Source organism: Caulobacter sp. GW822-FHT07D08, assembly GCF_058798735.1.
In genome coordinates, this window is sequence record NZ_JBXAKU010000013.1 from 57672 (window position 1) to 115342 (window position 57671).

At 67.7% G+C, this 57671-nt stretch carries 42 protein-coding genes (2 of these 42 cut by a window edge); 18 read left to right on the forward strand and 24 right to left on the reverse strand.

Features of this window, described 5'->3' with window-relative positions; translation table 11 throughout:
- From AC1RJ9_RS20815 to AC1RJ9_RS20845, 7 genes are all read left to right on the forward strand, one after another.
- Window positions 1-558: the 3' portion of a response regulator transcription factor gene (locus AC1RJ9_RS20815; RefSeq protein ID WP_492839878.1), read on the forward strand. Its footprint begins 111 nt before the window's first position; the window shows 558 of its 669 coding nt (coding positions 112-669); its start codon lies beyond the left edge, outside the window; its stop codon occupies window positions 556-558.
- On the forward strand, window positions 555-1931 hold the full coding sequence (locus AC1RJ9_RS20820; protein ID WP_492839877.1) for a sensor histidine kinase: 1377 nt from the start codon (window positions 555-557) through the stop codon (window positions 1929-1931). The genes AC1RJ9_RS20815 and AC1RJ9_RS20820 overlap by 4 nt, the downstream gene beginning before the upstream one ends.
- 356 nt (window positions 1932-2287) lie before the next feature.
- On the forward strand, window positions 2288-2635 hold the full coding sequence (locus AC1RJ9_RS20825; protein ID WP_492839876.1) for a cupin domain-containing protein: 348 nt from the start codon (window positions 2288-2290) through the stop codon (window positions 2633-2635).
- An 89-nt stretch (window positions 2636-2724) separates the two neighbouring features.
- A complete protein-coding gene (locus AC1RJ9_RS20830; RefSeq protein ID WP_492839875.1) occupies window positions 2725-3753 on the forward strand; it encodes an AraC family transcriptional regulator in 1029 nt (342 codons plus the stop codon).
- Window positions 3754-3880: 127 nt separating this feature from the next.
- On the forward strand, window positions 3881-4513 hold the full coding sequence (locus AC1RJ9_RS20835) for a GNAT family N-acetyltransferase (RefSeq protein ID WP_492839874.1): 633 nt from the start codon (window positions 3881-3883) through the stop codon (window positions 4511-4513).
- Window positions 4510-5361, forward strand: coding sequence for a lysophospholipid acyltransferase family protein (locus AC1RJ9_RS20840; RefSeq protein WP_492839873.1), 852 nt, complete (start codon window positions 4510-4512; stop codon window positions 5359-5361). Before AC1RJ9_RS20835 ends, AC1RJ9_RS20840 begins: the two co-directional genes overlap by 4 nt.
- Window positions 5358-6059 (forward strand): haloacid dehalogenase-like hydrolase, encoded by a 702-nt coding sequence (locus AC1RJ9_RS20845; RefSeq protein WP_492839872.1) that lies wholly within the window; start codon window positions 5358-5360, stop codon window positions 6057-6059. The genes AC1RJ9_RS20840 and AC1RJ9_RS20845 overlap by 4 nt, the downstream gene beginning before the upstream one ends.
- Window positions 6060-6157: 98 nt before the next feature.
- Here the strand turns inward: AC1RJ9_RS20845 and AC1RJ9_RS20850 are convergent, their stop codons facing one another.
- From AC1RJ9_RS20850 to AC1RJ9_RS20870, 5 genes are all read right to left on the reverse strand, one after another.
- Window positions 6158-7456 carry a protease-associated domain-containing protein gene (locus AC1RJ9_RS20850; RefSeq protein ID WP_492839871.1) on the reverse strand — a complete coding sequence of 433 codons (1299 nt, stop codon included), beginning with the start codon at window positions 7454-7456 and terminating at the stop codon, window positions 6158-6160.
- Window positions 7457-7504: 48 nt separating this feature from the next.
- On the reverse strand, window positions 7505-8983 hold the full coding sequence (locus AC1RJ9_RS20855; RefSeq protein ID WP_492839870.1) for a sulfatase-like hydrolase/transferase: 1479 nt from the start codon (window positions 8981-8983) through the stop codon (window positions 7505-7507).
- Window positions 8980-10014, reverse strand: a complete 1035-nt coding sequence (locus AC1RJ9_RS20860; RefSeq protein ID WP_492839869.1) for an alpha/beta hydrolase family protein — start codon at window positions 10012-10014, stop codon at window positions 8980-8982. The genes AC1RJ9_RS20855 and AC1RJ9_RS20860 overlap by 4 nt, the downstream gene beginning before the upstream one ends.
- Window positions 10015-10016: 2 nt before the next feature.
- Window positions 10017-12431 carry a TonB-dependent receptor gene (locus tag AC1RJ9_RS20865; RefSeq protein ID WP_492839868.1) on the reverse strand — a complete coding sequence of 805 codons (2415 nt, stop codon included), beginning with the start codon at window positions 12429-12431 and terminating at the stop codon, window positions 10017-10019.
- A 123-nt stretch (window positions 12432-12554) separates the two neighbouring features.
- On the reverse strand, window positions 12555-13244 hold the full coding sequence (locus AC1RJ9_RS20870; protein WP_492839867.1) for a GntR family transcriptional regulator: 690 nt from the start codon (window positions 13242-13244) through the stop codon (window positions 12555-12557).
- Between the two features lie 168 nt (window positions 13245-13412).
- Here AC1RJ9_RS20870 and AC1RJ9_RS20875 point away from each other — a divergent pair, with 168 nt between their 5' ends.
- Window positions 13413-14699 (forward strand): DUF1254 domain-containing protein, encoded by a 1287-nt coding sequence (locus AC1RJ9_RS20875; RefSeq protein ID WP_492839866.1) that lies wholly within the window; start codon window positions 13413-13415, stop codon window positions 14697-14699.
- Window positions 14700-14793: 94 nt separating this feature from the next.
- Here AC1RJ9_RS20875 and AC1RJ9_RS20880 read toward each other — a convergent pair whose 3' ends face one another.
- Both AC1RJ9_RS20880 and AC1RJ9_RS20885 read right to left on the reverse strand, forming a co-directional pair.
- Window positions 14794-15741, reverse strand: a complete 948-nt coding sequence (locus AC1RJ9_RS20880) for a glycerophosphodiester phosphodiesterase family protein (protein ID WP_492839865.1) — start codon at window positions 15739-15741, stop codon at window positions 14794-14796.
- A gap of 61 nt (window positions 15742-15802) precedes the next feature.
- Window positions 15803-18739: a TonB-dependent receptor domain-containing protein gene (locus AC1RJ9_RS20885; protein ID WP_492839864.1), complete on the reverse strand. Its 2937-nt coding sequence runs from the start codon at window positions 18737-18739 to the stop codon at window positions 15803-15805.
- Between the two features lie 209 nt (window positions 18740-18948).
- Here AC1RJ9_RS20885 and AC1RJ9_RS20890 point away from each other — a divergent pair, with 209 nt between their 5' ends.
- From AC1RJ9_RS20890 to AC1RJ9_RS20900, 3 genes are read left to right on the forward strand one after another with little or no spacing between them, the layout of a single operon-like run.
- On the forward strand, window positions 18949-19512 hold the full coding sequence (locus tag AC1RJ9_RS20890; protein ID WP_492839863.1) for an RNA polymerase sigma factor: 564 nt from the start codon (window positions 18949-18951) through the stop codon (window positions 19510-19512).
- A 3-nt stretch (window positions 19513-19515) separates the two neighbouring features.
- Window positions 19516-20526 carry a FecR family protein gene (locus AC1RJ9_RS20895; RefSeq protein WP_492839862.1) on the forward strand — a complete coding sequence of 337 codons (1011 nt, stop codon included), beginning with the start codon at window positions 19516-19518 and terminating at the stop codon, window positions 20524-20526.
- A gap of 26 nt (window positions 20527-20552) precedes the next feature.
- Complete coding sequence (locus AC1RJ9_RS20900) at window positions 20553-23336, forward strand: TonB-dependent receptor (protein WP_492839861.1); 2784 nt, start codon at window positions 20553-20555, stop codon at window positions 23334-23336.
- 128 nt (window positions 23337-23464) lie between these two features.
- Here the strand turns inward: AC1RJ9_RS20900 and ggt are convergent, their stop codons facing one another.
- The 7 genes from ggt to AC1RJ9_RS20935 all read right to left on the reverse strand — a co-directional run bounded on the left by ggt (window position 23465) and on the right by AC1RJ9_RS20935 (window position 32732).
- On the reverse strand, window positions 23465-25207 hold the full coding sequence (gene ggt, locus AC1RJ9_RS20905; protein WP_492839860.1) for a gamma-glutamyltransferase: 1743 nt from the start codon (window positions 25205-25207) through the stop codon (window positions 23465-23467).
- 57 nt (window positions 25208-25264) lie between these two features.
- Window positions 25265-28477 carry a TonB-dependent receptor gene (locus tag AC1RJ9_RS20910; RefSeq protein ID WP_492839859.1) on the reverse strand — a complete coding sequence of 1071 codons (3213 nt, stop codon included), beginning with the start codon at window positions 28475-28477 and terminating at the stop codon, window positions 25265-25267.
- An 81-nt stretch (window positions 28478-28558) separates the two neighbouring features.
- A complete protein-coding gene (locus AC1RJ9_RS20915; RefSeq protein ID WP_492839858.1) occupies window positions 28559-29557 on the reverse strand; it encodes a FecR family protein in 999 nt (332 codons plus the stop codon).
- Window positions 29557-30174, reverse strand: a complete 618-nt coding sequence (locus AC1RJ9_RS20920; protein WP_492839857.1) for an RNA polymerase sigma factor — start codon at window positions 30172-30174, stop codon at window positions 29557-29559. The genes AC1RJ9_RS20915 and AC1RJ9_RS20920 overlap by 1 nt, the downstream gene beginning before the upstream one ends.
- A 136-nt stretch (window positions 30175-30310) precedes the next feature.
- Complete coding sequence (locus AC1RJ9_RS20925) at window positions 30311-31225, reverse strand: NAD(P)/FAD-dependent oxidoreductase (protein WP_492839856.1); 915 nt, start codon at window positions 31223-31225, stop codon at window positions 30311-30313.
- The gene (locus AC1RJ9_RS20930) at window positions 31215-31739 is read right to left on the reverse strand and encodes an RrF2 family transcriptional regulator (RefSeq protein WP_492839855.1); all 525 of its coding nucleotides are present in this window, start codon (window positions 31737-31739) and stop codon (window positions 31215-31217) included. Before AC1RJ9_RS20930 ends, AC1RJ9_RS20925 begins: the two co-directional genes overlap by 11 nt.
- A 210-nt stretch (window positions 31740-31949) precedes the next feature.
- Entirely contained in the window at window positions 31950-32732 is a 783-nt protein-coding gene (locus tag AC1RJ9_RS20935; RefSeq protein WP_492839854.1) for a LuxR C-terminal-related transcriptional regulator, read from the reverse strand.
- Between AC1RJ9_RS20935 and AC1RJ9_RS20940 the strand changes: the two genes are divergently transcribed.
- The 6 genes from AC1RJ9_RS20940 (at window position 32731) to AC1RJ9_RS20965 (ending at window position 40672) form a co-directional block, all read left to right on the forward strand.
- Window positions 32731-34446: a sensor histidine kinase gene (locus AC1RJ9_RS20940; protein WP_492839853.1), complete on the forward strand. Its 1716-nt coding sequence runs from the start codon at window positions 32731-32733 to the stop codon at window positions 34444-34446. The genes AC1RJ9_RS20935 and AC1RJ9_RS20940 overlap by 2 nt on opposite strands.
- 72 nt (window positions 34447-34518) lie before the next feature.
- Window positions 34519-35691, forward strand: coding sequence for a Rossmann-fold NAD(P)-binding domain-containing protein (locus AC1RJ9_RS20945; protein ID WP_492839852.1), 1173 nt, complete (start codon window positions 34519-34521; stop codon window positions 35689-35691).
- Window positions 35691-38192: an MMPL family transporter gene (locus AC1RJ9_RS20950; protein WP_492839851.1), complete on the forward strand. Its 2502-nt coding sequence runs from the start codon at window positions 35691-35693 to the stop codon at window positions 38190-38192. Before AC1RJ9_RS20945 ends, AC1RJ9_RS20950 begins: the two co-directional genes overlap by 1 nt.
- Entirely contained in the window at window positions 38189-38971 is a 783-nt protein-coding gene (locus AC1RJ9_RS20955; protein ID WP_492839850.1) for an outer membrane lipoprotein-sorting protein, read from the forward strand. The genes AC1RJ9_RS20950 and AC1RJ9_RS20955 overlap by 4 nt, the downstream gene beginning before the upstream one ends.
- Window positions 38955-40145, forward strand: a complete 1191-nt coding sequence (locus tag AC1RJ9_RS20960; protein WP_492839849.1) for a hypothetical protein — start codon at window positions 38955-38957, stop codon at window positions 40143-40145. The genes AC1RJ9_RS20955 and AC1RJ9_RS20960 overlap by 17 nt, the downstream gene beginning before the upstream one ends.
- Before the next feature lie 56 nt (window positions 40146-40201).
- Window positions 40202-40672 carry a hypothetical protein gene (locus AC1RJ9_RS20965; protein WP_492839848.1) on the forward strand — a complete coding sequence of 157 codons (471 nt, stop codon included), beginning with the start codon at window positions 40202-40204 and terminating at the stop codon, window positions 40670-40672.
- Window positions 40673-40772: 100 nt separating this feature from the next.
- On the opposite strand, the gene AC1RJ9_RS20970 is transcribed toward AC1RJ9_RS20965, so the two are convergent.
- Complete coding sequence (locus tag AC1RJ9_RS20970; protein WP_492839847.1) at window positions 40773-41732, reverse strand: glycerophosphodiester phosphodiesterase family protein; 960 nt, start codon at window positions 41730-41732, stop codon at window positions 40773-40775.
- Window positions 41732-44278 carry a TonB-dependent receptor gene (locus tag AC1RJ9_RS20975; RefSeq protein WP_492839846.1) on the reverse strand — a complete coding sequence of 849 codons (2547 nt, stop codon included), beginning with the start codon at window positions 44276-44278 and terminating at the stop codon, window positions 41732-41734. The genes AC1RJ9_RS20970 and AC1RJ9_RS20975 overlap by 1 nt, the downstream gene beginning before the upstream one ends.
- Before the next feature lie 359 nt (window positions 44279-44637).
- Between AC1RJ9_RS20975 and AC1RJ9_RS20980 the strand changes: the two genes are divergently transcribed.
- Window positions 44638-45648: an ROK family protein gene (locus AC1RJ9_RS20980; RefSeq protein WP_492839845.1), complete on the forward strand. Its 1011-nt coding sequence runs from the start codon at window positions 44638-44640 to the stop codon at window positions 45646-45648.
- 48 nt (window positions 45649-45696) lie between these two features.
- Here AC1RJ9_RS20980 and AC1RJ9_RS20985 read toward each other — a convergent pair whose 3' ends face one another.
- The 8 genes from AC1RJ9_RS20985 to AC1RJ9_RS21020 form a co-directional block, all read right to left on the reverse strand.
- Window positions 45697-46635, reverse strand: coding sequence for a S1/P1 nuclease (locus AC1RJ9_RS20985; protein ID WP_492839844.1), 939 nt, complete (start codon window positions 46633-46635; stop codon window positions 45697-45699).
- Entirely contained in the window at window positions 46632-49379 is a 2748-nt protein-coding gene (locus AC1RJ9_RS20990) for a TonB-dependent receptor (RefSeq protein WP_492839843.1), read from the reverse strand. Before AC1RJ9_RS20990 ends, AC1RJ9_RS20985 begins: the two co-directional genes overlap by 4 nt.
- A 102-nt stretch (window positions 49380-49481) precedes the next feature.
- A complete protein-coding gene (locus tag AC1RJ9_RS20995) occupies window positions 49482-50597 on the reverse strand; it encodes an ROK family transcriptional regulator (RefSeq protein WP_492839842.1) in 1116 nt (371 codons plus the stop codon).
- A gap of 355 nt (window positions 50598-50952) precedes the next feature.
- Window positions 50953-52212 (reverse strand): glycerophosphodiester phosphodiesterase family protein, encoded by a 1260-nt coding sequence (locus AC1RJ9_RS21000; RefSeq protein ID WP_492839841.1) that lies wholly within the window; start codon window positions 52210-52212, stop codon window positions 50953-50955.
- A gap of 126 nt (window positions 52213-52338) precedes the next feature.
- Complete coding sequence (locus AC1RJ9_RS21005) at window positions 52339-53856, reverse strand: alkaline phosphatase D family protein (RefSeq protein WP_492839840.1); 1518 nt, start codon at window positions 53854-53856, stop codon at window positions 52339-52341.
- Between the two features lie 69 nt (window positions 53857-53925).
- Window positions 53926-56424, reverse strand: a complete 2499-nt coding sequence (locus AC1RJ9_RS21010) for a TonB-dependent receptor (protein WP_492839839.1) — start codon at window positions 56422-56424, stop codon at window positions 53926-53928.
- A 118-nt stretch (window positions 56425-56542) separates the two neighbouring features.
- Window positions 56543-57490, reverse strand: a complete 948-nt coding sequence (locus AC1RJ9_RS21015; protein ID WP_492839838.1) for a FecR family protein — start codon at window positions 57488-57490, stop codon at window positions 56543-56545.
- On the reverse strand, window positions 57490-57671 hold the 3' portion of the coding sequence (locus AC1RJ9_RS21020; protein ID WP_492839837.1) for an RNA polymerase sigma factor. The gene runs 373 nt beyond the window's last position; 182 of the gene's 555 nt are visible here — the last part of the coding sequence; its start codon lies beyond the right edge, outside the window; its stop codon occupies window positions 57490-57492. Before AC1RJ9_RS21020 ends, AC1RJ9_RS21015 begins: the two co-directional genes overlap by 1 nt.

Genomic DNA, 57671 nt, shown 5'->3' on the forward strand with positions numbered 1-57671 from the left:
GCCTTGGCCCTGGCGCATGGGGCCGACTTCGACGCCGTCGTCCTGGACATCGGCCTGCCCGACATCGACGGCTTCGAGATCCTGGGCCGGCTGCGCCGCGAGGGCGTGCTGACCCCGATCGTCATGTTGACCGCGCGCGACGCGGTGCGTGATCGCATCGCCGGCCTGGACATGGGCGCGGACGATTACGTGCTGAAGCCGTTCGACCCGTTCGAGCTCGTGGCCCGGGTGCGTGCGGTAGCGCGGCGCAAGGGCGGCTACGCCACCCGGACGGCCCATGTCGGCGCGCTGGTCTGCGACTGGGAAGCCGGCGCGGCCTGGATCGGCGAGCGGCGGCTGGACCTGCGTCCGCGGGAATGGGCCGTGCTGAAGGCGCTGGCCGCGCGTCCCGGCCGGGTCGTCGAGCGCGACCGCCTGGCCGCCGAGGTGTTTCCCGACGAACAGGCCCCCTCGCCCAACGCCCTGGACGTCCATGTCGGCCGACTGCGACGCAAGCTGGCGCCGGACGGCCCGCGCCTGAGTACGCTGCGGGGCGTGGGCTACCGGATCGATCCATGAAGGCCAGGCCTTGGAAGGGCGGCCGTCCCAGCCTGGTCGGCCGCCTGCTGCTGGCGCAGGTCGTCCCCCTGGCCCTGCTGGGCGCGGCGCTCGCCCTGGCCGGCGCCCTGGCCGCCCGCGCGGTCGTGGAGAAGTCTTCCGACCGGCTGCTGGCCGGATCCGTGACCTCGATCGTCGCCCAGATCGGCGTTCGGGAGGGCCAGGCCCAGGTGGCCCTGCCGCCCTGGTCCCTGGCCCTGCTGGACAGTCCCGAGCGCGACGCGGTCTTCTATGCGGTGCGCCAGGGTTCGCGCCTGGTCACCGGCTACGATGACCTCCCTCGCCTACCCGCGCCCTCGCCGAATGAGACCAGTTTCACCTACGCGAAGATGCGCGGCTACGAGGTGCGGATCGCCCAGTCGACGGTGATGGTGCCAGGGGTGCGCGACCCCGTCGTGGTGGCGGTGGCCCAAAGCCTCGACTCCCGTCGCGCCAGCGTGCGCGAGCTGCTTTCGACGCTGATCGGCCTGCCCGTCCTGCTGGTCGCCGTCGCCGCGGTCCTGGTCGTGCCGGCCGTCGGCTGGGGCCTGGCGCCGCTGCGCCGCCTGACGGAAGATCTGAAGGGCCGCGCCCAGGCCTCGCGCCCGGACCTCGCGCCGATCGACGCCGCCGACACGCCCGCCGAACTGTCGCCGGCCGTCGAAGCCTTCAACCATCTCATGAGCAGCCTGGAGCGTTTCACCCGCGCGCTGGAGCGCTTCTCGGCCGACGCCTCGCATCAGTTGCGAACACCCCTGTCGGTCATTGTCGCCAACCTCGCCCTGCTGGAGCGCTCGGCCGCCACGCCGCGAGACAAGGCCTTGCTTGGCGACTCGCGAGACGCGGCGGCCAACCTGCGCCAGGTGCTGACGCAGTTCCTCGCCCTGGCCCGCTCGGAGGCGACCGCGGCCGATGGCGAGGCCGATCCCGCCGCCCTGCTCAAGACGATCCAGGTCGAAGCCGCCCGCGCGTTTCCCGAGGTCGAACTGCTGACGCGCCTGCCCGCCGACCTCGGACTCGCGCGCGGCAACGCGGTGCTGATCGGCGAGGTTCTGCGCAATCTGGTCTTCAACGCCTGCGCCTATGGCGGGGGCAAGGTGCGTATCGTCGCCAGGATGGACGGAGACGGACCCAGGGTCGTGATCTGGGACCGCGGCCCCGGACTGGACGAAGACGCGCTGCGCAACGTGTTCGCGCCCTTCAACCGGGGGGCCGTAGGCCAAGGGTCGACCGGCGCGGGCCTGGGCCTGGCCATCGTGCGCTCGATCACCCGACGCCTGGACATCGATCTCGAACTGCGCGCCCGCCATCCCAGGCCAGGCCTGGTCGCCGACCTGCGCTTCCCCGCGGGATAGCATCAAGGAGGCGCGCTAGCGTCGGGAGCGGGCGCTGGCGACAGCGCCGATCAGGCGGATGGCAGGAGCAGGAGTGGCTTCATCCTGGCTCGCCATGCTCACCGGCGCGATGAGTCTCCCCATGCCCAGCGTATCCGGCTGATGAGGGCCACTCTGGCGGCCATTCCAGATCCCGCGCCTTTGGGACACGGACAGCGCCAGGGCCTTTGGCCTCGGACCTGAAATCCGAGGCGCCGAGGTCAGGCGCGGCGAGACCAGGTGGCGCCGATCGCTCCCCGGAACGGCCAGCCTGACGTTTCCCCCTGGTCATTACAGTAGTTTTTGCTATCCTTTGAGCCATCAAAAGGAGGATCCCCTTGAGCATTCATCGCATGACACCCGAAATCGGGGATCCGATCACGCCGATCTCGCCCGGATGGACGGTCCTGGAAGGCGAACCGACGATGTGGACCTGGTTTGAGCACCAATCCGAGGACGGCTCGCTGGTTGAGGGCACGTTCCGCTGCACCCCCGGGACCCTGCGCGCCGAATACTCCTACTATGAGTATGTCGTGATGCTCGAAGGCCGGATCGAGATCACTCCGGACGGCGGTGAGACCGTCGTGGTCAAGGCCGGGGACGCCTTCGCGGTCGAAGCTCACCACAGAGGCGTGTGGAAGGTGACCGAGGCCGTCCACAAGCGCTTCCTGCTCAAGATCAAATAGGGCGTGCGCCTGCCCTAGCACGCTTGGCCGCCGCGCGCGGCGGCGCCGCCGGTCTGGACAAAGCGCTGCTTTTCGCGTTGAGGCGAGACATGAGCCAACAGAATCCAGAAGAGAAAGTTCAAGGCTCGTTTTTCGACTCGCGCGGCATGTCGATCCGGGAGGCCACGGTGGGCTGGGCCCAGGCCCTCAGCGTGATGTTCGACGTCCGGATCGGCGGCGACTTAGACCACTTCCAAGGCCAGGCCGGCGGCTACGCGCTAGACCAGCTGCTGCTCGGACGCAGTCGGTCGACCGCCCAGGCCTTCGACCGGTCTCGCTATCGAACCGCCCGCGACGGGCTTTCGAACTATCTGCTGCAATTCTACGTCGAGGGCGCCTGTGGACAGCGCGACAGCGCCTCGGACGCCTGGACCAGGCCCGGGGACTTGCTGATCATCGACCTTGCCCAGCCGCTGGCCACCGCGGCCAGCGACTTCGAGAACCTCAACCTCTTCATTCCCAGGCGTTTGCTGGCGCCCTTGCTCACAGCCCCGGACACCCTCCATCTGACCGTGCTGCGTCGAGAGGAGCCCCTCGTCGCCCTGCTGCTCGGGCACCTGCGGATGCTGATCGAACTGGCCCCGTCCCTGACGCGCAGCCAGGCCGCCAGCCTGGTGCGTCCCACCGTGGAGCTGGCTGCGGCCACGATCAACGGCCAGATCGATGACGCCTCGGCGACGAGCGCCAACCAGTGTCTGCTGGAACAGATTTGCCACTGCCTCCAAACCCAGCTGACAGACCGCTCGCTTACGGCCGAAGCCGTCGCCAGCCGGTTCGGCATATCCGAGCGCAAGCTCTACTACCTGTTCAAGGAGTTGGGCGGATTTTCCGGCTATGTCCGGCAGCGTCGGCTGCATGCCGTGCGCGCGCGGCTGGCCGAGCCGGAGGCCCGGTGCGAGACGATCGCCAGCATATCAGAGGCCCACGGCTTCACCCACCGGTCCAGCTTCGTATCGGCGTTCCGCGGCCTCTACGGCATGACCCCACGCGAGTTCCGCAGCCTGGCGGCCGCTCGCGCGCCCATGCTCGACGCCAGCTCGCCCGCCGACTGGCGGCGCTGGATCGCCGAGCTGCGCTAGAACGCACAAATCGCCAGGTGAAATTGCGCCCCGCCGCACATTGAGCTCCAGGCGCCCGACGTTCACTTTCCTTTCCCCCATAGCTCCTTTCCTTCCGCGCCTGAGCAAGCGTTCAGGGCAAAGATCGATGAGCATTTCCGGGTCCCAAACCTACACCCGCCGTGACGGCGTTTGCCTGTGCGACTGGAACGACGACGCCCGGAACGACTACGCCCGGCTGGTGTCGGACCCGCGCGTGATGGCCTTCATTTCGGATGGCAAGCCTCGATCGTTCGAGCAGGCCGCCAGCGAGGTCGACACCTTCAATCTGGAACTTCAGGCGCGCGGCTGGTCACGCTGGGCGGTCAGGCGCGAGGCGACCGGCGCGTTCCTGGGCTATTCGGGCTTCGCGCAAAAGGAATACGGCATCAATTTCGGCCAGCGCTTTTTTCCCAAGCTGTGGCGCTCAAGGGCGCCGATAGCGGCGGCGCATCTGGCCCTGGAGTACGGCTTCCTGAAGCTGGGCTTCGATCAAATTCACACCTTGACCAACTTGAACCACACGATGGCGATCCGGCTGAACCGCAATTATCTGGGCGTCGACGATAGCTATGGCGTCGTCTGCGACACGCCGTTTGGTCCCCACCTGCGCATTGACGTCACCCGCGCCATGTTCCTGTCGGGGCTGCAGCGTAACCGCCAGCGGATCTTCGCCCATGCGGTCGGCGCCGCCGGACAGGACGCGCCCCCGGCTATCAGCCCCCCGGTGACCTTGGCATGACGCGCCCGCCCCCCGAGGTTCCAGTAAGTCGCCTGTGCGACCTGGAGACGTGGCGCGCCGGAGCAAGCCCGCCCCTATGGTATTGGCCCCTCGGGATCGCCCTGGCGGCCAGCCGGCTGGCGCTCGCGATTCTGGCCGCGCCGCTGGCCATGGCGGCGCCGCCGAGTGTCGCCTCGCGGCTGTTTCCTCTGATCCGCCAGGCGATGGGCGTGCGCGTCATCGGCAACCTCCCCCGCGAGGAGGTGGCCCGTTTGACAGACGGCTGCGTGGTCGCCCTCAACCATGTCAGCGTATTCGACCTGCTGGCGGTGTGCGGACAGCCCCAGGCCTGTATCGCCATTGGCCAGGACGGCGGCGCGCTGGGCCGAGCGACCGTCATGCCGCTGGCGCGCGGCTCAGGCGCCCAGCTGTGGCGTGTCGCCGACCGCAAGGCGCTGGCCCGCCACATCGCGGCTTGGCGCAAGCATCCCTCCGGAACCAGCCTCTACGTGTCGCCGGAAGAGACCATCGGCAACCAGCAGGGCCTGTTCCAGTTCCAGCCGAGTTTTCTGGCCCGCGGGTTCCCAGTCGTACCGACGGCCCTGCGCCTGACCACGCCATTTGGCCTGAACGCCGATCCGCTGTTGTCCTCCAAGCCGGCCAACTTCCTGCGCCTGCTGGCCATGCCCACCGTGACGTTCAAGCTGGACTACCTGCCCCCGCTGGCGCGCGGGCGCGACGAGTCCAAGACCGCTTTCGCCAAGCGCGTCCAGCAGGCGATCGCCGACCGCCTGGGCGCCGCCGCCACCGACTGGCGGCCACGGGACAAGCATGCGCTGCGCGCTCGGCTGAGGCGTGGCGAGACGTGAGCCGCTCGCTCCGCGGCTGCAATGTGATCTTCGACTACGACCAGACTCTGGTTCCCGAGGAGAGCTTGCGGGAAGTGCTCAAGCTCAGCCTTCGCCGTCGCCACGATGGGGAGGCCAGGATAGCGGCCCTGCAGGCCCGCTCGCAGCGGTTCATGGCCGGCGCCGCCCGCCCGGAAGATCCGCTGATCCTGCTAGGGGCCCTGTTGTCGATCCAACGAGAAGCGATCGACGACTATATCGCCGGAGCGCTGGACCGGATCACGCCGTTCCGCCCCCTGTTCCGGTCGCTGCGCGGCCAGGGTGTCCGACTGTTCATTGCGTCGGCCGCATTCCACGACTGGCTAGGACCGATCGGGGCCGCCTGCGGCTTTCCTGCCGAGGCCGTCGCCGCCAACCGCCTGCGCTGGATCGGAAGACAGGCCGTGGGCGTGGGCGACTGGGCTCTGCTGACTTCCGCCGACAAGACCACCCTGGTCCGGCGATGGCGTCGTACCGGCGCTATGAGCGGACCCACGGTGATGGTCGGCGACGGAGCCAGCGACTTGGCCATCCACGCCCGCGGCCTGGCCCAGGGTTTCGTCTCGGCAAGCTATTACGGCCACGGCGCGACCGCCGACGGCGACCTCGCACGGCGCGCAGGGGCGATCGACGATCTTGAGCCCATGATCGTGGACCTCCTACTTCGAATTTCCCGATAGAGCTCATCGACTGTCGGTCGCCCGGGCTTACTGGCCCTAATGTCCGGCCAGCCAATTGCCGCCGTTGGCGCAGATCCGGAAACTCGACCTTCATCAGCCTAGTGCGGAGGCATATCGTCCAGCAGGCGGCGCGCGGCCTGAAATGCCGTATCCGCCAGGTGGGCGTCTACGCACCGTCCATCGTCGCTCTGGGCGTGATGAAAGCGATGAGCGCCGAAGACACCGACCAGTCGCCGATAGCCGGCCGCGGCGACATGGGCGAGCTCTCCAGCCGCGCCCGCTCCCAGCGGGTAGACCGCCTCTAAACCCGGCAAGCCTTGGAAGGCCGCTCGGCACGGCGCGACGAGTTCCGGGCTAGCGAGGAGGAAACGCTGAGGATCGGCGCTGGGCAGCGGCGCCAGTCGTCCACCGAACTCATGCCAGTCTCGGGCGGCGACATTGGCTCCGAGATGAAGCCACAGATGGGTCTGGTCTGGCGACGGAGCGGCCTTACGCAGAAGGTGCTCGGCTCCGAGGTTCTCATATTCGTGACCGCTGTTGCAGACGAAGGCAAGATTTACGGGCAGGCTCGCGCGGCTGGCCCAGTCAGCCAGCATCATCCAGACGGCGACGCCAGGTCCCCGCTCACCAGCGCAGGTGAACCAACCCGAACGCGGGGTGGAGACCACCAGCCATCGGCCTTTGCCGCTGTCCTTGCGCCCGATCAGATTGAACGCCTCTCTACGGCCGCCCTGGCCGGCGATCAGCAGCATGCCTTTCTCCCCGGACCCCGCCGCCTTGATCAAGGCTGGCCCGTCCTTGGGCGCGAGCACGGCCACGGGCGCGGCGAACATCGGCGCGCGGCCATCGGCGTTCAGCGCCAGAGCCTCGCCGCTGGGCCCGTAGGTCACGAGAACGACAGCAAGGGCGCCGGCCCGCAGGGCCGCCTCGACCGGCCCTCGCACGGCCAGCGCGGCCGCGCTGCTCCAGCGTCCATAGGGCAACCGAATGACGACGATGGCGCCGTGCGCCGGGGCGCCCGCATCCTCGGGTTCGCGGACCAGGACCGGCCCTTCGACACCCCGAGGCCCGGTCTGCACCACCATGGCCTGCGGAATGACGTTCACCCTCGTCTCGCCGACCTGGAACCAGGCGTCCTCGACCTCGAAGAACGGCGCGTCGAAGGCGAGGCGCTCGACAGAGAAGCCGCGCGCGGCGAGCCATTCCGTCATCCAATCCCCACAGGCGATGTCGCCTGGCCCGCCACTGGCCTTACCGCCAAAGGCCACATACCGCTCGAGCAAGTCCGCCGCCGACAGAGACCCCGCGGACGCAAAAGCCTCGGCGCCATCCGAAAGGCTGGCCGCCAGGGTTCCGGCGAGGGGCGCCGTGAGCAGGGATCGACGCGTCGGCGTCATGGCTGGTCTCCTTCAGCGCAGGCTTGTTTTCCGCGGGCCCACCTTAAATCAGTTGAACAGCTGCACCTTGCGGCCGTCGACCTCGGACCGGAACTGTCGGCGACTGGTGAACATCGGCTCGACATTATTCTTGTCCCAAGTCGCGAAGTCGCGCGACAGCCGGGCGACCACCTCGGGATGGGCGCTAGCCAGATCGTGCTTTTCGCCAGGATCGTGGACGACGTCGAAGAGAAGCGTCCACTGGCCCAGCGGCGAGACCGTCGCCTTGACGCCGTCGGGGGTTGGGGAGCCCAGGACATTGCTCATGTCATCGACCGTGTCGGACTTGTTGACGACCAGAAGCTTCCAGCGCCCCTCGCGCACGGCGTGGTTGGGTCCCATTCGCCAGAAGAGCGGACGCTCGACGATCCCGGCGGTCGGGGCCAGGGCCGAGGCGATGTCACGCCCCTCGACGCCGCTGGGCGCCTTGACGCCGGCAAGGCGCGCCGCGGTGGGCAGGATATCCAGCGTCGAAATCGGCCGGCTCGACACCAAACCCGGCACGATGCGCCCAGGGGCGGAGACCATGAACGGCACCCGCACGCCGCCTTCCCAAGGAAAGGCCTTGTAGCCGGACAGGGGCGCGTTGGAGCAGGCGCCGCGAATATAGTTGGGGCAGCCGTTGTCGCTCAGGAAGAAGATGACCGTGTCCCGCTCCAGCCCCTCCTCGGCCAGGGCCTGGCGCAGCCGGCCGACGTTGTCGTCCAGCGAGGCGACCATGGCCGCGTAGAGCCGCTGATGGGGCGAGGTGATGTGGGCGAAGCGGTCGGTATAGGCCTTGGGAGCCTGGAGCGGGGTGTGAGGCGCGTTGTAGGCCAGGTAGAGGAAGAAGGGCTGGCGACGATGGGCCCGAATGAAGCCGACGGCCTCGTCGGTGAAGACGTCGGTCAGATAGCCGCCCTGCTCGACCACCTCACGCCCCCGCACGACCGGAAAGCGCGCGCGCGTCATGGCCCCGTCGGCGCCGGTGTCGGCTTGAAGCCCGCTTTCCGCCGGATCCTTGAAATAGCTGGCCGCGCCGCCCAGGAAGCCGAAGAAGCTGTCGAACCCCCGGTCCAGGGGATGGAAGCCGCCCGCCTGGCCGATATGCCACTTGCCGACCATGGCCGTGGCGTAGCCGGCCGATTTCATGACCTGGGCGATACTCGCTTCACTGACCGGCGCGCCGGCTTGCTCGTCGCGCCCAACGGGATTGAATTCGAAGCCATAGCGAGCCTGGTGACGTCCGGTGATCAGCCCCGCGCGCGAGGGCGCGCAGACGGCGGCCGTCGCATAGGCGTCGGTGAACCGCACGCCCGAGGCCGCCAGCGCGTCGATATGGGGCGTTGGGATGACCTTGCCGCCATAGACGCCAAGATCGCCATAGCCGAGGTCGTCGGTGAGGATGACGATGACATTGGGGGGCCGCGGTCTGACGCCGGGCTGCGAGAAGCCGGTGGTGGCGAGGCCCACGAAGCAGGCGGCGAGCGCAACGATCCAGCGCTTCATGGGGCCTCCGCGGGTCTGATGGGCGTGGGCGCGCCGCAGGCCTTGGCCCTGACATAGGCCTCGCCGGAAGACGCGAGCGTGGCGGGCAGGTCGCAGAGCGCCTTGGCCGCCTGGACGTCGCCGTTGAGATAGGCGCGCCAGAAGGTCAGGGTCTGCTCGACGATGACGGCCATCTGGGCCGCGTCAGTGGGCTTGGCGACGCCCATCATCCGCCGCCGCCCCGCAAAGGCGCCGTGGTCGCCGTCGCGCAGAACGATCAGGAACTGGTCGGCGCCGGTAATCTTCTGGAACGGGATCGTGCGCTCCCACGGGGTCTTTTCCAGATCCAGTGGCGTTCGATCCTGCGTGCCGGTGAAGTGCAGCATCGGCGTGCGGATCGAGCTGAAGGCGGTGTCGGAGCCACCCTGCCTGGCCTTGTTCGGACTGTAGACGACAGCCGCCTTGATCCTCGGCTCCCGGAAAGCGTCTGGCGGAGCCCCCGGCAGGCGTTGACCGACCGCAACCAGGGTGGCCAGCGCGCCGAACGAATGGCCGCTCATGCCGACCCGCGAAAGATCCAGCTTGCCGGCGAGTTCGCCTCCCGGCGCGTTCATTTTCGTCAGTTCATCAAGGGCGAACGGAATATCGGCGAAACGATTGGTCGCCGCGTCAGGAGAGAGCTTGCCCAGCAGGCTGGCCTCCTCTCCAGGCCGCGCGCCGGCCAGGATCGAAGCGTCCGAGCCGGGATGCTGCAAGGCCGCCACCACGAAGCCCGCCTCGGCGACCGCCTGCAGGATGTAGGTCGAGCCCTCCCGGGAGCCGCCCAGGCCGTGGGAATGGACAATCAGGCCGAAGGGTCCCGCCCCTGTCGGCGCGTAGAGCTTATAGGGAACCTCGCGGCCGCCGCGCGCGGGATCGGTCCATTCGCCGTAGACGATGGTGGCCTTGGCGGGCGCGACGACCGGCGCGGGGCTCGCGACGGCGGGTTCCTGCGAGCTGGCAAGGAGGGCGAGACCCGCCGCGACCGCTCCGGCCCATCGCCTCTGGCTCATGGTCAGAACTCCCACCCAAGCTCGACCCCGACCACGCGCGGATCGGTGTAGAACTCGTTCACGCTGACGATGTTGGCCAGATAGGTCTTGTCGCCGAGATTGCGGCCGAAGACCGAAAGCCTCAGACGGTCCGAGCGCACCCCGATCCGCGCGTCGATCAGGCCGTAGCCCTGATAGGAGCGGCTGTTGTCGGGGTTCTCGAACCCGCCGTCGGCCATCTGCAGCCCGGCCGAGGCGAAGCCGCGCCAGCCGCCGCCCAAAGGGAAGGTGTAGGTGGCGTTCACAGCCAGCTGATAGTCGCGCAGGCGCGGGATCTCGTTGCCGCTCAGATCGGCGTCATCGGGCAGACCATCGCCGTTGAGGTCGAGCTTGGCCTTGGCTCCGTCTTCGAACTTGCCCCTCTGGCCGCTGAGACTGGCCGCCAGCGTCAGGTCCGACGCGCCCAACAGGAATCGGCGGCGAGCCTCGATTTCGTAGCCCGAGATATGGGCGTCGCCGGCGTTCTGCAGGATGAAGCCGCGAGAGAGCGAGCTTGGCGCGCTGACCACCTGCACGTTGTTTGTCCAGGTGTAATAGATCGCGGCCGACAGCTGAACGCCCTTCCAGCGCCCCTTGGCCCCGGCTTCATAGGAATAGGCGTATTCTGGATCGTAGAGCAGCTGCTGGGCGATCTGTGAGCGCACGGTCGTGGGCGGCAGATTGCTGTTGAAGCCTCCCGGGCGATAGCCGGTGGCGAAGCGGCCGTAGACATTGACCCCGTTGTCGAAGCGATGGCGCAGGGTCACCGTCGGGGTGACGAAGGTCCAGCGGCGTTCGGCCTCAACGCGGACGGTCTCGTTGCCTGCCGCGCAGGCCGGGCCAGTCACGGTCGGCGGACAGAACTGAACCGAGCTGGCTGGCAGCGGGCCGCCCGCGCCATCGGGATCGACCGTGATCGCCGCCATCAGTCCCGTAGGCGTGGCTCCGCCGCCGAAATAGACGAGCGGATCCTTGGCGTAACGTTCAAACCAGAAGGACTTCTTGTCGCGCTGAAGCCGCGCCTCCACGCCCAGGGTCGTGGCGCCGGAGATCTTGTACTCGAGACTGCCAAACAGCGAGGGCGACTTCAAGGTTTCGGAGAAGGCGTCGCGGTTCACCGCCAGGCGCGCGGCCGATCGAACGCTGGCGGCGGTTCCGGTCAGAGTCCCGACCTGGCCCACCGCGCAGCCGGCGGCGCTGGCCTGCGAGGCGCCCGTATAGGCCGGGCACAGATAAGGATCGATGACCACGTCGTCGCTGGTCTTCAGGAACTCGACGCCCGCCAGCCAGGTCAAACGCCCCTCCCCCTTCGAGCTCAGATAGGCCTGCGCCACGAAGCGGCTGTAGTCCTCGAACTGGCCCAGAGTGTAGTCGGGCGTGAGCACCGCCGCGCCCGGGGCGACGTCGATGCCCGAATGGCCGGCGAAGTGGTCGTTGTCCTCATTGTCTCGTCCCGCGTCGCGGGCTTTCCAGCCCACCTTGGCGGTCAGCTCGGCGAATCCGTAATCGTGCCTGGCCGTGAGATAGACCGAGTCCTCGGTGATGCGGGCGCGCCCCTCGCGGTCGAGGTCGGAGCGTGTCCAACGGGAAGCATCAAGCACCGAGCCGTCAACCCGCACCGGCCGCCGCCCCAGACTCGAAAAGGCGGGGGTGTCGCTCTCGTAGCGTTCGTAAGTCAGGTCAACCGTGGTGGCCGATCCTGGCGTCCAGCGCAGGCCGGCCCGCGCGCCCTTATAGGTCTGCCAGTCGATCTTGTGACCGGTCGTGGTGTTCTCAATGAACCCGCCATCCTGGTCGTCGTAGAGACCGGCCACACGCAGGGCGAGCTTGTCCTTGACCACTGGCAGATTGAGCACCGCTTCGACGGCGGCGCGCCGGGGCTGGCTGTAACGGACCGTGACCTCTCCGCCGATCGTCTGCTCAGGCGCGTGGCCGACGATATTGACCGCGCCCCCGACCGAATTCCGCCCATAGAGCGCTCCCTGAGGACCGCGCAGCACCTCGAGCCGCTCGAGGTCCAGCAGGTCCATACGGCTTAGCGAGCGCCCGCCAAAGCCGCCGCCCGCATTGTAGAGACCCTCCTTGTAGAGGCCGGTGGCCGCCTCGGAGAAACCCAAGCGTCCGCTGCCCTGCCCCCGGATCGAGATGTCCTGCAGGTACTCTGGTCCCGACGTCACCAGCGTGGCGCTAGGCGCCTGGCGCAAATAGTCCTTCATGCCGTCGAGCACGAGGTTCCGCCTCTCCTGGGCCGTGATCGCGGATATGGCCGCGGGCACTTCGACCAGGGTTTCGGTGCGCTTGCGGGCGGTGACGACGATCTCGTCGAGCGCCTGGACGTCGGCTTGACTGGCCCATGTCGTCGCTGGAGCAGCCGCCAACACCAACCCCAGGGCTGTCATCAGCCCGCCTCGTCCCGTTGCACGCAGCATCTTCGCCTCCCCGCAATTTTATCGTTGCGGGAAAGCTCCAGCCAGAAGCGTCAATTGTCAAACAATTTTTTGGACCGCCAGGCTAAGCCACGATCACTCGCGCTCTAGCGCCAAGGCCAGGGACCGCCTTGTGATCATCACAATCATTCGCGCAGCCGCGGCCGCGATCTCCGGATGATGATCCTTGACGGCCGAAACCAGGATCCGGTGAGCGGAAAGCGACTGCTGCTCGGATTGCGAGGTCCCGGGCTTTAGCAACCTCTGCTGCCACAGCGCCAAATTGCCGACCTGGGTCAGCATCCGATAAGCCAGCTTGCTACCGGAATGACGGCCAATCAGCTGCCCCAGGCCAAACGACAGGGCGTAGAGCTCAGAGCGATCGGCGTCGCGAGCAACCGCCGCCTCGATCGCCTCCATCAGCCCATCAAGTCGCGAAATCAGCCTCTCCGGGAAGCGCTCGGCCGAGAGCCGAGCGCACTGGGCGTACATCTCCTCAAGCAGACTGAAGATGTCGAGCAGCTCTTCGCCCCCAACCGCAACGACCTGGGCCCCGCGCCAGGGCTGCATCTCCACGAAGCCAGCCCGCGCCACGCTGCGCAGCGCCTCACGCACGGAAGCGCGACTGACGCCGTGCCGCGCCGAAACCTCCTGCTCGCGCAACCAAGCCCCAGGAGGATACCGATTGTCGATAATCTCGCGGATGAGCGTCTCAGACAGGCGCGTGTCCAGCGTCTGATCAGTCTTGCGCCGCACTCGCGCCGCGCCGGGCCTCGCCTCGTCCATCAATCCTCCCTAGCTTGACGTTACAGTAAATCAGAACGAGACAAAACGGAACGTCAGACAATTGCCAAGCGCGCTGTCGGTGATCTACGGTTCGGCCATGGGCGCTACGGACCACTCAAGAGATAGGACAAGACGATGATCCTGCGACGCGATTTCTTGGCCGGAGCCATGACGCTATCGACAGGCTTCGGCGCGCGGGCGGCGGGCGGCGAGCCGCTGCCCCTGGTCGAGGCGGCCAAGCTCGCCTGGCTTTACGGCCTGCCGTTGATCGAGACGGCCGTCGTCCGAAGTCGCACCGCCAAGCTTGGAACCTTCAATCGGCTCTATCACCAGACAGATCTGGTGACTCCCGCGAACCAGAAGGTCACCTCGCCCAACAACGACACCCTCTACAGCCGTGGCTTCCTCGATCTGCGCCAGGGCCCCGTCGAGCTGACCCTGCCGGCAAGCGGAACGCGCTATCTGTCCGTGGCCTTGATGGACCTTTGGACGAACAACTTCGCCATACTGGGAACCCGCACCACGGGTCCCGACGGCGGCCGCTTCATCGTCGCCGGCCCCACAGGGCCCGCGCCGTCGGGAGCCATCCGCGCCCCGAGCGACTTCGTGTTTGTCCTTGGCCGCACCCTGGTCGACGGCCCCGCTGACCTTGCCGCGGCGCGCGCGGTCCAGGCGGCCATCGCCGCCTCGGGTCCTGAGCGGGCGCCGGGCGATTTCGTGGTTCCAGTCGCGCGCACGGCGCCTTGGCGCGCTTATTTCACGAGCGTCGGAGAACTCCTGCGCGAAAACCCGCCACCCGCGACGGACGCGGCTTTCTTCCATGCGGTCCACGCCTTGGGCCTCACCGCGCGGGGCTTTGCGCCGCCCGCCTTCACCCCGGCGCAGGAACAAGAGATCGCCCAAGGGATCGAAAAAGCCAAGCAAATCGCCGCCGACCCGCGGGGCGGACTCTACGCCGCCCAAGGCTGGGTTTATCCACGGGCCAATCTCGGCGACTTTGGCCAGGACTATGTCTTCAGGGGTCAGATAGCCTTGACCGGGCTCTTTGGTCTCCCCTTGGCCGAGGCCGTCTATACCCGGCCGGTTGGCGACAGCGGCACGGGACTCCTGCACGGCGACCGCTATCGGCTAACCTTCCCCGTCGGCCGCGCCCTGCCAGTCGACGGCTTCTGGTCTCTGACCATGTACGCGGCCACGTCCGACGGCCAGTTCTTCCTGACGCCCAACGCCATCGATCGCTATGCCATTGGCGATCGCACCCGGGGGCTTAGGCATGGTTCGGACGGTTCGCTGGATATCTGGATCTCGCGCCAGCCGCCGGGCGGGGCGCGGGACGACAACTGGCTGCCCGCGCCCGCTCAAGGCCCTTACATGGTCAGCCTTCGCGCCTACCTGCCGCGACCAGAATTGCTCACTGGGGACTACCGGGCGCCGCCTCTACGGGCGGGCTTCTAGCGGGCGCAACGCGGCGCCCACGATGGCCTATTTGACCCGTTTTCGGCCATGATCGTGCTCAAGGGGCCGGCGAAAGCCGGCCCCTTGCCTCTTCCTAGTGACCGACGCCGCAGGCCTTGAGCTTGCGGGCATAGGTCGGATCGGCCAGCAGGGCCGTCGCGGCTTCGACGGGACGATTGGAGACGATCATCCGCGGGCCGGCCTTGGCCAGGGCCTGGAAGGTCCCAGCGTCGGCGGGCGTGCGATAGACAGCGTCCGGCGTCTCGGGGCCGCCATAGGTTCCCGACATCACCGTCACGCCCATCGCCTCCAGCTCGGGAATGAAGGCCGCGTCCACCTTGTCGGGACGCACCATGGCCACGAGGTGGTCGTTGACCAGACCGGCCGCCTTGGCCTTGGCCAGCATGTCGCGATCGAACACCGGCAGGGCGATGACGGCGTCGGGACGGCGCTGGCGCTGCCCCAGGGCCTGGGCGACCGTGTAGGCCAGGAAGAACACCCGGTCGCCGGCCTTGGCCTTGTCGACCTCGGCCATCAGCAGATCGGGGTCGGTCTGCGGCTTCACGTCCAGCAACACCAGCGCCTTACCGTCGGCCCATCCCAGGATTTCCGATAGCAGTTGCGGGGCGTAGCCGGTCGGATAGGCCGTGGTGTCGCGGACCTTAAGCTTGGAGATCTCGGCCCAGGTCTGGTCGCGGATCCTGCCCTTGCCGGTGGTGTTGCGATCCAGGACGTCATCGTGGTTCTGGAACAGCACGCCGTCCGAGGTCTGCTGAACGTCGGTCTCGATGAAGGCCGGAACCAGGGAGGTCGTGCGCTGCATCGTGGCGACGACATTCTCGGGGAACTCCGGCAAGGGGCCGCCGCGATGGGCGCCGACCAGGGCCACCTTCTCCTCACGCAGGCAGGCCAGCAATTGCGGCAGGCGGCCCTTGGCGGCGGTGAGCATGTCGGCGGAGGTCGGGCCGGCGGCGGCGGACGCCGACGAGGCGGCCAGCAGGGCGGCGCTGGCCAGCAGCGCCCGAAGCAGGATCTTGGTCATCTTGAGCTCTCTTTGGAGGGCGCACGGGCCTGACGACCCGCGCGGAGAAAGGCGGGCGGCGTCAGAACTTGAAGTTGACGCCCAGGAAGTAGCGGCGGCCCAGCATGTCGTAGAGGGCGGTGTCGGTGGCGCTCTCGCCGGTCCAGGCCGGGGGCTGGCGGTCGGCCAGATTGAGCGCCCCCGCCCGCAGCTCGACGGTGGAGTTGACCTGGTAGCGTCCCGTCAGGTCGAAATAGTCCATCGCCTTGACGCCCCTTGCGGTGGCGGTGGCCGAGCCGACATTGGCGGCGTTGCCCATGGCCTCGACCCAGCGCCAGCGCAGGCTCAGGTCGATGGGCCCCACATGGTAGCCCAGGCTGGTGATGGCCTTCCACTTGGGGTGCGAGATGGCGTCGGCGCTGATCTGGGCGTTGCCGATCGTGCCGGCGTAGTTGACGTAGGCCGCGCCGGCCAGGGTCTGGATCTCGTACTTGTCCATATGGGAGATCAGCACATTGAGGCTGACCGAACCTGCCCGCTCGGAAGCGCCGAACGCCGCCAGATCCGCGCCCCAGTCGACCTGCAAGTCGACGCCCGAGGTCCGGTAGCCGGCCAGGTTGAGCAGCGGCGTGGTGATGCTGGAGAAGCCGCCCGAAGAGCCGCGATGGATCAGCTTGCAGTAGTAGTTGGCCGGATCGTAGGTCGGGTTGGCGTTACCCTGACCGTTAAAGCAGCGTTGGGCGATCACGTCGCCGGTGATCAGGCCGATCGCGTCGGTCAGCTTGATGTCGTAATAGTCGACCGAGGCCGAAAGCCGGCGCAGCAGGGGCTGCTGGAAGGTCGAGCGCCAGACCAGGCCCGCCGTATAGGTGTCGGAAGACTCTTCCTTCAGGTCGGGATTGCCCGCGACGTCCGACTGCACCGAGGTGCCGGCGAACTTGTGGGCGTCGATGACGCTGAGCGGAATGCCGTTGGCGATGCACAGGGCGCGCACCTGGACGGCGTTGGGGCCTGTGCGATAGGCGCTGGCGATGTCGCAGGGATCGCCCAGGCCGGCGGAAATCCGCCCGACGGTGGTCGCGCTCTGCTCGGAGGGGCGGAACAGCTCGCCCACCGAAGGCGCGCGGATGGCGTGCTGATAGCCACCGCGCAGGCTGACCGCGTCGTTGATCTCCCAGGCGCCGCTGGCCTTGTAGGTATGAACGCCGCCGACCGTGTCGTAGTCGGAGTAGCGATAGGCCAGATCCAGGTCGAGCTTGCGGATGAAGGGCAGGTCCTTCAGCAGCGGGACAGCCAGTTCGAGGAAGGCCTCCTTCGAATTGGTCTCCCCTTCCGTCGACCTGCTCAGACCCGTGGTCAGGACCGTACCGGTGAGGCGCGCGGCGTCCGGCGAATAAGCGTAGCTGTTCTTGCGGTAGCTGAGCCCCGCGGCGAACCGCAGGTCGCCGGCCGGCAGGGCCAGCACCCGACCCTGGACGTTGGCCTCGGCGTTGGTCTGCCGCAGCGTCGTGGTCTCGTGCATCTCGCGCAGGAGATAGGTCAGGCACGATTTCGAGGGCGCTGTCAGGGCCAGGGGGTCCAGGCCGCCCTCGCAAAGGCTCTTGCCGCCATCGACCGCGTTGACCAGCGACAAGAACGAAGCCCGGTCGATATAGCCGCCCAACAAGGCGTTCTGCTCGGTGCGGCCATAGGAGGCGAACACGTCCCAGGTCCCATCGATCGCGTCGAACCGGCCCTTCAGGCCGCCTAGGGCCTGCCCAACATTATAGGTCTGCTGGGCGATGTCGGGGGAGTAGCGGCCGGTGTTGAAATAGAACAACAGCGGCGCGGTCGGGTTGGGCCGCGAGGCGGCGATCGCCTTGAGGTCGGCGGGCAGGAAGGGGTTGGTGACCGGCAGATAGACGTCGCGGGTGATCGCCTGGTTGCGGCCGTAGCCGCTCTGGTTGGAGACATAGTGGGCGTAGTTGAACTGGCCGTAGGCCTCGACGGCGTCGCTGAGCTGGTAATTGACCTGGCCAAACAGGGTCTGGCGCTTGAGCGGCTGCTGCAGGGGCGCGGCCTCGCCCAGCGGCACGGCGACCTGGCCGTTGCTGGTGATGGTGTAAGGGCCGTCGGCGGGGAAACGATAGTTGAGGATCGGCGAGGAGATCGTGAACAGCGTGCCGTCGAGGTTCTGGCTGTAGGTGGCGTTGCGCGGCACGTTGGTCGTCACGCCATATTTGGCGAAGACGCCGTTGATCGCCGCCTGGGTCGGCAGGTTGGCCGCGTCGGCGTAGATCAGGCCGCTGGGCAGCACCGAGGTGATGCCGCCGTCCTTGAAGAAGGCGCGGGAATTTCGGTTGACCCGCTGGCGATCCATGTAGGACGCCGACAGCATCGCGTGACCCTTGTCGTCGGCGAGGGCGCCGCCGACCGTGGCGCTCAGATCGGCCGTCTCGCCATCGCTGCGCTCGGTCTGGCCGTATTGGGCGTCGATCTCCAGGCCCTCGAAATTGTGCTTGAGCTTGAAGTTGACGACGCCGGCGATCGCGTCGGAGCCGTAGATCGCCGAGGCGCCGCCGGTGATCACCTCGACCGAATCGATCAGGCTGGGCGCCAGGGTGTTGAGGTCGATGGCGCCCAACGGGTCGGACGGCTGCAGCCGGCGGCCGTCCAGCAGCACCAGGGTGCGGGCCGTGCCCAGGCCGCGAAGGTTGGCGTTGGCGCGCCCGCCGCCGGCCTGGCTGGCCGAGGTCGAGCCGGAAGTAGCGGCGAACTGCGGCAGCTGGTTGAGGGTGTTCTCGATCGAGGTCGGCCCCTGGGCCTGGAGAACAGCCTTGCCGACCGTGACGATCGGGCTCTGGGCGGTGTAGTCCTGGCGCGCGATGCGCGAGCCGGTGACCACGATCTCTTCGACCGAGACGGCGGCCTCGGTCGCCGGCGGCGGCGGCGCAGCCTGGGCGCTGGCGACTCCGGCGTGAGCCAGACTCAAGGCGAGCGTCGACGCGGCGCCAAAGAGCGCGAAAATTCTAGATTGCATAGGAACTTGGATCCCCTTGAACGGTGACCCCCGCTCTGTCGCGGAGGGCGTCTAAGGGGTTAGGACGCGGCCCCTCTCGCGATCCTCACCACTTTTTTCGGACGTCGCCCGGAAAGAAAAACTGTCGCAAATCCGTGGGAAGAAGACGCGCGCCCGGTCGCGGACTGTTCTTTCGTCCCGCGCAGCGACGCATGTTCGGGAAGCTTCTCGTGACCTTGAAGGACGACGCCCATCGGGCCGACGCGCGCCCTCGCCTGCCGCCGCCCGAGCAGATCAGCCACGCCTATCGCCGGCCGCTGATGACCTATTTTCTGCGTCACACCGGCGACCACGCCGAGGCCGAGGACCTGACCCAGGAAGCGCTCCTGCGCGCCTTGCGGGCCGGCGACGGCGAGGCGATAGAGACCCCCGACGGCTTTGTCTTCACCATCGCCTCCAACCTGCTGCGTGACCGCGCGAGAAAGCGCATCACCCGACAGGCCGACCGCCATGTCAGCCTCTATCCGCCGGGCGACGGCGAGACCGCCGCCGAACCCCTGCAACTCGCCACTGAGGATTTGCCGGCCGACCGCGTCCTGATGGGTAAGGAGAAACTTCGAAGGACCCTCGACGCCCTGGCCGAACTGCCCGATCGCACGCGGGAGATCTTCATCCTGTTCCGGGTCGAGCGCCTTCGCCAAACCGAAATCGCCGCCCGTCTGGGCATTTCGGTCAGCGCCGTGGAAAAACATGTTGTTCGGGCCGTGGCCCATCTGGCACGGCGGTTCAGGTAGACTTTGACACATTCCCCCGCTCCAACTCCACCTTTCGAAGACGTTCACGAGGCGGCCGCCGCCTGGTGGATGCGCCAAGTCTCCGACGATTGGACCGACGCCGACGAAGCCGGGTTGCAAGCCTGGCTGGCCGCGGACGCGCGCCATGCGGACGCCTACGGCCAGGTGATCGAGGCGATGTCCGCGTTCGATGATCAGGACGACGCCGCAGAGCTCCAGGCTTTGCGCCAACAGCTCCAGGACAGCGCGGTCCCGCTTGGCGGCGCGCGACGGTCGCCCCCTCGCCCTTCGCGGCGCGCCTGGATGGTCGGCGCGGGCGCCCTGGCCGCCGGCCTCGTGGGCTTTGCGGTGCTGAGCCGCCCCTCACCCGCGCGGATCTACACCGCGCCCGCGGGCGCCCCGGCCGAGTTCACCCTGGCCGATGGCTCGCGGCTGTCGATCGAGGGGGGCGGCGCGGTCGCGGTGCGGCTTGGCCGTCGCGCCAGGGACCTCGAACTGACCCGCGGCCAGGCCCGCTTCGAAGTCGCGCACGACCAGGCGCGGCCCTTCTCGGTCACCGTCGGCGACCAGGTCGTGGTGGCCACCGGGACGATGTTCAACATCGATCGGCTGAGCGAGCGCTCCGTCGTCAGCCTGTTGGAGGGACGGGTCATCATCCATCCGGTCCGGGGCGAGGGCCCGACCCTGGCTCTGACGCCGGGAGAGCAAGCCGTGCTGCGCCCCGGAACCCCGCCCCTGCGCCAGACGGCCGATGTGCGTTCGGCCGCGGCCTGGAGGAACGGGCGATTGATCTTCGATGATACGCCGCTCGCCGAGGCCGTCGAACGGGTCAATCGTTATGGCGCCAATCTTCGCGTGGGCGACGAAACCCTGGCCCGCCTGCGGGTGACCGGGGTGTTCAAGACCGGCGACAACGCCGCCTTCGTCGAGGCGATCACCGCCTATCTCCCGATCGCGGCGCGGCGCGGCGCCGACGGGCGCACCGCGCTAGTTCAACGCCCCGCCGGGGGTTAACTGTCGCCGCGAGGAGCGCTTGGCGCATGAGGTTCTTGCGCGTCACGGCCCACGGGATCTGCGCGACGGCGCTCCTGGCGGCGGCGCCGAGCCTGGCCAGCGCCGCCGAACCGCGCCGCGCGTTCGATCTGGAGGCCGCGCCGCTGGGCAAGGCGCTGTTGGCGTTCAACCTGGCGACCGGCGCCCAGGTCATCGTCTCGCGCGACCTGCTGGTCGGCCGCGTCTCGCGCCCAGTGCGCGGTCAGTACACCGCCACCCAGGCTCTGGCCCGCATGCTGACCGGATCGGGCCTGCATGCGGAGCGCACCGGGCGCGGCGTCCTGATGATCCTGCCCGACCGGCCGCCGCCGGCCCCAAGGCCCAGGCCCAGCGCGCCCCAAGCCGTCGCCATCGCCGAGATGGAGGGCGTGACGGTCACCGCGCCCCGCATCCTGCCGCCCGTCGCCCTGACCACGCTGAGCGGCGCGCGCCTGGAGCAATTGGGCGTGGTTGGCATGGATCAGGTCGGGCGGCTGACGCCGGGCCTCAATGTCGTCAACCTCTCCCCGGCCGCGGCGGCCTTCTCGATGCGCGGCGTCACCCAGGCCTCGGGGGACGCCAGCCGCGAGCCGAGAATGGCGGTGCTGCAGGACGGTATGCCGGCGTCCAAGGAGCGCGGCGCCTATTTCGAGCTCTTCGATCTTGACCGCATCGACATCGCCAAGGGCCCTCAGCCCACGCTCTACGGCCGCGGGGCGATGGCGGGGGCGCTCGACGTCATCCAGCACAAGGCCGATCCGCGCGCCAAGGCCTGGAGCCTTCATGGCGAGGTCGGCGACCATGGTCAGGGCCTGCTGGAAGCCATGATCAACCAGCCGGTCGGCCAGGACCTGGCGGTGCGTGTCGCCGCCCGCTGGCGGGGGCGAGACGGCCTGACGCCCAACCTGGCCGGTGGCGACCGCCTGGATTCGGTCGCCACCGACGCCGCCCGCGTCTCACTGGCCTGGCGTCCCGGCGACGGCGAACGGCTTGACCTGATCGTCAACTACCAGCGGGACCGTCCCACCGGCCGGCCGCTCAAATCCTTCACCTTCGCGCCCACCGACCCGGTCACGGGCGCGGCTCTGGGCGATCTTGACCGCCACACCCCGCCCGCCTTGAGCGCCATCGACGAGAACGGCCGGCCCGCGGCGCTCGGCCTGGACCGTACGCTGGGTTCGGTCGCGGTCCTGGCCGCGCGGCGGCTGAGCCCGGGTCTGAACCTGAGCGCGTCCCTGGGCTATCGCCGTTTCTACGCCGACGAGCGCCAGGACGGCGATGGCCTGTCCCTGCCGGTGATCAGCGTCTTCGAGCAGACCCGGGGCGTGCAGTACAACGCCGACCTGCGCCTGGCCTATGACGCCGGCGAGCGTTGGCGGGGTTTCGCGGGCGTCAGCCTGTTCCACGAAAGCGGCACCCAGCGGGCCTATTTCACGATCGACGAACGCCTGTTGTTGGCGCGCATGGTCGGCGGCCTGAACACACCCGTCCCCCAAGGCCTCGATACGCTGACCCAGCCGGACTTCGTCGCCGCGCAGCTGCGCCAACTGGCCGCGCGGCGCGGCTTCGACCTGCCGGGCGATCTGGCCCTGGGCGCGGCCGGCAACCTCAAGCCGGCCTATGTCGAGCGCAACCAGAACTTCGCGCGGACCACCGCCGTCGATCTCTTCGGCGACCTCACCTTCGCGCCAAGCCCGACCTGGGCGCTTTCGGCCGGCCTGCGCTACAGCCACGACGCCAAGGCCAGCGCCGTCGCCACCGCCCTGCCCGGCGGCCCGTCGGTGCTGGCCGGAGCCGTCCAGGCCTTTGGACTTCCCCTGGCGCAGAGGACCGCCCTGCTCGCCGCGCTCGGCGCGCCAGGCGCGGGCGCCAGCGCCGAGGCTCCCCGCGCCTGGCCCAACTACGCCTTGGTGTTCCAACCGACGCCCGGAAATGGAGACAAGGTGTCGAACACGCTGTCCGACGAGGGCTGGAGCGGGCGACTGGTGGCGCGCTATACGCCATCGCCGACGTTCAGCGCCTACGGCTCCTACGCCCGGGGGCGACGGCCCAGCGTCCTGGTGGCCGGACCGCCTCTGGTGGCCGAGGGCCCGGCGCGGTTCGGAATCGTGCCCGCCGAGACGATCGACTCCCTGGAGATCGGAACCCGCGGCGTCGGTTTCGACCAACGCGTGGATCTGAACCTTGCCGCTTACGCCTATCGCTATGTCAACTTCCAGACCACCAAGCTTGTCGATGGTCAGTTGCAGACGCTGAACGCCGGTCGAGCCGACGCGACCGGTCTGGAGGCCGAGGCGCGGTTTGAGCTGTCGCGCTCGGTCCGGCTGTTCGCGACCTACGGCTACAACCATTCAAGGCTGCGCAGCGGCGCCTTCGCGGGCAATCAATTTCGCCTTGCCCCCGATCACAAGGTCTCGCTCAACCTGGAACTGATATACGCCACGCCCAGCGGCGCGATCACGGTCCTGCCGACCTGGAGCTGGCAATCGAAGGTCTTCTTCTCCGACGACAACGATCGCCCCGAACTCTCCCGCGGACTATTGCGCGATCTCGTGCAGGACGAGGTGCAAGGCGCCTACGACCTGCTGGATCTGCGGGTGAACTACCAGCCACGCGCCGCCAGCTGGAGCGCGAGCGTCTTTGTCACCAATCTCCTAGATCGGCGCTATCTTCAGGAAGCCGGCTTCATCGGCGAAAGCTTCGGATTCACAGCGTCGGCGCGAGGGACGTCGCGTCTCTGGGGGCTATCTCTGCGGATCGTTGGCGGAGCGAGGCAGGACTTGGCGAGATAGGGATCTCCCGTCGCGGCCCGGATATCGAACTCCCCGCTGCTCTTGTCCGCACCACCGCCCGCCTCCAAAGGCGCCTGTCGATCTTGGCGTTGGCGAGGCGACGTCGCAGGCGTGCAGGTCTGCCAGACTCAAGGCTCCAAGCCGATAGCCGCCGCGTCGGGACGCCGCGTGTCGACGCCGCCATGGAGCAAGCCCTCCTCGATGAGGATCGACTGGGCGCTGCCCATGGTCAGCCCTTCAGTGACGCGATGACCCCGCGCTGCGAGCAGACGAGCGATGTCTCGCGGAAATCCCGGTTCGAGCTCCAAGGCGCCTTTATCGTCCTGAAACAGCCTAGGTCGCTCGGTCGCCTCGCCGATATTCAGGCCGTGGTCGATCACGTTGACCAGGACCTGGGCGACGGTGGGCATGATGCGCGTCCCGCCCGGACTCCCCGACAGGATCCAGGGTTTGTCGTCCTTGAAGGCGATGACCGGACTGATGGTGGAGATCACGCGCTTACCCGGCGCGGGAGCGTTCGCGGGTTCGGCCGCGGCCTGGGCCGCGTCCCAGGAGAAATTGGCGACGGCGTCATTGAGGAAAAAGCCCGTGCCCGGCGCCATCACGTGCGCGCCAAAATCCGAACCGAGCGTGAAGGTGTTGCTGACCGCGTTTCCGCAGCGGTCGACAACTGAAAAGTGCGTGGTGTCCCGACTGGCGAACCCGACCGGGTCACCCGGCGTGAGGCTGACGGCGGGCAGGCTCGCTTCCATCCTGATCGCGGCGGCCCGATCCTTGGCGTAGGCCTTGGACAGCAGCCCCTTGCTGGGCACGACATAGTCGGGATAGCCGCCCATGTAGCGGCGGCGATCCGCGAACATCAGCTTGCTGGATTCGGCCAGGACATGGAGACTGTCCGAGGAGTTCTGCCCCAGGTCCCTCATGGGGAAGGTCTCGATCAGATTGAGCAGCTCGCCAAGCAGCACGCCCGCCGCCGGTGGCGGCATCAGGGCGATCTTCACCCCGCGATAGGTGGTCCAGAGCGGCTCTTGCGCCTTGATCCTGTAGTCGGCCAGATCCTGAGCGGTGAGGATCCCGCCATTGGCGGTCGAGGCCGCCACGATGCGCTTGCCGATCTCGCCGCGATAGAGCGCGTCCGCGCCGTGGTCGCGCAACTGCTCGAGCGACCAGGCCAGGTCCCGCTGCACCAGGCGCTCGCCACGTTGATAGGGTCGTCCCCGATGGTAGACCGTGCGCGCGGCGACCGGGTCGCGAACCAGTTCCGGAGCCTTGATCCGGAAGGCGTAGGCCATGTCGTCGGAAACGAACACGCCGCGTCGGGCCAGATCGATGGCCGGCTGAATGACGGCGCGCCAGGACAACTTGCCGTACTTGCGCTGGGCGAAATAGAAGCCCGCCGGCGTACCGGGCACGGCGACCCCGCGATAGGAGTAGCGCTTGTCCGGGTCGAGCTTGCCATCCGGCCCCGTCAACAAGGTCGGGGTGATCCCCCGGGGCGCGGCGCCATAGTACTCGATCGCGAGCGTCTGACGGGTTTCGGCCAGATAGACGAGCATGAACCCGCCGCCGCCCAGATTACCCGCGCGCGGCAGAGTGACGGCCAGCGCCAGACCGGTGGCGACCGCCGCGTCAACGGCGTTACCCCCCTTGGCCAGGACGGCGCGACCGACTTCGGAGGCGATGGCGTTCTGACTGACCACCATCCCCCGGGCGGCGATCATCGGGTGATGGATCGCGTCGTACTCGATGATGTAGCTGGCCGCCCCGGGCGCGACCGCGGCGGCCGAACCCTGCGCCTGGGCCGTACCCGCCCCGATCGCGACCAAGCCCAGAAAGGCCAGCTTGGCCGCCAGCATCAGACGTTTGAACACAAGTGCCTCATGATCGAGTGGAAGGACGCGGGACCGGCCTGACAGGCGCGGGCACGGTCAGAAGGACTTGGTCATTTCCAGGTACCAGAACCGCCCCCGGGCGCTGTAGAGGCTGGTGAAATAGCCGAACAGCTGGTTGGCCAGCGGCGGGTCCTTGTCGGCGATATTGTTGACGCCGACCCGGATCGAACCGCCCGAAAGCGGGCCCTTGTCGAAGCTCTTGCGCACGGCGGTGTTGAACGTCGTCCACGACGAGACCGGGAAGTTCAGCGCCGAGGTGTCGTAGATGCCATCGATATAAGTTCCGCTGCCGGTGACCTGCCAGCCGTCCTTGACCCAGACCACGCTCGCCGTGGCCCGCGAGCGCGGGTTGCCGTTGAGGCCGATCTGCGAACCGCCCGAGGTCGTCGACAGGCCCGCGGCGAGCAAGGCCGCGGCGCTTTCCGACGGCGACTGGTAGAAGCGCCCGAAGATCGAAACGTCGGCGTTGAGGCGGAAGTCCCCGTAGCGATCGGTGGGGATCCGATAGGCAAGACCGATGTCGGTCGCCTCGACCTCGCGCGCGTTGAGGTTCTCGAAGATGGCCCGAACGCCGGTCACCTTGCCCGAGGCGTCACGCGTGACGAGGGGATTGCCCGTCCCGCTCCCGAGCCGGCGGATGGCGTCGAGATAGATCTGGTCTTGCGTCGAGAACACGCCGACCAAGCCCGTCTGCCTGATCCGCCACCAATCGACCGTCAGGGTCAGGCTGCGAACGGGCGTCAGGACCACGCCCGCGCTGGCGGACTTGCTGTCCTCGGCCTTGAGACGGTCATTGCCAGAGCGGGTCTCGCTGACGTCATAGCGGTAGGCCGCGCAATTGCTGCGATTGATGGCGGCCACCGAGGTCGCGCCCTGGGCCAGGCCGCAGGCATAGAGGTCGAGTTGGTTCTGCTGGACGCGGTTGGCCGCCGCGGCGTTGATCTGCTCGAGGTTGGGCGCGCGGAACGCCTCCGAGTAGGACGCGCGGAACTTCAGCCAGTCGGTCACGCCCCAGCTCGCGGCGATCTTGGGCTTCAGCACCTCGTCCTTGGTGTCGGAATAGCGCTCGTAACGGGCGGCAAGCTGCACATCGAAGCTCTGAACCAACGGGACGCCGTCCTCAGGGCGGATAATCGCGCTCTGCAACTCGGCATAGGCCGAATAGACGTTGCGCTTGCCGTGGGTGTCGAGCGTCTGGCTGTTGCCCATGACATCGCTCGTCCTGGCGCCGGTCGACGTCACATAGCTGATCGTTCCGTTGATGCGGGGGTCACGATAGTCGTCATAGGTCTCCCGACGCACTTCCACGCCCGAGGCCAGGCCGATGTCCCGACCGGCGATGCTCAGCACCGATGGGTTGGACAGGCCCGCGCTCCACATCGCCAGCGAAGTGCGGCTGTCGCGCGTGACGTCGATACGCAGGCGGTCAAGCACGGCGGCCGAGTTGAGCGTGGAATCGCCGACGCGCAGATTGGCCGGATCGCCGCCATTGAACGGGTTATAGGCCGTGGCCAGATCGCTGCTGCTCAGGGCCGCCTGCAGGGCGGTGTTGCTGACCCGATTGTGCTCGGTGTCGACGGTCTTGGCGCGCGAATAGACCGCCGAGGTGTCCCAGCGCCAGTCGCCGATCCGGCCGCGCAGGCCGGCGACGGCGCGGATCTGCGTGTTGTCGACATCGAAGTTGCGCATCCCGACGTCGAGCACATCGTAGCCAACGATGGTCACGTCCTGGGCCGGACCGGTATAGCTGGCCAGCCGCCCCGGGCCGCTGCCGAAGGGGTTGTAGGGATTGTTGCGCGACACGACCAAGGGCGCGTCGGTCAGCGTGGTGGACCCGCCGCGACCGGCCCAGGCGCTGGCCTTGTAGTAGAGCAGATCGCCGAAGGCGGACACGCCGCCGGCGAAGTCATGGTCCACCGTCGCCATCACGCTGCCGCGCGTCGTGCGCGGAACCATGGTGCGCAGCGCGCCCTCGTCGGACCGAAGGCTGGACGGCAGGGTCGAGGACCCGCCGTTGACGCAGACGCCCGAGGTGGCGGTCTCCGCGCGCGACCCGGTGAACGAACAGGGCTGCATGAAGAAGGTGGTGAAGTTGGCGCCCAAGCCCGTCACGGGCGTGGTCACCCGCCCCGTCATCCAAGGCGATTGCGAAACCGTGCGATTGAACAGCGAGGCGTAGGTCGACGAGACCCGGCCGCTCAGATCATCGGTCGCGGCGTAGTCGCGATCCGAGCCAGGCATGTCCGTGTTGTGATAGACCTCGCCGAACAGCGCCACGTGCGTCGCGCCGCCATTGAAGGCCGCGCCCCACTTCATGTTGATGTCGTTCTCGCGCAGGCTGCCGCGCTCGACGCCGCCCAAGCGCGCGGACACCTCCGCGCCGGTGAAGCGTCGATCGATGACGAAGTTGAGAACACCCGCTGTCGCGTCAGAACCATAGAGGGCGCTGGCTCCATCGCGCAGAACCTCGACGCGACGAAGCGCCGAGGTGGGAATGGCGTTCAGGTTGACGATCTGGACAGGAACCGTGCCGCCTTCCTGCTGAGAGGTCGGGTGCGGCGTCATCCGGCGTCCGTCGAGCAGCACCAGGGTGTTGCCCGAGCCCAAACCGCGCAGGTTGGCCGAGGAGACATCGCCACGGGCGTTGTTTGGCCCCTGGACGCCGCTGTTGAAGGCTTGAGCGCCGCCCTGAGGCAGACTCGCGATCAACTCGCCAGCGCTAACGACTCCCTGCGCGCGCAACTGATCGGCGTCGAGAACCGAAACGGGCAAGTTGCCCGTGACCTTGGCGCCGGCGATGCGGCTGCCGATGACCACGACCTCGTTGACGATCGCCGGCTCCTCGGGCGGGGCCGCCGGCTCGGCGCGGGCAGCGACCGTAGTTTCCTGGACGGCGATCGGCTGGCGAAGCGCCACGGCCGTCGGAGGCGCGCCGGCCTTCTGGACGACGAAGGTCCTGGGACCGGTGCTCTGATAGGAAAGACCCGATCCGGCCAGTAGACGACGAAGCCCGTCGTCCGGTGACAAGGCGCCCTGAACGCCGCTCGTCCGGCGCCCCGTGACGAGGTCCGGGTTGAAAATCACTTCGCGGCCGCTCTGGATCGCGAACTGGCGGAGGGCCGCGTCCAGGCTGGCCGGCGCGATATTGAATTCGAGTCTCGCGGGAGCCTGGGCCGCGGCCGGCCCCGCGCAGAGCGCCGCGGCGGCGCACCCAAACATAGCCCAGCTCTTCAGCGTCAAAGCGGTCATCAAAGCCCCCAACGGCCAACAAGAGGGCCCTCTCGCCCCACGCCGTAGACGCCCGTCCGTCCGAACACCTCACCGCGATTGTCACATTTTCTTCGTCGGCGCGCCTTGGCCGGCGACGAGCACCTGATCACCCCGATCTCCCACGCGCACCTCGACCCCGTAGAGCGTGGTCAAGGCCTTGAGAAAACCGCTGGCGCCGTCGGTGAAGAAAACGCCGCTGACCTTCAAGCCGTCCAGGGATGGGTCGCCGACACGGATCGGACTGGCGCTGTAGCGGTTCATTTCCGCGACCGCCTCCCGCAGGGGCGCGCCGGCGAACTGCACTCTGCCATACCGCCAGTCGCCCAAGGCCGCGACGTCGAGACGACGCACCTGGACCTCGCCATCGGGCTGGGAAACCAGCAACTGGCCAGCGCCGATTTCCGTCGGTGTCTTCTTGCCGGCGGCGACCGCCACTCGGCCTTCGCTGACGGCGACATGAACGGCGCGATCAACCACCCGAACGTCGAACGAGGTCCCGATGTCGGTGATCGTGCGGCCGCCGGCCTCGACCTTGAACGGCCGCTTGTCGTCGGCGACATCGAACCAGGCTTCGCCCTTCAGGAGCCGGACGGTTCGGCGACGTCCGGTGATCCGCACGTCGATGGCGCTGTCCCCGTTGAGATCGACCCGCGAGCCGTCCGCCAGACGCAGGGTCGAGCGCGCGCCGTGCGCATTCTCATGCCGCTCCATGGCGCCAAAGCCCAAGCTCCAGAATGTCGTGGCCGTCATCAGGCCGAGAAACACCGCGCCGACCACGCCGGCGGCGATGGAATAGCGCGGAACTGAACGCTCCGGCGGCATCGACAGGGCGCGCTCGCGCACGGCCAGCAACCGCGGCTCGGCGGCCAGCAATGCGGCCGCGCCGAAGGCCTGCTGAGCGCGTTCGAACGCTGCAAGGTTGGCCGGGCTCCGCGCCAGCCACGCTTCAAGCGCGACCTGCCGCGCACGGGTCCACCGCGGCGAATGCTTCAGGCTTAGCCACCAGGCCGCCGCTTCGGCGGCGTCCTCCGGCGGCGCCCATCGCTTGAACAGGGTCATCAGAACGCCCGCCTGGCCAAGTGCGCGATCGCTTTCATCATGTGCTTTTCGACGGCGCTGACGGAAATGCCCTGCCTGCGGGCGATCTCCGCATAGCTGAGTTCCTCATAGCGTTGCAGCGCGAAAATGGCCTGGGTGCGCAATGGCAATTCCTGGATGGCGACCAACACCCGGCGCAGGTCTTCCCGGGCAAGCGCCACAACCTCTGGCGACAGGGGATCGACCGGGTGGTGTTGGTCCGTCAGGGTGGCGTGCCCGCCTCGATGACGGGAAATGTCCCGCCGACCGGAATCCCGCCAGACATTCGAGGCGATCACGAAGAGATAGTTCTCCTCGGCCCGCACATCCTCGAGGCCGCCACGCGCGACAAGGCGCATGAAGACTTCCTGCACCAAGTCCTCGATATCGTCAGGACTCCGCGTACGGCTGCTGAAGAAGCGGGTCAACGGCATGCGGAAACGGCGGTTCAGCGCTTCAATCCGCGCCGAACGGGCCTGGGCGGCAGCCTCTTGCTGATCGGCGCGCTCGTCCTCCACGATCTGTCCCGCCTGCTCCAAACGCTCGACCCCGTTGCCGACGGCCAGCCCGTCGGGCCTCGCCGTAGTTCGTAGACGCACGTGAAGCCATCTACCTCACGGGATGAGCAACCATTCTTTCGACCGGATCCAGGCGGCAGACGTTCAGATTGCTGAACGTACCGGCACGATCGCCCCTGAAAGAACCTGGCATGGCCGCCGCAAGACGCCTCTGTCCCTAGGCCACGAGTTCGACGTCCCGGATCAAGGACTGGTGCGCGCCGACGCCGGCCATCACGCCGTCGGCCGAGGCCAGGGTGGCGTTGTGCATAGGCCGAGCCGCGTCTCCGGCTGCGTAGAGACCAGGAATGCTGGTCGCCTTCCAATCGTCTGTGCGGATCATGGGTCCCAACGGACCCTCGTTGAACACGCAGCCCAGTTGCTCCGCCAGGGGGCTGGCCATGCGGGTGGATGGGGCGACGAACAGGGCGCTGATGGACACGACGCGACCGTCGGCCAGGCGCACGGCGTCCAGCGCCGGGGCGTCGCCCAGAAGCTCGACCACGGGTTGGCGCTCGATCGTCACGCCCCGCGCGCTCAGGTGGGCCAGCTGTTCGGCGTCAGGCTCGAAGCGGCCCTGGGTGAACAGGGTGGTGGGTCCCCAATCGGGAATCATGGCGGCTTGGTGGGCGGCCATCGGATGGTTCGCCAATACGCCCAGTGGACGGTCCCGCACCTCGTAGCCGTGACAATAGGGACAGTGCAAAACTGTGGCGCCCCAGCGCTCCTTCAGGCCGGGCACATCAGGCAGGCTGTCGGCCACGCCGGTGGCCAGCACGAGACGTCGGCCACGCGCGGTGCGCCCGCCCGACATCTCGATAATGAAATCGCCGCCCACCTCGCGCCGAGCCTTCAGCACTTCGCCACGCACGATTTCCACTGTTGGGTAGGCCGAGACTTGGCAGGCCGCCTCACGCAAGATCTCGAAGGGCGCCTTGCCGTCTTGGCCTAGGAATCCATGCGAAGCCTCGGCGAAACGGTTGCGCGGCAAGCCGCTGTCGACCACCAGCACGCGCCGCCGGGCCCGAGCCAGCTGCATTGCGGCCGAAAGGCCGGCGAAGCTGCCGCCAACGACGATGACGTCATGCAACATGGTCTTGGTTTCCTTGATGGGATTGTCTCATTGGGCCGACGTTGGCGGCTAGGTCCGCCAGCGAGATCGTCGCGAGGCGCCGCATCAACGCCTGGCGCGCTTCGAGCATCGTCTGATCGAGCAGGCGGTCGACGGCCTGCTCGACCAGACAGCCAGGACTTTCGGGAGTTGGCGGCATGGCCAGGACGGGCTCGTCCAGGGCGTCCTGGATCTGGCCCAGACTGATGTCGGTCAGAGTTCGCCCCAAGCGCCAACCGCCGTGATGGCCCTTGGTCGAGGTGACGATCTCGGCCTTTCGCAAGCCAGCGAAGGTGCGGCGGATGACGACGGGGTTCGTGCCGGCGCACATGGCCATCTCTTCCGACGTCATAGGCTGATCACCGCGCTCGGCCATGTGCAGCAGCACATGAAGGGCGACAGAAAGGCGGCTGTCTCTTTTCATGTAATCATATATGTTACGTGAAATCCCAGAGTGCAACCGCATGGTTCGGAGCGATATGGCGGTCCGAGCCATAAAGTGCGGCTCCCGCCCCTCTCCGCCACCCTAAAGTCTGGATTGCGCCGAATGAACGGACCGCGGGCTTCCGCGTGAAGGCGAACTCGGTTCGACCAGGTGTCCAGGACCTGGCTGACGCGCACCGACGCAAGCCTTAGCCGTCCCCGGCGCATCGCTGGCCCCCGCAGCCAGGCTTTCAGGCGGACGGGGCGCTGCTCGCCCAAAGCGTCAATCGGCTACCCCAAGTTCGCGCGCCTTGTGGATCAACTGAACCACGCTGTTCACCTCAAGCTTTCGCATCAGGTTCTCGCGATGCTTGTCCACCGTCTTGACCGAAAGACGCAGCTGTTCAGCGACCTTCCCGGTGCTGAGGCCCTGGTAGATCAGGAGCAGGATCTGCCTTTCCCGCACGGTTAGCCCATGATCGGCCGCGTCGGCCTCGCGCCGCACGTCTTCGGGCACCACGGTCTTGCCGTTCATGACATCGGCGATGGCGCGCAGGAGCATCGGAGCCGTCGTGTCCTTGAGAAGGACGGCGTCCGCCCCGGCCTCGATCAGTTGCCGATACGCCATCCCTGATCGCGCGCCGGTCAAGGCCACGACCTTCAGATCGGGGTAGCGGCGTTTGCAAAAGCCGAGCGCCGCCGCGGGCTCCCCGCCCGGCATGTGATAGTCCAGCAGCAGCAGGTCGGGTTGGACCCGGGACATCAGAGCGGTCAGGTCGTCCAGCCGTCCAACCTCGGCCAAGATCTCGAAGCCTGGCTGCGCTTGAAGCAGCAAAGCCAGCCCCTGGCGGAAAATCGTGTGATCGTCGGCGATGACAATTTGCATGGGATGGCAAAATAGCGGCTCTGGATCTATGTCCAGGAAATTCGTTTTCTCTGGATCGCCGACCGTGCTTCGCTTGATTTGCGCCGCGTTGGCGTTCTTGTTGCTCGGGACCGCCCAGACCGCCGCGGCGGCGCAGTGCCAAGCCACCACGACCGCGCCCCTGCCGCTGGAACCGTGCATGCGCGCCGCCGCCCCGCCGCCAGGCGCGCCACCTGGACTGCACTGGTTTAGCATCAAGGCCACGCCCGCGAGCGCTGACACGCTGCTGGACCTGGGACTGCCGGACGCTTTCCAGTTGCGGGTGATGCAGCGCAGCGGCGACGCCTGGATCACGGTGGTTCGGCTTGACCCATCCAGTCGTTTCGACGATCGCCCCTTTCGTCATCGCAGGCTGGTGGCGCCGCTCTCGCCCAGCCCCGGCGCCGCCGAGATCCTGATCGGCGTGCGCGGCCATGGGAGAACCCCGCTGACGCCGCGCCTGCTCACCCCGGAACAATTGTACGACGAAGACACGCGCGCCGACCTCGCCAACGGCGTCCTCTTCGGCCTGATGCTCATGCTGTTGCCGTTGCTGGCGATCGGCCTGGGCACGCATCACAACGCCAGCTACCGCATCTATGCGGGCCTGGTGGTCACCAGCGCGGCGAGCATCGCACAGATCGAAGGCTATCTTTTCCAGTTCCTGTGGCCCGACGCGCCGGCCTGGAACATGCGGGTCTCGGAGCTGCTGTTCACCCTGGTGGTGTGCTGGCATTGCGCCTTCGCCATCAGCCTGCTGCAGATGCGCTGGCGAATGCCGCGCCTCTATCGAACCAATCTTGTCGTCCTCGGCGTCGGCGCCGCGAGCCTTCCGGCGCAATTCTTGTTCCCGATCACCGACGCCGTCTTCGCCTGTGCGACCGCCTACACCTTGCTGGCGCTGCTGGGCGCCTGGCAAGGCGTGCGGCAGAACGCGCCGGCGGCGCGCTTCTATCTGCTGGGCGTTCTGTCGCTCAGCATCGGCAGCGCCTTGGCCAGCCTCAGCATCTTCTGGCGCGCGCCCTTCCCGGGCCTGTCGGTCCTGACCCTGCCCAAACTGAGCCTGCTTGGCGAAACGCTCTTCTTTGGCGCCGCGGTTCTGAACCAGCTGATCCTGCAAAAAGAAGAGCGCGCGGCGCAACGCCTGCAACGGCTGGCCGAGAACGAGCAGCTCCTGAGGGCCGAAGAAACCCGCCGCGCCGCGATGGCCGAGGCCGAGCAGCACAAGCTGCGCCTCGCGTCCGCCAGCCACGACATCTCCCAGCCCCTGGCGTCGCTGCGCTACGCGATCGCGGCGCTGAAGGCTCAGCAGGACGAAAGCCAGATCACCCGGCATATCGACAACACGCTCAGCTACGCCCAGACCCTGCTCAAGGACATGGTCGAGCAATGTCGGCTCGACGCGGCCGGTCCAGAAGAGGTCGATCTGGAGCAACTCTTTACGCAGTTGGAGCGGGAGTTCGCCCCGGCCGCGCATGAAAAGGGCCTGAAGCTGCGGGTGCGGGCGCCGCGCCTGCGGACGGACGGCTCGAGCCTCCTGCTCTACCGCATCCTCAACAACCTGCTGGCCAACGCCATCCGCTACACGCCCAAGGGCGGTGTGCTGCTCGGCGCGCGCCGCCAGCCTGACGGCGTGGAATTGCAGGTGTGGGACACCGGCCCGGGTATCGCGCCGGCCATGCAGCAGGCGTTGACGGCGCCCTGGAAGCAAGGCGCGCCAGGGGGCGAGGGCTACGGCCTTGGCCTCTTCATTGTGCGAAGCCTGTGCGAGCAATGCGGCTACACGATGCGAGTCCGCTCAACGCCCGGCAAGGGCACGGGCTTTTCCGTTCTCCTGCCGGCCCGATCGGTTTGGGGTGATCACCTTATGCCCTGACGCTTCGAGCGTCCCTAAAGGATGCGCCCACATCCGTGACATCTCGTCGCGGCGCGAAACGCAGGGCACATCATGTTTGCAGCCACCCGTGTCGCGCTATGGCGCGCCCTCAGCCACTTGGCGGACTGGCGCGGCCACTGGCGCTATCTCACCGGCCGCCCGGCCATTGACGTGGCCATCATCACCAATGTCCGCGACGAGGCCGAGCGCCACCTGTTCTGGGGCGCGCTTCGGCCGCGGAGCGGACATGGCGACGGCGCTCGGATCTACCTGAACGGCGTCGCGGGACGGATACGCGGTCTGGACGTCACCGCCGCCGAGCTGATGACCCGCCAAGGGCGACTGCGCGCGCGCGGGCTCTTCATGGACGCGGTCGCCTGGTCGCAGGCGCGCGGCGCCAGGGTCGTTCTGCTGGCCGCCTCGACCAAGCGGCTGTTCGGACGCGACGGCGCTGCCCTCAAGGCCGCCTTTCCCGACATGCTGTTCACCATCGGCGACAACGGCACGGCCTTGCTGCTTTGCCATGACGTGCAGAGGGCCCTGGACGCGGCGGGCCTTGCTCACGGCGCCCGCGTGCTGGTGATCGGCCCCTACGGCATTCTCGGCGGCGAAGTTACGCGCTATCTGCTGGCGAAGGGCTATCGCGTGGCGGGCTTTGGCGTCACGCGCGCCTTGCTCGACGAGTTTGGCAAACAGTTTCCGGCCGTCGCCTTGCACGACGATGTGCTCAAGGTCGGCAAGGTCGACGCGGTCATCGCCTGCACCCACAGCGTCGGCGCCAAGCTCGACGACGCGGCGGTGGCGTCCCTTCGTCAGGAGGGTCGAAAGCTCTTGGTCGTCGATGTGGCCGAGCCAGCCAATCTCGATGAGACGACGTTCGCCGCCTGCCGCCCCTGGGTCGTGCGCCAGGACGCGGGCAACGCCTACTCGCCGCTCCTGAGCTTTGTGCTCGGCGGACTGTCCTCCGGAATGCTGAAACTGGCGCACCGCACGGTGTTCGGCTGCTTCGCCGAGGCCCTGACCCTGCACCACGCGATCTATCGCGAGCAGCAGTACCTCCGCCTCAAGGAGGACTGGTTCGACGTCAACGACGCGAACATGTCGGTGCTTGGCGAGGCCTTTCGATCGGTCGGCGTAACTGTGGCCGAGCCACATTGCTTTGGCGAACCGGTCCGCGACTTCGACCTGACCCTGGCGACCGAGACCCGTTCCCTTGGCCCGCGTTCGGAACGGAGGGCGGCGTGATGCTGATCTCCTCGCGCCGTCGCGCGATCGCCATTTTGGCGCTTAGCGCCGTCGTCCTGGCGGTCTTCGTCTGGTTCAACCTGCGCGTTCCGGCCGCCGGCATCGTGCAGGACGCGCTGCTCGACCAGCAGAACCCCTACTATCGCAGCCAGCAGCAGGTCGATCGCGTCCCGGGCCTGCGCCAAGGCGACCCGATGAGCTTCGTGCTGTCCTTCCCGCAGGGCCTGGACGAGGCGGGCATGACGCAGATCGTCCGCATGACGCAGGACCTGCGGGCGCGGTTCCCGCAAGCCGTGGTCTGGAGCCTGGCGTCGGACAGCTACGCCTATCAGGCCAGCGCCGGCGAAATCTCCAGCCAACCGCATCTCGATCCGGCCTGGCTGGACGCGAGCGGCCAGGTTCGACTGCCGATGTCCATGGCGCAGTGGCGCAAGAGCGTGTCCGCCGACCCGAATGCGTCTGGCCTGCTGGTCGGCAAGGACTTTCGCTACGCCCAGATCCTGCTGTTCACGCCGGAGAAGACCAACGAACTGGACCTCGTACGGCAGGTCGCCGAGTACCTTGAGCAACGGCCCGTGACCTATGCCGAATGGCTGCTGTTCAAGGGCGATATCAAGCCGGCCCCTGAGTACCGCAACGTCTCGCTGGGCGGCTGGTCGGTCGGTCGGGGCCTGATGCACTTCGCCCTGATGTCGAACGTGCTGTTCTATTCCACCATCGGGCTGATCGTGGCGACCTTGGCCGCGCTTCTGGCCCTGAAGTCGCTCAAGCAGGCGCTCTATAGCTCGGCCTGCATCCTGGCGTCCTTCATTCTCGTGCGCGGGTCGATCCCGCTGGCGAGCGCCCTTGGCCTCGATTTCTTCGGCGAGCCGCTGGCCGAGCGCGTCTACTTCCTGCTGGTCCTGTCGGCGATGATCGTGGCGGGGATTTCGTTCAACACCCGAAGCCTGGAACGCTTCAACGCGCTGCGCCGCCAGCAACCCGACGCCGCGCCGACGGCCCTGTGGGCGCAAGTCGAACGTCACAGCATGTCGCTGAACGTCGCGGCCCTGGTCGCCCTGCTGAACTTCGTGACGCTCCCCCAGATCGGCATTCGCGGGATCATGGAGGTGGGCGTGCTGTCGGCGATCGGCATCGTCTACCAGCGCATCCTGGTCGGCCTGCTGTTGCCGGCGCTGCAGATCACGTTCGGCGGAGAACCGGCCCGGACGCAAGCCCGAGCGCCGGGCCTGGCGATGCGCGCCTGGGATCGGGCGATCCACCTGCTGCCGCAAGGCTGCTACCGGCTCATCGTCGCCCTGGACACGCGCCTGCCCGGCGGCGCGGCGCTCGCCTCGCTGCTGGTCTGCGCGGCCGCCGTGGGCGCCGCCGGCGTCGTGGTGCTGCACGACTGGCGCGCGCCGGACAAATGGGTGCTGGTCCAGGAAAAGCCGATCGACTACCTGCCCCACACCATCGTCGACCGGGGCCGCGATATCCTCAACGCCCCGGGTCATGCCGGCTTTGGCCGACTGTCCTACCTGATCACGCCCGCGACGCCGGGCGTCGGCCCCGCCGTCGAGCAGCCCGAGTTCCTGCATCGGGCCTGGGCGCTGCAGGCCCGGCTGGCCGCCCTGCCGGAAGCCCGCGGCGCCAACTCGGTGCTGGACACCCTGGCCTATATCGGCGCCCAGGAAGACGGGGACGCGCGGGCGAAGATGCCCGTCTCGGCCCAGCAGGCGCACGACCGCCTGCAGCAGATCCGCTGGGACCTGGAGCAGCCGGCGCTGGCCCGGTTCCTTTGGACGGACGCAGGCCTTGCCCTCTATCTTTCGCACCCGGCCGACAACTCGAACAGCCTTCGCCACTTCGCCGCCCAAGCCGAGGCGCTGGCCGCGCGCGAGTTCCCCGACCTGCGCCTGACGCCTTATGGCCCGCTGCACACCTACCACCAGACCGACCTCTACATCAGCGAAGGCAAGCCGCTGAACGTCCTGGTGTCGTTCCCGCTGGTGATCCTGTGCTGCGGCCTGTGGCTGGCCTGGCGGCGGAATTCTCCTGGAAGAACGCGGCTGCGTCCCTGGGCGACGGCGTGCGCCATGACCGTGCCCTTCCTGTTCGCCTACGCCGCGATCGTGCTGGTCATGGCCGTCTTCCACATTCCGCTCGACCAAGCCACCGCCTGCGCCACGGCGCTGGGCATCAACGCGGCGATCGATTTTGATCTCTATCTGATCGAGGACTACCGGACGGCCCTGGCGGAGGGGCGCGATCGTCGCCAGGCCCTGCGCTACGCGCTGGCCGAGCGCGGCCACGTCACCCTGACCGACGCGGCCCTCAACGCGATCTGCTTCAGCTTCCTGATGCTGTCGCCATTTCTGCCGATCCAGCGCCTGGGCGTGATCATGCTGATCATGCTGGCCACCTGCGCGCTCGGCGCCCTGCTGCTGATGCCAGCGCTGCTGGCCCTGTGCAGCCGAGACCCCACACCCAATCCCGTCTTTGCAGGGGAACAAGCATGAAGCGCCTATTCGTCGCGATGACGCTGGCCTTGGTCGCCGTCCACGCCCAGTCCGCCGAGCTGGACGCCAGAAGCGCGGTGGCCCACGCCTGGCAGCTCTATCAATCCAGCGTCCAGACCGAACAGGAGTTGATCGAGGTCCGGGTGAGCCAGGCGGGCCAAGCCTTGCCGACCAAACTGCTGTGGCGGCGCATCCGCTTTGGCGACCAGGGCCAGCGCGTATCGGTCAAGTTCGTCGAGCCGATCGCCGATCTTGGGCTGGCCCTGCTGATCGAGCGCAATGTCAGCGCGCCCGACCAGATCTGGCTGCGGCTGCCGTCGTGGACAAGCGCGCGCAAGGTCGCCGGAAATCGCGAGACCCGCTACTTCGCCGACACCGCCTTCACCTTCGAGGACAACAAGCAGCTCATCGGCGAACAGACCGCCCTGTTCGACTACCGCTATGTCAGCCGCGGTCCGGCCGGCGCGGTGATCAGCGCCACGCCCAAGGCTGGCGTGACCAGCGGATACAGCCGTCGCGACATCACGCTGAACGCCCAGGGCGTTCCGCAGCGGATCGCCTATTTCGACGACCGATCCCAGCCCCTCAAGACGCTCAGCTTCGAGGACCTGAACCAAACCGCCCAAGGGCGCTGGCGCGCCGACCGCATCGTCGTTCGCCAGCGTGATGGCGGCCAGACGGTGCTGACCGTGCGCAAACGCGTCCTCAACGCGCCGCTGAGCGATCGGGTCTTCTCTCAGGCGTCGATGACGGAGACCGACAGTGCGCGCCGCGACTAGCGCTTTTCTGGCCGGGCTGCTCACGGTGTTCGCGGCCCCTCTGGCGCGGGCGGGCGAGCAGCATGGCGGCGTCACCTACTGGCAAGCCGCCGGCGCCGGCGGGCCGACGGAACTGCGCTGGACGCATGAAGCGACGGGCGCCCTGGCCGAAGGCGTGGACTGGAAGCTCGAGCCCGAACTGCTGCTCCGCCGCCCTCGAAACACGGGCCCCGCAGCGCTGTGGGACAACCAGGGCCGCCCGCCTGTGATCAGCTTGCAGCGAGCCTATCTCGGCTTCGCGCACGACGAATGGCTGGTGAGGGTCGGAAAGCAGGTGTTCGACTGGAGTCAGACCGACACCATCAGCCCCGCCGATCTCGTCAGTCCGCGCGATTGGTCGGACATCACCCGGGTGCGCAAGCTGGCCGCGCCGGCGGTCAGCGTCCGCTATGGCGGCGAGACCAGCCTGGAGGCCGTGTGGCTGCCAAGGCAGGAGCCGTCCTATCTGCCCGAGGGCGACTGGCTGCCCCTTCCCTCCGGGGTCTCGATGGCTCCGCCGCGACGCAGCCAACAGCAGCAATACGCCCTGCGCGCGGCCGGCAACTGGCGGCGAACCGACTGGAGCGCGGTGCTTTATCGCGGACACAGTATCGCGCCCGCGCTCGAGCTCGCGCCAGGCCCGTCGTTGCAGCCGATCTATCGCCCCCTGCGCGCTGCGGCGATCACGGCGGCGCGGGAAGTCGCCGATGGTCAGATCGCGAGACTCGAGATCGCGCGCTACCGCCAGCCCGATGGGAGCTTCGTTCAGTACGTCGCGAGTCTCGACAAGGAGGTCGGCGACTGGCTGAGCGATGGCGACACCCTGTACGTGATCGCCCAATACGCGGGTGGCACGCGCCGCGCGGGCGCGGTGGACGGGTTGGGCTGGCCAGATTTTCGGCGCGTGCTGGAACGCAGCGTGATGGTCAAGGCCAGCTACGATCCTCGCTCAGACCAGCGCTCGCTTCTGGAGTTCACGGCCGTCTGGAACGTCGAGGACCATGGTCGCTACGCAAAGCTGGCCTGGCAAAGACGGCTGGCCGACGCCCTGACCATCGGCCTGGCCGGCGAGGTCATCGACGGACGGCCAGGCTCCTTCTGGGGACGATACCGGGCCAACGACCGCGCAATGCTGGAGCTGAGCTGGCGGTACTGAGCCGCGGCGAGCGACGTAACCGGCCGCTCACCGTGGCCCGTAACGGGAGAAGATCCATGACGAATGTCGTCGAAGCACCGCGTACGCCTGGAGCGTTTTCAACGGAGCGCGCGGGGGTTCTCTATCACGCCTCGCCGGCGCGGAACCTTGCATCCATTCAGGCCCGGGGGTTACTGCCCGCAAGATCCTCGCGCCGCCTCAAGGAAGATGTGGTGCACCTGACGAGCCAGCTCGGCATGGCCATCCGCTACGCCGAGCAGGGCTTTGGCACCAATGGCGCCGAGGCCTGGATCATCCTGGCGGTGGACCCCGCAGCGCTGGAACCGAGCAGGCTGCGGCCCGATTGGGAGTGCGAGGAAGCCGCGCGCTGCTTCGACGACCTGATCGCGCATGGCTATAGCTCGGCCCAGGTCCATCTCGGCGACTATCCCTGGAGCCTGGGTTTGCAGGTCTTCGGTATGGCCATGTACGCAGACGCTATCGCGCCCACCGCGCTCAGGATCGTGGACGGCCCGCGCCTCTTCTGATGCGTCCCTGGGCGACGTGCGCCTTCGGCCGATCACGGGCGCCAGCCAGGGGTCGGAAACACGACTTCAGACCGCGGCCGTGTCCAACGGGAGCGCACCGTCACCGATGGAGACCCCGTCGTCGCAGATAGGCGAGCAAGGCTTCGGGATGATCGGTCTGGATGATCGTGAAGCCTTGCGCGATGAGCGCGCCCCACACGCCGTCCGGATCGGAGAGCGCCGTGGCGTCGGATACGCCCCCGGCCTGTTGAGGCTTCAGGGAATTGACCCACAAGCGACCGCGGATCCGGGCGACCGAGAACGCGTCGCTGGCGATGAACGCGGGGTCGCCGAAGTTCAGCTCGTAGCCGATCGGGCGATAGCGCCCATAGGCCGCAAGAACCGGATCGAGCGCCTTGGCGCAGGGATCCCCGCTCTTGGTGCTGGCGGCGCACGCGAAGATCACGGGCATGAACATCGACTGGGTCGCGTAGCGGCTAGCCACGAGATTGGCCGCATCGGGCGCATCGCCCGTCTTCATGATCACCTGATGGGCCATGCCGGCGCGCTTCACCGCGTCGAAGATGCGCTCCTGGACGGGATCCTTGGCGTCCATGTTAATCAGTATACGACCCTTGGCGACGGCCAGCGCCTCCTCCAGCGTCGGCACCTGGCGATCCGTCAGGGTGGTCATGTCGCGACCGCCGCCGGCCGGCTTGAGCCGTAGCTTGCGGACATCGTCGAACGTCGTCGCCGACAGCTTGCCGTGACCATCCGTGGTGCGGTCGAGCGTGGCATCGTGCAAGAGGACGAGCCGTCCGTCCGACGTGGCCCGCACGTCGATCTCGATGATGTCGACGCCATGCGCGATGCAGGCGCGGATGCCCTCCAGGGAGTTCTCGGACGCCGATTTCCAGCAGGCGCGGTGCGAGGCGACCAGCACGCCCGGCGCGGTCGGATTGCGCAGCATCCGCGTGTTGGCGACCAGCGAGGTGTCTCGCGAAGTCGCGCAGCCGGTCAGCGCCAATCCCAAGGCCACCAGCAGCGCCAGCGAGCGGATCCCAGTCGATTGCCTGGTCATCAGTTGGCTCCGAGGGCGGCGCGAAGGCCGAACTGCACCGTGCGCCCCGTCGTGAAGCGGCCGTCCGTCAAGGTGGGCTGATAGACCCATTCGTCGGTGTGGGCCTTGAAAAGGTTGAGCGCGTCCAGGGTCAGGGTGATCCCGCGCCGCGCCTTGTAGCGCGCGGCGAAGTCGGCCTGGCCGTAGCCGCTGCGATATTTCAGGCCGTCCTGCGCGTTCGGCGCTTCCCGAAGGAATTGGCTCCGGAAGTTGTAGGCCAGGCGCGCGCTGAATTTGGCGTCTTCGTAATAGCCGATCAGATTGTAGCTGGTTTTGGAGTTTTCCGGCAGTTCATAGGTGAGCGCCGTGCCACTGATCGTGTCCTTGAAGCTGCTGTCGGTATAGGTGTAGTTGGCGATGACGCCGGTGTGGCGCAGCAGTCCCGGCAGGAACGTGAAGGGCTGCTGATAATTGACTTCGACGCCCTGGATCTTGGCCCGGTTGCCATTGACCGGCTGGGTCAGCCGATAGGTCTTGCCCTCATACGTCGCGGGCGTGGTCCTGGTCGCGATGAACGACTCGATGTCCTTGTAGAAATAGCCCGCCGACAGCAGCCCGGCCTTCGCGAAATACCATTCGGCGGTGAGGTCGAACTGGTTGGCGCGGAAGGGCTTGAGGTCCGGATTGCTGGCGGTGATGGTCAGGGCGTTGTCGTCGATCACACGATAGGCCGCCAGATTGCTGAGCGACGGACGCGTCAGCACGCGCGCGGCCGAGGCGCGGACGAACAGCCCATCGGCGGCTTTGTAACGCAGGTTCAGGCTCGGGAGGGCGTCGGTATAGTCGGACTTGACGGCGCGCGGCGTCCGCGCGCCCGCCACCTTGTCGATCTCGACGCCGCTGGACGCCAGCGCGGTGCGCACGACGCGTAAGCCGAGATTGCCCATCAGGGCGCCGCGCTTGTAGGTCGCCGCGCCATAGCCGGCCAAGGTCTTTTCCTCGACGTCGAAATAGCTGGCCAGATCCGAGCCCTTCGAGATGTCGAGGGTCTTGCCGTAGAGGTCATAGCCCTTGTCGAAATCGGCGATGGCGAAGGCATGCGGACCGCTGGCCGCGCCCGGCTCGTCGTCCAGGAAGCCGGTCAGCACGTCGCTGATCAGCGAGAACGGCTCGTTGATCTTGGTGCGGGTGACGGCATAGCGCTGACGCGTCCTTTCGCGATCGCGATATTTCGCGCCGACCTTGAGCTCGACGGCCGGCAGGACCGCGCCCTTGAACTCGAAGCCGGTCGAAAAGTCCTCGTCCCGCGTGTTGACCAGATTATGCCGCGCTTCGGAGGTCAGGTACTGGCCGGGGCTGGCGATGTCGGTCGGCGTGGTGATCGTGTAGTAGTCCCGGTCCTTTCGCACGTCGTAGGCGGCGGGCGCGGTGTTGTCGCCGAAATAGACGAACTCCTCGGAGTCCTGCTTGCTGCGGCTCTTGGTGACGAACGCCTTCAGCTTCCAATGGTCGAACCGATACTCTCCGGTCAGCGAGCCTTGGTACAGGTTGGTCTGGTTGAGCGTCCCGTGGTTCTCCGAGCGCAGCAGCACCGATCCGAAGGAAATTGAGTCGACCACGCCGGCGGCGGTATCGACATCAACGGCCTGGACCGCCTTGCCGGCGGGGAAGTTCCAGATCGGGCTGTAGCGCCGATAGTCCTGCCGGAAATTGCTGTAGAGGCCATCGGCCAGGATGGAGACCTTGTCCGTCGGCTTCCATTCGACGCGACCGCTGGCGGCGATCCGGCGCACGTCCTGCTCTTCGTGAATGAGGCGCGGATACATCACGAAGACATTCGTGTAGTCGTTGACCTTGTCGCCGTTCACGTCGAGCGAGGTGCGCGCCCACCGCACCGCGTCGTAGGATTCCGAGGCCGCGGCGAACTTGTCGAACGAGAGGGCGCCGACCATGCCCAGCGTCGGCGTGACTTGCCCGCCGGCCACCAGCGACCCACGCGGATTGAGCTTGTCGGTGATCTCGTTGTAGTGCCCGCCGCCCGATACGGCGAGCAGCCGCTTCTTCAGATCCAGCGGGCGAATGGTCTCCAGCGCGACCGTGCCGCCGACGCCGCCTTCGTCGATATCGGCGGTCGGGGACTTGTAGACCTCGACCTTCCGGAACAGGTCGGCCGGCAGGATGTTGAAGTTGAAGGTCCGGTCGGCGCCGTTCGTGGGAGCAGCCTGACCGTTGATCGTCACCTGGGTGTATTCCGGTCCAAGACCCCGGATGCTGATCTCATTGCCGACCGCGCCCGCATAGTCGCGCCGGATCTGCACGCCGGAGATCCGCTGAACGGCCTCGGACAAGTTCGACTGGGGGAACGCGGCGATGTCCTCGGCCACGATGGCGTCGACGACAGCCGTCGCGTCCCGTTTCGTGTCTCTCGCCGCCGCGATGCTCGCGCGATAGCCGGTCACGACCACTTCCGACACCCGGACGGCAGCGGCGTCGGACTCGCCGTTCGGAACGGGTTGGGGCTGCGGCGACTGCGCTTGAGCGGCCTGCGCGCTCGCCAGCGCGGCCAAACAACATCCCACGTAAAGCCACGCCTTCATAACAGCTCACCCCTCGCTAGAGTCAGGACCGACCCTCGTTAAGCGGGTGCCTATACGTCCAATGTGACGCTTTAATTTATTACTGCAGAAAAATATGAACCTCCCAGACCACGGACCCGAGGGGTTTATGAAATTGTTGCAGAAAAAGCCTTTTGCGATAGGCGCGGGCGAAGCTAGGGCTAGAGCTCAGCCTGCGCTCAGGAGTTTGCGTGCATCCGCGTCCGGAGATCCAACTCGCCGAAGATCACAAGCGCCTGCTTCGATTGCTTCGAGGCGACGCGCCGCGGTCGCGCATCGAACTGTCACGCCTTCTCGACATCAACAATGGGGTGGTGACCCGCCTGTCTCGCGAACTGATTTCGCTGGGCCTGGTTCGGGAAGCCGAAGCCCAGGCCGGCGCTCGCGGCAGACCGTCCCTGCCCCTGCATCTTCGGCCCGACGGCGCCTATGCGGTCGGCGCGGCGACCCATCCTGGCTGGATCGACGTCTGCATTGTCGATTTCGCCGGAGAACCGCTCGCGCAGAAGAGCTTGCGCTGGGACGAGGGCGAGCCGGAATCCTTCGCCGAGATGCTCGCGCGCGAAGTGGATGCGATCATCGCGCCCCTGCGCCTAAGGCACTCGCGGTGCCTTGGCTTCGGCGTCAGCATTCCCGGCTTCGCGCTGGGCCCCCAGGCGAGGCGTCACACGGTCGAACGGATGCGATCGTGGCGGGACAGAGATCTTTCGCGCGTCCTCGGCGAGGCGCTCGGCGGCCCGACATGGATCGAGAACGACGCCAACGCCGCCGCGATCGCCGAATATTATGATCTCGGCGGCGCGAAGGGCTCCTCGATGTTGGCGCTCTTTCTCGGCCATGGCGTCGGCGGCGGATGCATCGCCCAGGGGCGACTCTTCACGGGCGAATTCGGCAATGCGGGCGAGATCGGAATCTTCTATCCGCTCGATCAGCCACGCCCCTCGGCCGTGGACTTGGTCGAGGCGCTCCAGGCGGCTGGGGACGAGATGGTCGACCTGTTCAATCTCGCCTCACGGCTGGACCGCCACGCGGAGATCGTGGACGCGTGGATTGACCGCGCCGCGCGCCAACTGGAACTCGCGGTTCTGAGCGGTATCGGGTGGTTCGACCCCGCCACGATCGTGCTGTCGGGAAGTTTGCCGGCGCGCGTCCTGGCGCCCCTGGCGGAGAAGCTCAATTCGGTGGCGTGGGCCGAGAAACTGGGCGCGCGGACCGTCCCCGCCATTCGCGCCTCGCGACTTCAGGGGCGCGCCGCGGCCATTGGCGCGGCGTTCCTGCCAATTCATCACATGATAGCGCCGCAGACGGGGGTCGCGCCCTAGCGACCCCCGTACAAAACGCGCGGCGAGCGCCTCAAGTCTGGACCTATGTCAACGCCGCTCGACTTTTGAGGCCTCCGCCGCGGCCGAGCCGGGCGCCAGCGCGACCTCCCAACGATCCGCCAGACGCACCACCGCCCGCGCCAGCCGCTCGCGGATAATCGGCAGCGCGGCGTCGACATAGGCCGCGTCGACCGATAGGCGCGGCCCGACCGTCTTTTCACCCGGGGGGCTAACGACGCACCGCGGCGGAACGCCAAGGCCGGGATAGACGAAGGTCACGGCCACCGCGTACGACTCTTCCGACCAGCGCTCGACGGGGGCGGTGCGCCAGCCGCCTGGCTGGGCGGCCAGGGCGCGGATTGCGTCCGCCCCACCGTCCTGCGCCAGCAGGGCCTCGACCATCGGCTCGTCCCAGACCCAGTGCAACTGGGCCTCGTGGGAGACGCCATCGTCGACGAAGCTGGTCTGTCCCAGATAGGTCACGGGCCGCTTGACCCCGATCCGGTCGCCGTTGTCCGCGGCGTGAAGGGGTTGGTGAATATCCTCGATCGCGTGGGTCAGGAAGGCCAGCGCCTCGAGCCGCTGACGGTCCGAGCCCCGGCGATCGGCCAGTTCGGCCTGGTAGCGGTTGATCGCCCCGGTGGCGCACAGGCCCTCGGGACAGATCGGCTGGCGCACCGTCTCGCACACCGGCCGCGCGTCGTAGTGATGCGGCGCCGTCCAGGCGAAGGTCGGGCGTTTGCGCACGCAGTCGGACCAGGTCGCCGCCTCGTCCAGCGTGGTCAGCGGGCAGCCCTCCACCGGCGTCGCCGCCCCGCTGGCGATCAGCCGGTTCAACTCCGCCCGCGCCGCGGGGGACAGGCGTTCGTAAGCCAGTTCAGCGATCAGCCGGTGGGCGTGCGCGCTCCAGGCGTGGGCCGGATTCGCTCCGCCCAAGGCCAGGGCCAGGGCGAGCGCGCCCATCGTCGCGGTCTTCAGGGGTTTCATCGGCTGGCTCCCGGACGCCAGCTCAAGCCGATCCACACCGTGCGGCCGACATTGAACTGATTGTTGAGCAGGTCCTTGTCGAGTCCCTGGCGGACCACGAACGGCTGCGCGGTAAGGTTCTGGGCTTCGATCACGACGTCGACGCCGGACCTCAGGCGGTAGCGGGCCTGCAGGTCCACCTGCTGGCGCTCGCGTTGATAGAGGTCGCGCCAAGGCGCGTCCTGGTCGACCGACTGTACGGCGTCGCCGACGCGATTGTAGGACACGTGGGCGTCGAAGCCGCCCCGGGCGTAGAAGAGGGTCAGGTTGGCGATATAGTCCGGCTGCTGCATCAGGCCCGAGGTTCGCCGCACCGGCTTGGCGCCGGCCGCCACGCCCGCCGCGCTGGCGGCCAGGTCAAAGCCGCCGTCCAGCAAGGTGAGGTTCGCCGCCAGGCCAAAGCCGCTCAACGGGCCGGTGAGGAACGGCAAGCGATCCTGCACCAGACTGAACTCCACGCCCTTGACCGCCCCCTTGGCGGCGTTCAGCGGCGTCTGCATGCGCACGGCATTGTAGGTGACGCCGCGGAAGACGGTCGGCGGGCCGTCCTGGCCCGCGGTGAAGATCTCGTCCTTCAGGCGCTTGTCAAACACGGCCACCGAGATGAGGCTGTTGCGGCCCAGGTACCACTCGGCCGAGAGGTCGTAGTTGATCGTCTGGCGCGGGCGCAGGTCTGGATTGCCGGTATTGACCGTCAGCGAGCCGTCGGACCCCACCGAATAGGTGGTGCGGGCGGCGTACTGGGCGAAGTCCGGCCGGCCGATGGTCTTGCTGACCCCCGCCCGCAGCTTGAACGCCGAGGTGAGGTCGTAGGTGGCGATCAGGGACGGCAGCAGGAAGTCGTAGCCGCCCTTGCGCGAGGTCGGGACATAGGCCGTGGCGCCGGTCGTGGTCGGGGCCGAGAAGGAGTCGACTCCCACCCGAGTGTCGTCCTCCCGCAGGCCCGCCAGGATGTTGAACCGTTCGCCGCGCCAACCGGCCTCGACATAGGCGGCCTTGGTGGTCTCGCGGTCGACATAGTCGTCCTGGAAGTTGGTGGCCGTCTGATCGCTATAGACGAACTGGTCGGTCATGGTCCGGAAGCGCGCCTCGGCCTTTTTCAGGTCGACCAGGAAATAGGGCGTGCCGGGCGTGGCCAGATTGCCGAACCGCTTGGGCTCCATCACCAGGGTCAGGTCGCCGATCACTTTCTGTGCGGCGGCCGTGGCGGGCACGCGTTCGCGGAAGATGATGTCCCACTTCTGCTTGGTGCGCGTGACCGCCGCCCCCAAGGCCGCGTTGAAGCCGAGGTCGCCGGGGCCGCGATTGTAACCCAGCTCCAGCTTGCCGAAGTCGACCCGCTGGTCGAGGTTCCGGTCGATGTCGCGCCAGTACATGTTGAGATAGTTGGCCGGGTCGTTGACGATCGCCGGGTCGTTGAAGGTCAGCCGCGGTCGGCCGTCGGTGATGACGTAGCTGTAGCCCGATTGCGGGACGAAGACGTTGGACGACGCCACCCCGGGACGCGGGGCAGTGTCGTACTTGACCATGTTCCATTGTTCGCGATAGCGCGCGGCGGAGTCCGAAACCCAGGCCGAGAGCTTCATCTTGGGCGCCAGTTCGAACTCGCCTTTCAGGCTGACCAGATAGGTCCCGCGCTTGGTGGGCTGGTTCGAAATCCCCTGCTGGATGTCGCCGAGCGAGAACTTGCCGGTCGTGGCGGTCGGCGTGACCAGGGCCGGCGGATTGGCCCCCGCGTTGTCGGGCGTGCCGCCCGCGCCGGAGGGGTTGGGCCGGGTCAGGAACTCGTAACGGTTCTCGACGTCGTTCAGGGAATAGTAGCCGGCCGAGGCCGTCACGGCCGCGCGCGGGCTTGGCCGCCATTCCAGCTTGCCGTTGACGCTGGCGCGCTCGCGCATGTTGTCGAAGCGGTAGCCCTGGGCCGCGACCGGCGACAGGAAGCCGGTCGCCGAGAGGCTGGCGAACGGCGTGCGTGTCCCCTGGCGGGTGATGTAGCTCCAGGCGGTTCCTTCCGTGCCGTAGATCTCGGCGTTGGAGGTGGACGGAAGACGTTGGTACTCAGCCGCCAGCACCACGCCCAGCGTCTGGCTGAGCAGGGCCGAGAAGGTGGCGTTGGCGCGGACCGAGCGCGTCTCGTCGGAGACCAGCTCGCCTGCCGTCGAGTTGCGGCCGACGAAGGCCTCGCCGGTGAAATAGCGATCCTGGCCGATCGCGAAGGCGCTCTTGGAGACCAGATTGATCTGGCCGCCCAACGCATGGGGATCGTCGGCGGCCGTGATCGTCTTGATCACCTGCACCTGCGAGACCAGCGTCGCCGGCAGCAGATCGAGGCGCGCCCCGCGATAGGTCTGGTCGGCCGAGGCGATCTGCACGCCGTCGACCGTGGTCAGGTTGTAGCGCGGATCCAGGCCCCGGATCGTCGCCCGCTGGTAGAGGTCCCGGTTCTTGGTGGGATCGGCGCCGGAATTGACCGACACGCCCGCCACGCGCCGCACCGCCTCGACGATGTTGAGATCAGGCAGCTGGGCGATATCGTCCTGGCTGACGCTATCCAGGATCTGGTCGCCGCGCCGCTTGGTCTCGACCGTCGCGCGCGCCGAGGCGCGGTAGCCGGTGACGATCACGGCCTCGACCGTGTCGGACGACTGGGCCAGGGCGGGCGTCGCCGGCAGAGCCAGGGCCAGGGCCAGGGCGGCGGAGGCCATCAGGCCTCGCCTCAGCGTGGATGATGATAGGCGCGTGCGCATGCGATCCCCCGTGATTGACGGAGGGATATTTAATTATTCTCTGAGAAAGAATAATGACAGTCAGGCGATCCAGGGCGTGAAAAGATGGGCGCGGAACGGAAGGGCCGCGGCGCCCAGGGCCATGGCGTCGGCGCCCAGGGCCGAGGCCAGGATCCGCGGCAGCGGCCGCTCGACCCCTCGTCGCGGACGCTCCAGGTGCAGCTCGCCGACCTCGATCAGGCGGCGGATCAGCGCCTGCGGCGCCAGTCCGCCGATGACGATGAGGTCCGGGTCCCCTACCCCGGCGACGGCCGAAAGGATCTGCGACAGCGGCGCGCGGCAACGTTCCAGCCATTCGTCGATCGGCCAGGCCGGGTCGAAACGCGCGACGAGGTCTCCGATGCCGGCCAGCGGCAGGCCTTTGGCGCGCAGGTGGTCGAGCAGTCCCAACAGCGTGGGCCGGTCCGCCCTCATCGCCTGCGGCAGGATGGTGGTCAGCTCCCCGGCATTGCCGTGCGCGCCGCGCAGAGGCGCTCCATCGAACACCAGTCCCCCGCCCAGGCCATAGCCGATGGAGACATAGGCGAACGAGCGGTTGTTGACGCCATGGCCATACAGGCTCTCGCCGATGGCCGCGGCGTTGCCTTCGTTCTCGACCTGCACGGCATAGCCGAAGGCCTCCCCCAGCTCGCTCTCGAGGTCGACCAGGGACCATTCGTCGAGTCCGCCGGCGAGGTTGAGCTCGGGTCCGGGGCCGACGAAATAGCCCGGCGCGGCGAAACCGATCCCGACCACCCGGCCAGGATCGGCGCCGGTCTCGGCCAGCAGTTCGGCGAGACCGGTCGCCGCGCGCCGGGTGGTCGCGATCCGGTCGGCGACATCGCCTTCGATCACGCGCCGCGCTCGCACCTGACCGGTCAGGTCCGCGAGCACCATGGTGATGGTGTCCGTGGTCAGGCTGAGGCCGAAGCTGAACGCCGCGTCGGGCGCCACAGAGAGCGGCAGGCTTGGCTGCCCGGGTCCGGCGGCCGCGCGTGGTCCTCCGGCGACCAGCAACTCCTGTTCAAACAGGGCGTCGCAGATACGGAACACACTGGGCGTGCTGAGGTCGATGGTCCGCGCCACCTCGGCGCGGGAGATCGGTCCCCGCTCCAGGATCAGCGACAGCACGCGTCGCGCGTTGAGATTGAGCGCCAAGCGCCCCTGGTCCCGCCCCGTCTTCGTCAAAGCCACACCATGCGATCCGGGTCCTTGCTCCGCTCGCCGTGGAGTCGCCTGATCGCTGGAGCAGCGTCAACCGCTTAGGCGATGAAAGATCGCCTCTCGCGGGCTTCATCGCGCGATTGGAGGCCCCTGCGGATGCTCTCGACTCTGGCGAAGAAGAAAAGCCCCTCCCCCACAACGCCAACGTCCGCGCCATCGGTTTCGCAAGCCCAGATCGCGATCACGCCTGCCGAGCTTCCGCCTGTTCTGACGGACAAGCGCTGACAATATCGGCAAGCGTGATCGCGAGGCCCAAGGAGGACATCTCCCCGAGCGCTCTGAATTTTGGCTACCGGCCAATCCCTCGCAGCCCTTTGCCGTAGAGGTACACGATCAACTCTTCGGGGCGGTCGGTCAGGAACATCGTCGCGCCGGCCTGCAGAAGGCGCCCCCAATTGGCGTCGGGGTCATAGAGCGCCAGCTTGTCGCTGTAGCCACCGCAGGTCGCGCCCCAGAAAGGTTCGGCCCAGGCCCGAGCGCCGGACGCGCGGATTGAGGGCGCGCCGGCCTCCAAGTAAGGGAGGTTGGTGAAGATCACCGTATAGGCCGCCGGCTTATACTGGGCGTGGGTCTTCACGATCTCGGCCAGCGGCGGGCCGCTGCTGGTCACGCGCTGCAGATAGTTGACCCGCTTGAGCAGCGGCACCTGCTCCATCAGGGCGTCGTCGCGCCCCGCCGTCATCTTCAGCGTGATCTGGTCCAGCATGCCCAGGCGCTCCAGCAACGGCAGTGAGTCAGCCCAGACGCGCTTGAGATCCACGCCCTTGGCGTCGAGATCGACCAGGATTTTGCCGTTGGTGACCTTTAGCGCCTCCTCGAAGGTCGGTACGGTTTCGCCGGTGAGAGGCGCGCCGTCGCCGCCTTTGCCCAGTTTGAGGCGCAGCTTCTTGATCTCGGCCAGGGTGTGCTCATCGACGCGGCCCACGCCGTTGGTGGTGCGCTCCAGGGTCTGGTCGTGCATCAGCACCAGGACGCCGTCGGACGTGTGCTGGACGTCGGTCTCGATCACATCCACGCCGACCTCGATGCAACGCTTGAAGGCGGCGATTGAGTTTTCGGGCTCCTTGAACTTGCCGCCCAGGGTGATCGCCCAGCTGTCATTGAGATCCAGCGTGTAGTCGGCCTGGACGTCCTTGACCCGCTCGCGGACATTGAAGTTGACGCTGTTGGAGGTGGTCAGCGGATAGTTGCCCGGATTGGCCAGATAGTCCGGATTGAGGAAGCTGATCGACGGCACGCCATCCAGGCCATAGCGGTAGCCCAGCTGTGCGGTGGCCGCGGTCAGGAAGGCGACGCCCGGGCCGCGCTCATCCCACTTGGCCTGTGAGAAAGAGCCACGCACGTCCAGCTTGCCGCGCCCGAAATCGTAGGCCACCCGGGCCTGGGCCACGTCGATCGGCTTGGAGATCACGAACTTGACCCGCGCCTGGGTACCCCCGCCCGTGGACGGACTCGTAATCTGCGGCGCGCCGACGGGCGTCACGACCTGGCCGTAACGGGTCTCGTCGTCGTCCTGGGTGTAGTGGCTGTAATAGAGCGAGGCGCGCAACTGGTCGTTGGGCCTGTATTCCAGCGTGCCCGAACCACCGAACCGCTTCGAGGTCAGGGTGTAGTCCAGATAGTTGCTGCGCGCGCCGCACGGCCCGGGGTCAATGGCGAGGATGAGCCGCCGACGCTACACGGTTGTCCGCGCGCCCGGGCGCCGATCCTCGATCGTGAACCGCGCCAGGCTTTGAGCGGCGCCAGTGGGGTCGGCCTGGTCGGCGACGGCGCGAAGGTCGACGTCCAACCTCGCTGGGGTCGCCTCGATCAGGGTGTAACCCGAGTGTTCGATGTCGGCGAAGCGCACGTCGGGGTTCAGGGCGCGCACGTCGCCGTAACGCCCCGATGGCGCGTGACTGGCGGCCAGACAGGTGGTCACGAGTTCCGTCGCCACCGGCGGCGCGCCAGGCGGGCCATCGCGCAGGTCGTTGATCATGTAGGCATGGATGTCGCCGCTCAGGACCACGGCGTTGCGCACCGACGGGCGGGTCATGCCGCGCATCAGGCGGTCGCGCGCGGCGGCATAGCCATCCCACTGGTCAGACATGACGCCCTCCGGCGTCTCGATCGGCGCGAGCACCGTTTGCTGGGCCAGCAGGGTCCAGCGCCCACGTTCGCCCTTCAGCGTCTGGTCCAGCCAGGCCTCCTGGGCCGCGCCCAGCATGGTGCGGTCGGGCGCGGTCAGAGCGGGGCAGTCGCGGCGCGGTCGGTTGCCGCTCTGGCCTGGCGGATTGCAGGCCTGGGGCGAGCGATACTGGCGCCCATCCAATACCGGCAGGCTGACCAGATCGCCCCAGGCCAGGCGTCGATACAGCCGTGGCTGGCCCGGCCGCGCCCACAGACTGGGTCGCACCGGCAGGTGCTCGAAATAGGCCTGGTAGGCGGCCGCCCGCCGGCGCGCGAAGACCGCCGGATCCAGCCCCTTCAAGTTGGCCAGGTCGGCATAGTCATTCTCGACCTCGTGGTCGTCCCAGGTCACGACCCAGGGCGCCAGGCGATGGGCTTCGCGCAAGTCAGGATCGGACTTGTAGATCGCGTGGCGGCGGCGATAACCGTCCAGGTCCGTGGGCTCGGGCGTGTCGAAGCGGCGAACCTTCGGAAACTGGGCGTAGCTGTTCTCGTAGATATAGTCGCCCAACTGCACGATCAGGTCGGGCTGGGCGGCGACCATGTCGCGATAGGCGGTGAACCAGCCCAGCTCGAAGTGCTGGCACGAACTGACCGCGATCCGAGCCCGTTCAGCGTACTCGGGCGCGGTGGCGGTGCGGCCGACCGGGCTCACCGCCCCCAGGGCGTGGAAGCGATACCAGTAGGGTCTGCCGGGCCGAAGGCCCGAGATCTCGACGTGCAGCGAATGGCCCAGGACGGGCGTCGCCGCGCGGCGGCCGCGTCGCACGATGCGGCGGAAGGCCTCGTCCTCGGCGACCTCGTAGACGACGGGCACGGCCGGGGCGTCGAGGGGCGCGCCGTCGGCGCTCAGCCGGGTCCAAAGGACGAAGCCGTCGGTCGACGGATCGCCGCTGGCCACGCCCAGTCCGAAGGGCTCGGCGCGCGCGGCGCGGCGGATTTCCAGTCCTTGCGTTGCCGTCGCGCGAGCCAGGAAAAGGCCGGTCGAGGCCGCCATCATCGCGCGGCGTGTCAGCAGCGACATCGCTATATCCAGTCAAGAGAACACGAGGTGGAGGCGATCCGGCCTCGGAGAGACCGGATCGCCCCGCGATCAGAAGTCGAACCGCGCGCCAATCCCGTAAGTGGCCGGCGCGCCGACCAGACGGGCCGCGCCGTTCAGCTCGGGGAAATAGACCTCGTCGGTGATGTTGCGACCGTAGGCGTAGAGCGTCCAGTTCGACGGGGTGGACAGGTCCACTCGGGCGTTGACCAGGGTGTAGGCCTTGGCCGTGTTGCCCGGCGTGGCGTTCAGGCGGTTGGATTCCTCGCCGTGGCGGGTGACGCCAACGCGGCTGCGCAGCGACCAGCCTGCCTTCAGCGTGATGCTGTGGTTCAGGCTGGCGGTGGCCGAAAAGTCCGGCGCGCCCGGCAGCGGATCGCCAACGGTCTGCAGCACCTCGGCCACCCGGTTGGACGAGAACGACAGGACCTCGGTGTCGAGCCAGGCCGCATTGACGTCGAAGGTCAGTTGCTGGCGCTCGGTGCGCAGCAACTGGGCGCTGAGCGCCACCTCGACGCCCTTGCTGCTGGCCTTGCCGACATTGGCGCGGCCGTTGGTGTCGTTGGCCAGACGCGTCGTGGCCTGCAGTTCGCTGAAGCGATAGTCGAACGCGTCCAGCGACAGACGCAGGCGCGGCGTGGTCCAGCGCAGGCCCGCCTCGTAGGCGCGCACGGTCTCCGAAGCGAAGGGCTTGGTCTCGGCCACCGTGAAGATCGAGGTGCCGTCGAAGCCGCCGCCGCGATAGCCTGTGCCAGCCGACACGAACACGTTCAGAGCCGACGTGACGTCGTACTTCACGGTCAGGCGGCCCGAGACGTTGTCGTCGTCGAACTTCTCGTCCCATGCGAACGGGTTGGTGGTGGCGAAGGTGGTCGTGAAGGTGCTGATGCCCCACGGATTGTGGTCGACGTTACGGCCGACATAGTGAGCGTTGTCGCGCGTGTAGCGCAGACCCGCCGACAGCTGCAGGCGCTCGAGCAGGTGGTAGTCGGCCTGGCCGAACAGGGCGAAGCTGTTGCGTTCCTGGCGGTGCAGGTTGTCGTAGTTGGTCAGCGCCGAGTAGCTGATCCAGTTGGTGTTGAACTTGACGTCGTCGGTCACGTAGAAGGCGCCGGCGATCCAGTCCAGCTTGCCGCCCGTGTCGTCGGCCAGGCGCAGTTCCAGCGACGACTGGCTGAGCTTCTCGTTGGCGTCGAAATACGAGGCCGGATAGGGCGAGCCATCGCCGTTGCCCTGCACCGAACGCTTGCTGCCCTGCCAGCCGCCGATGGCGGTGAAGTTCAGGTTCTCGCGGACCTTGTGGCTGAAGCTCGCCGAGCCGCCATATATGTCGATGCGCTGGGTCGGATAGCCCGCCGAATAGAACTCGTAGGGATCGTCATTCTCGCCAGCGTTGGCGACCGTGGCGTCCTGGGCTCGCGAAATCCGGTCGTACTGGCGGGTGTCACCGCGGTCGCGGCTGCCAAACAGCTTCACGACGAGATCGCTCTCTGGCGCCATCTTGAAGTCGAAGGTGGCGCGGCCAGCGAACAGGTCCTTGTCGCCAAAGCCTTTGCGGCGGCCCGGATCGACCAGCGGCGGCGCCTGGGTCTGGACGACGCCCTTGACCGATGGGCGATAGCCAGCCAGCAGGCCCGCGCCCGCCCCGGTCATGAAGCCACCACCGTTTTGGGCCAGCACGGCCAGGCGGACGCCGACGGTGTCGCTGACCGGTCCGCCGACCGAGGCTTCCATCTCGGTGTAGTCATAGCTGCCATATTCGACGCGGCCGGATCCTTCGAGCGCCTCGCCCGGGCCTCGGGTGATGGCGTTGATGACGCCGGCCGTGGTGTTGCGGCCATAGAGCGTGCCCTGCGGGCCCTTGAGCACCTCGATGCGGTCCAGGTCGAACAGCGGCATGCCCAGATAGGCGTTCGAGGTCTGGTAGACGCCATCGACATGCAGGGCGACCGAGGGGTTGCCGTTGGGCTTGTAGTCATCGGCGCCGCCGATGCCGCGGATGCTGATCAGACCGTAGTTGGTGCCGCCGAAGGCGTAGTTGACCGACACGCCCGCGACCTGGTCGACCAGATCGACGACGTTGGTGATCCCGCGACGCTGGGCGTCGCCGCCTTCGACGACGGTCACCGCGATCGGGACGTTCTCGATCCGCGCCGAACGCTTCTGGGCCGTGACGATCACTTCCTCAAGTTCGGCGACGACCGGATTTTCCTGCACCGAGATCAGGAAGGTGCGCGGTCCGGTGGCCGTCGCCTTCAGGCCCGAACCCGCCAGGAGGTCACGCAGCGCCTCCGCCGGCGGGCGAGTTCCGATCACCGCGTTGGCGCGCTTGCCCTTCACCAGGTTCGACGCATAGAGCACCTGCACGTCGGCTTGCTTGGCGAAGGCCGGCAGGGCCAGTTCCAGCGGCTGGGCTTGTAGGGAAAAAGCCGCTGGCGGCGCGCTGGCCTCCTGCGCCAGAGCCGGCGCGGCCGCGCTCAGGACGGCGATGGCGCAGCAGGCCATGAGGCCGCGCCGAAGGCCGGCGGCGTGGGAAATTCGGTTCGTCATCGTGCTTTCCTAGGCAATCGCCGGCCCCCGTAGACCGATCACTCCCAGGAACTGCGCCGTCGTCGAAAGCCTCACCTTGTCGTGAAAATTTCATCGACCATAAGGGGGACCGCCCCCGTCAATCGCCGATTTCCCAGGTCGTCTCGTCGATCTGGCGCACATGCAGGCCGAAGCCCACGCGGAGGGCGTTGGCGAACTCTCCGGTCCCGTCATAGCGGAACGATCCCGAGATCCGGATGCCGTCCAATCTGGCGTCCTGGGCCAGGGACAGCCGGTCGCTGGAATAGCGGTTGAAGGCCGCGGCGACCTGCGCCAGCGACGCGTCGCTGAACACCAACCGGCCCTCGCGCCAAGCGGTGAGTTCGTCAAGGTCGGCGGCCGCCACGCGCTGGGCCCCGGCCGGCCCGGACATCAGGTCTCCCGTCGTCAGCCTTCGGGGCTTGGCTTGTCCGGCCGCAGCGATGTCGAGCGCCCCGTCCTCGATCAGGATCTGCGCCGTCTCGCCTTGCCTGGTCACCTGGAAGCGACCGCCGCTGCCCTGCGCGCGTTCGTCGCCGACGATGACCTCGAACGGCCGCCCCGGCGCCGAGCGTATGTCGAAATAGGCCTGCCCCTCGACCAGACGCACGCGTCGGCGTTTGTCGTCGTACCGGATGCGAACGATCGTGAGCGGGGCCAGAGTCACGCTCGAACCGTCCGGCAGGGGCGCGGTCAGTCGCTCACCGGCGCCGGTGCGGATGGTCGCGCCGGCCGCGCCGGCCATGATCAGCGCCGCCCCGCCCGCGCTGGCCGCCGCGGCCGCGCCGGCCAGGCCGAAGATCGCCCGCCGACGGCTGACGCCCGACGCCGCGCGCAGCGCCGCCGCGCGCATGGCCATCAGGCTGTCGGCGCCCCTGGCCGCGCCCAGGGTCGACCAAGCGTCGGCGGTCTCCTGGTAGGCGTCCGCGTTACCGGGCATTTCCAGCCATTCAAGAAAAGCCTTGCGGTCCTCGCCCGACAGCGGCCCCCGATCGGCCTTGGCGAACCAGCGGGCGGCCTCGTCTTCGCGGGGCGTGAGACCAGCCATCAGCGCGGCTCCCGCAAGGCGTCGCGCAGCACCGCCATCGACCGCACCAAATGCTTCTCGACGGCGCTCACCGAAATTTGCAGCCGGGCGGCGATTTGAGCGTGGCTCATGTCCTCGAAGCGACGAAGGATGACGATGGTGCGCGCGCGCGGCGACAACGACTTCAGAGCAGTCTGGATGC

Coding starts and splice junctions, on each gene's coding strand:
- AC1RJ9_RS20820 (WP_492839877.1), top strand. CDS start 555: ATGAAGGCCAGGCCTTGGAAGGGCGGCCGTCCCAGCCTGGTCGGCCGC.
- AC1RJ9_RS20830 (WP_492839875.1), top strand. CDS start 2,725: ATGAGCCAACAGAATCCAGAAGAGAAAGTTCAAGGCTCGTTTTTCGAC.
- AC1RJ9_RS20835 (WP_492839874.1), top strand. CDS start 3,881: ATGAGCATTTCCGGGTCCCAAACCTACACCCGCCGTGACGGCGTTTGC.
- AC1RJ9_RS20840 (WP_492839873.1), top strand. CDS start 4,510: ATGACGCGCCCGCCCCCCGAGGTTCCAGTAAGTCGCCTGTGCGACCTG.
- AC1RJ9_RS20850 (WP_492839871.1), bottom strand. CDS start 7,456: ATGACGCCGACGCGTCGATCCCTGCTCACGGCGCCCCTCGCCGGAACC.
- AC1RJ9_RS20855 (WP_492839870.1), bottom strand. CDS start 8,983: ATGAAGCGCTGGATCGTTGCGCTCGCCGCCTGCTTCGTGGGCCTCGCC.
- AC1RJ9_RS20860 (WP_492839869.1), bottom strand. CDS start 10,014: ATGAGCCAGAGGCGATGGGCCGGAGCGGTCGCGGCGGGTCTCGCCCTC.
- AC1RJ9_RS20865 (WP_492839868.1), bottom strand. CDS start 12,431: ATGACAGCCCTGGGGTTGGTGTTGGCGGCTGCTCCAGCGACGACATGG.
- AC1RJ9_RS20870 (WP_492839867.1), bottom strand. CDS start 13,244: ATGGACGAGGCGAGGCCCGGCGCGGCGCGAGTGCGGCGCAAGACTGAT.
- AC1RJ9_RS20875 (WP_492839866.1), top strand. CDS start 13,413: ATGACGCTATCGACAGGCTTCGGCGCGCGGGCGGCGGGCGGCGAGCCG.
- AC1RJ9_RS20880 (WP_492839865.1), bottom strand. CDS start 15,741: ATGACCAAGATCCTGCTTCGGGCGCTGCTGGCCAGCGCCGCCCTGCTG.
- AC1RJ9_RS20885 (WP_492839864.1), bottom strand. CDS start 18,739: ATGCAATCTAGAATTTTCGCGCTCTTTGGCGCCGCGTCGACGCTCGCC.
- AC1RJ9_RS20900 (WP_492839861.1), top strand. CDS start 20,553: ATGAGGTTCTTGCGCGTCACGGCCCACGGGATCTGCGCGACGGCGCTC.
- AC1RJ9_RS20910 (WP_492839859.1), bottom strand. CDS start 28,477: ATGACCGCTTTGACGCTGAAGAGCTGGGCTATGTTTGGGTGCGCCGCC.
- AC1RJ9_RS20915 (WP_492839858.1), bottom strand. CDS start 29,557: ATGACCCTGTTCAAGCGATGGGCGCCGCCGGAGGACGCCGCCGAAGCG.
- AC1RJ9_RS20925 (WP_492839856.1), bottom strand. CDS start 31,225: ATGTTGCATGACGTCATCGTCGTTGGCGGCAGCTTCGCCGGCCTTTCG.
- AC1RJ9_RS20930 (WP_492839855.1), bottom strand. CDS start 31,739: ATGGCTCGGACCGCCATATCGCTCCGAACCATGCGGTTGCACTCTGGG.
- AC1RJ9_RS20940 (WP_492839853.1), top strand. CDS start 32,731: ATGCGCGCCGCCGCCCCGCCGCCAGGCGCGCCACCTGGACTGCACTGG.
- AC1RJ9_RS20935 (WP_492839854.1), bottom strand. CDS start 32,732: ATGCACGGTTCCAGCGGCAGGGGCGCGGTCGTGGTGGCTTGGCACTGC.
- AC1RJ9_RS20945 (WP_492839852.1), top strand. CDS start 34,519: ATGTTTGCAGCCACCCGTGTCGCGCTATGGCGCGCCCTCAGCCACTTG.
- AC1RJ9_RS20950 (WP_492839851.1), top strand. CDS start 35,691: ATGCTGATCTCCTCGCGCCGTCGCGCGATCGCCATTTTGGCGCTTAGC.
- AC1RJ9_RS20955 (WP_492839850.1), top strand. CDS start 38,189: ATGAAGCGCCTATTCGTCGCGATGACGCTGGCCTTGGTCGCCGTCCAC.
- AC1RJ9_RS20965 (WP_492839848.1), top strand. CDS start 40,202: ATGACGAATGTCGTCGAAGCACCGCGTACGCCTGGAGCGTTTTCAACG.
- AC1RJ9_RS20970 (WP_492839847.1), bottom strand. CDS start 41,732: ATGACCAGGCAATCGACTGGGATCCGCTCGCTGGCGCTGCTGGTGGCC.
- AC1RJ9_RS20985 (WP_492839844.1), bottom strand. CDS start 46,635: ATGAAACCCCTGAAGACCGCGACGATGGGCGCGCTCGCCCTGGCCCTG.
- AC1RJ9_RS20990 (WP_492839843.1), bottom strand. CDS start 49,379: ATGGCCTCCGCCGCCCTGGCCCTGGCCCTGGCTCTGCCGGCGACGCCC.
- AC1RJ9_RS21005 (WP_492839840.1), bottom strand. CDS start 53,856: ATGTCGCTGCTGACACGCCGCGCGATGATGGCGGCCTCGACCGGCCTT.
- AC1RJ9_RS21010 (WP_492839839.1), bottom strand. CDS start 56,424: ATGACGAACCGAATTTCCCACGCCGCCGGCCTTCGGCGCGGCCTCATG.
- AC1RJ9_RS21015 (WP_492839838.1), bottom strand. CDS start 57,490: ATGGCTGGTCTCACGCCCCGCGAAGACGAGGCCGCCCGCTGGTTCGCC.